This is a genomic window from Burkholderia sp. BC1 (assembly GCF_052683555.1).
In genome coordinates, this window is sequence record NZ_JBQYLP010000004.1 from 1 (window position 1) to 55,232 (window position 55,232).

The 55,232-nt window shown below is 68.0% G+C and carries 57 protein-coding genes (1 of these 57 running past the window's edge); 14 read left to right on the forward strand and 43 right to left on the reverse strand.

Features of this window, described 5'->3' with window-relative positions; genetic code table 11:
- Positions 1-163 precede the first annotated feature (163 nt).
- From ACSHSS_RS03175 to ACSHSS_RS03230, 12 genes are all read right to left on the reverse strand, one after another.
- On the reverse strand, positions 164-445 hold the full coding sequence (locus ACSHSS_RS03175; protein WP_233622257.1) for a ribbon-helix-helix protein, CopG family: 282 nt from the start codon (positions 443-445) through the stop codon (positions 164-166).
- A gap of 70 nt (positions 446-515) precedes the next feature.
- Entirely contained in the window at positions 516-1,172 is a 657-nt protein-coding gene (locus ACSHSS_RS03180; RefSeq protein ID WP_105772878.1) for an AAA family ATPase, read from the reverse strand.
- Between the two features lie 86 nt (positions 1,173-1,258).
- Positions 1,259-1,465 (reverse strand): ogr/Delta-like zinc finger family protein, encoded by a 207-nt coding sequence (locus ACSHSS_RS03185; protein ID WP_200021677.1) that lies wholly within the window; start codon positions 1,463-1,465, stop codon positions 1,259-1,261.
- Entirely contained in the window at positions 1,462-1,728 is a 267-nt protein-coding gene (locus tag ACSHSS_RS03190; RefSeq protein ID WP_043280812.1) for an ogr/Delta-like zinc finger family protein, read from the reverse strand. Before ACSHSS_RS03190 ends, ACSHSS_RS03185 begins: the two co-directional genes overlap by 4 nt.
- A gap of 12 nt (positions 1,729-1,740) precedes the next feature.
- Positions 1,741-3,543 (reverse strand): replication endonuclease, encoded by a 1,803-nt coding sequence (locus ACSHSS_RS03195; RefSeq protein WP_105806603.1) that lies wholly within the window; start codon positions 3,541-3,543, stop codon positions 1,741-1,743.
- Positions 3,543-4,799, reverse strand: a complete 1,257-nt coding sequence (locus ACSHSS_RS03200; protein WP_200021676.1) for a DNA cytosine methyltransferase — start codon at positions 4,797-4,799, stop codon at positions 3,543-3,545. Before ACSHSS_RS03200 ends, ACSHSS_RS03195 begins: the two co-directional genes overlap by 1 nt.
- 15 nt (positions 4,800-4,814) lie before the next feature.
- Positions 4,815-4,961, reverse strand: a complete 147-nt coding sequence (locus tag ACSHSS_RS03205) for a hypothetical protein (RefSeq protein ID WP_175794665.1) — start codon at positions 4,959-4,961, stop codon at positions 4,815-4,817.
- 8 nt (positions 4,962-4,969) lie between these two features.
- Positions 4,970-5,191, reverse strand: a complete 222-nt coding sequence (locus ACSHSS_RS03210) for a hypothetical protein (protein ID WP_006413667.1) — start codon at positions 5,189-5,191, stop codon at positions 4,970-4,972.
- Positions 5,188-5,445 (reverse strand): hypothetical protein, encoded by a 258-nt coding sequence (locus ACSHSS_RS03215; RefSeq protein ID WP_006413700.1) that lies wholly within the window; start codon positions 5,443-5,445, stop codon positions 5,188-5,190. The genes ACSHSS_RS03210 and ACSHSS_RS03215 overlap by 4 nt, the downstream gene beginning before the upstream one ends.
- Complete coding sequence (locus ACSHSS_RS03220; protein ID WP_006413680.1) at positions 5,442-5,621, reverse strand: hypothetical protein; 180 nt, start codon at positions 5,619-5,621, stop codon at positions 5,442-5,444. The genes ACSHSS_RS03215 and ACSHSS_RS03220 overlap by 4 nt, the downstream gene beginning before the upstream one ends.
- 27 nt (positions 5,622-5,648) lie before the next feature.
- On the reverse strand, positions 5,649-6,518 hold the full coding sequence (locus ACSHSS_RS03225; RefSeq protein WP_200021675.1) for a hypothetical protein: 870 nt from the start codon (positions 6,516-6,518) through the stop codon (positions 5,649-5,651).
- A complete protein-coding gene (locus tag ACSHSS_RS03230; RefSeq protein ID WP_006413695.1) occupies positions 6,515-6,853 on the reverse strand; it encodes a hypothetical protein in 339 nt (112 codons plus the stop codon). Before ACSHSS_RS03230 ends, ACSHSS_RS03225 begins: the two co-directional genes overlap by 4 nt.
- Positions 6,854-7,248: 395 nt before the next feature.
- On the opposite strand from ACSHSS_RS03230, the gene ACSHSS_RS03235 reads away from it, so the two are divergent.
- A complete protein-coding gene (locus ACSHSS_RS03235; RefSeq protein ID WP_043280814.1) occupies positions 7,249-7,587 on the forward strand; it encodes a DUF3693 domain-containing protein in 339 nt (112 codons plus the stop codon).
- 146 nt (positions 7,588-7,733) lie between these two features.
- Here ACSHSS_RS03235 and ACSHSS_RS03240 read toward each other — a convergent pair whose 3' ends face one another.
- From ACSHSS_RS03240 to ACSHSS_RS03275, 8 genes are all read right to left on the reverse strand, one after another.
- Complete coding sequence (locus tag ACSHSS_RS03240) at positions 7,734-9,179, reverse strand: NAD-dependent succinate-semialdehyde dehydrogenase (RefSeq protein ID WP_217059908.1); 1,446 nt, start codon at positions 9,177-9,179, stop codon at positions 7,734-7,736.
- 193 nt (positions 9,180-9,372) lie between these two features.
- Positions 9,373-10,677: a c-type cytochrome gene (locus tag ACSHSS_RS03245; protein WP_445544567.1), complete on the reverse strand. Its 1,305-nt coding sequence runs from the start codon at positions 10,675-10,677 to the stop codon at positions 9,373-9,375.
- 14 nt (positions 10,678-10,691) lie between these two features.
- Positions 10,692-12,911, reverse strand: coding sequence for a molybdopterin cofactor-binding domain-containing protein (locus ACSHSS_RS03250; protein ID WP_445544568.1), 2,220 nt, complete (start codon positions 12,909-12,911; stop codon positions 10,692-10,694).
- Position 12,912: 1 nt separating this feature from the next.
- Positions 12,913-13,368, reverse strand: a complete 456-nt coding sequence (locus ACSHSS_RS03255; RefSeq protein ID WP_060099058.1) for a (2Fe-2S)-binding protein — start codon at positions 13,366-13,368, stop codon at positions 12,913-12,915.
- A 123-nt stretch (positions 13,369-13,491) separates the two neighbouring features.
- Positions 13,492-13,791, reverse strand: a complete 300-nt coding sequence (locus ACSHSS_RS03260) for a putative quinol monooxygenase (RefSeq protein WP_006403529.1) — start codon at positions 13,789-13,791, stop codon at positions 13,492-13,494.
- A 78-nt stretch (positions 13,792-13,869) separates the two neighbouring features.
- Positions 13,870-14,913 (reverse strand): NADP-dependent oxidoreductase, encoded by a 1,044-nt coding sequence (locus ACSHSS_RS03265; RefSeq protein WP_445544569.1) that lies wholly within the window; start codon positions 14,911-14,913, stop codon positions 13,870-13,872.
- Positions 14,914-15,130: 217 nt separating this feature from the next.
- On the reverse strand, positions 15,131-15,751 hold the full coding sequence (locus tag ACSHSS_RS03270; protein ID WP_060099060.1) for a TetR/AcrR family transcriptional regulator: 621 nt from the start codon (positions 15,749-15,751) through the stop codon (positions 15,131-15,133).
- Between the two features lie 122 nt (positions 15,752-15,873).
- On the reverse strand, positions 15,874-16,887 hold the full coding sequence (locus ACSHSS_RS03275) for a DNA-binding protein (RefSeq protein ID WP_217120855.1): 1,014 nt from the start codon (positions 16,885-16,887) through the stop codon (positions 15,874-15,876).
- A gap of 272 nt (positions 16,888-17,159) precedes the next feature.
- Here ACSHSS_RS03275 and ACSHSS_RS03280 point away from each other — a divergent pair, with 272 nt between their 5' ends.
- From ACSHSS_RS03280 to ACSHSS_RS03290, 3 genes are all read left to right on the forward strand, one after another.
- Complete coding sequence (locus tag ACSHSS_RS03280; protein WP_006411822.1) at positions 17,160-17,819, forward strand: cation diffusion facilitator family transporter; 660 nt, start codon at positions 17,160-17,162, stop codon at positions 17,817-17,819.
- Between the two features lie 481 nt (positions 17,820-18,300).
- Positions 18,301-18,786, forward strand: coding sequence for a helix-turn-helix transcriptional regulator (locus tag ACSHSS_RS03285; protein ID WP_445544602.1), 486 nt, complete (start codon positions 18,301-18,303; stop codon positions 18,784-18,786).
- 2 nt (positions 18,787-18,788) lie between these two features.
- Entirely contained in the window at positions 18,789-20,123 is a 1,335-nt protein-coding gene (locus ACSHSS_RS03290) for a type II toxin-antitoxin system HipA family toxin (protein WP_445544570.1), read from the forward strand.
- A gap of 94 nt (positions 20,124-20,217) precedes the next feature.
- Here ACSHSS_RS03290 and ACSHSS_RS03295 read toward each other — a convergent pair whose 3' ends face one another.
- Positions 20,218-21,345, reverse strand: coding sequence for a 4-hydroxyphenylpyruvate dioxygenase family protein (locus ACSHSS_RS03295; RefSeq protein WP_217059896.1), 1,128 nt, complete (start codon positions 21,343-21,345; stop codon positions 20,218-20,220).
- Positions 21,346-21,698: 353 nt separating this feature from the next.
- On the opposite strand from ACSHSS_RS03295, the gene shiA reads away from it, so the two are divergent.
- Positions 21,699-23,006, forward strand: a complete 1,308-nt coding sequence (shiA, locus tag ACSHSS_RS03300; protein WP_039218025.1) for a shikimate transporter — start codon at positions 21,699-21,701, stop codon at positions 23,004-23,006.
- 34 nt (positions 23,007-23,040) lie between these two features.
- Here the strand turns inward: shiA and ACSHSS_RS03305 are convergent, their stop codons facing one another.
- Positions 23,041-23,658, reverse strand: a complete 618-nt coding sequence (locus ACSHSS_RS03305) for an HNH endonuclease (RefSeq protein WP_230975297.1) — start codon at positions 23,656-23,658, stop codon at positions 23,041-23,043.
- Positions 23,659-23,937: 279 nt separating this feature from the next.
- Between ACSHSS_RS03305 and ACSHSS_RS03310 the strand changes: the two genes are divergently transcribed.
- A complete protein-coding gene (locus tag ACSHSS_RS03310) occupies positions 23,938-25,239 on the forward strand; it encodes a UDP-N-acetylglucosamine 1-carboxyvinyltransferase (RefSeq protein ID WP_088926886.1) in 1,302 nt (433 codons plus the stop codon).
- Positions 25,240-25,344: 105 nt separating this feature from the next.
- Here the strand turns inward: ACSHSS_RS03310 and ACSHSS_RS03315 are convergent, their stop codons facing one another.
- Positions 25,345-25,818 carry an RES family NAD+ phosphorylase gene (locus tag ACSHSS_RS03315; RefSeq protein WP_217087993.1) on the reverse strand — a complete coding sequence of 158 codons (474 nt, stop codon included), beginning with the start codon at positions 25,816-25,818 and terminating at the stop codon, positions 25,345-25,347.
- Positions 25,815-26,243 (reverse strand): antitoxin Xre/MbcA/ParS toxin-binding domain-containing protein, encoded by a 429-nt coding sequence (locus ACSHSS_RS03320; protein ID WP_053298539.1) that lies wholly within the window; start codon positions 26,241-26,243, stop codon positions 25,815-25,817. The genes ACSHSS_RS03315 and ACSHSS_RS03320 overlap by 4 nt, the downstream gene beginning before the upstream one ends.
- 257 nt (positions 26,244-26,500) lie before the next feature.
- Between ACSHSS_RS03320 and ACSHSS_RS03325 the strand changes: the two genes are divergently transcribed.
- Complete coding sequence (locus tag ACSHSS_RS03325; RefSeq protein WP_006403543.1) at positions 26,501-27,271, forward strand: IclR family transcriptional regulator domain-containing protein; 771 nt, start codon at positions 26,501-26,503, stop codon at positions 27,269-27,271.
- 38 nt (positions 27,272-27,309) lie between these two features.
- Here ACSHSS_RS03325 and ACSHSS_RS03330 read toward each other — a convergent pair whose 3' ends face one another.
- The 5 genes from ACSHSS_RS03330 to ACSHSS_RS03350 all read right to left on the reverse strand — a co-directional run bounded on the left by ACSHSS_RS03330 (position 27,310) and on the right by ACSHSS_RS03350 (position 33,387).
- Positions 27,310-29,610 (reverse strand): ATP-dependent DNA helicase, encoded by a 2,301-nt coding sequence (locus ACSHSS_RS03330; protein ID WP_039218591.1) that lies wholly within the window; start codon positions 29,608-29,610, stop codon positions 27,310-27,312.
- On the reverse strand, positions 29,607-31,307 hold the full coding sequence (locus ACSHSS_RS03335; protein ID WP_445544571.1) for a VRR-NUC domain-containing protein: 1,701 nt from the start codon (positions 31,305-31,307) through the stop codon (positions 29,607-29,609). The genes ACSHSS_RS03330 and ACSHSS_RS03335 overlap by 4 nt, the downstream gene beginning before the upstream one ends.
- Before the next feature lie 86 nt (positions 31,308-31,393).
- Positions 31,394-32,272, reverse strand: a complete 879-nt coding sequence (locus tag ACSHSS_RS03340; protein WP_445544572.1) for a MipA/OmpV family protein — start codon at positions 32,270-32,272, stop codon at positions 31,394-31,396.
- Positions 32,273-32,462: 190 nt separating this feature from the next.
- A complete protein-coding gene (locus tag ACSHSS_RS03345) occupies positions 32,463-32,774 on the reverse strand; it encodes a hypothetical protein (protein WP_006397065.1) in 312 nt (103 codons plus the stop codon).
- Positions 32,775-33,087: 313 nt separating this feature from the next.
- Positions 33,088-33,387, reverse strand: coding sequence for a hypothetical protein (locus tag ACSHSS_RS03350; RefSeq protein WP_006413673.1), 300 nt, complete (start codon positions 33,385-33,387; stop codon positions 33,088-33,090).
- Positions 33,388-33,527: 140 nt separating this feature from the next.
- On the opposite strand from ACSHSS_RS03350, the gene ACSHSS_RS03355 reads away from it, so the two are divergent.
- From ACSHSS_RS03355 to ACSHSS_RS03365, 3 genes are all read left to right on the forward strand, one after another.
- Complete coding sequence (locus ACSHSS_RS03355) at positions 33,528-33,779, forward strand: hypothetical protein (protein ID WP_445544573.1); 252 nt, start codon at positions 33,528-33,530, stop codon at positions 33,777-33,779.
- Positions 33,780-34,120: 341 nt separating this feature from the next.
- Positions 34,121-34,552, forward strand: coding sequence for a CBS domain-containing protein (locus ACSHSS_RS03360; protein ID WP_035488124.1), 432 nt, complete (start codon positions 34,121-34,123; stop codon positions 34,550-34,552).
- A gap of 112 nt (positions 34,553-34,664) precedes the next feature.
- Positions 34,665-35,165: a PRC-barrel domain-containing protein gene (locus ACSHSS_RS03365; RefSeq protein ID WP_006413678.1), complete on the forward strand. Its 501-nt coding sequence runs from the start codon at positions 34,665-34,667 to the stop codon at positions 35,163-35,165.
- Between the two features lie 45 nt (positions 35,166-35,210).
- Here the strand turns inward: ACSHSS_RS03365 and ACSHSS_RS03370 are convergent, their stop codons facing one another.
- The 4 genes from ACSHSS_RS03370 to ACSHSS_RS03385 all read right to left on the reverse strand — a co-directional run bounded on the left by ACSHSS_RS03370 (position 35,211) and on the right by ACSHSS_RS03385 (position 38,952).
- The gene (locus ACSHSS_RS03370; RefSeq protein ID WP_445544603.1) at positions 35,211-35,897 is read right to left on the reverse strand and encodes a DUF4142 domain-containing protein; all 687 of its coding nucleotides are present in this window, start codon (positions 35,895-35,897) and stop codon (positions 35,211-35,213) included.
- Positions 35,894-36,439, reverse strand: coding sequence for a hypothetical protein (locus tag ACSHSS_RS03375; RefSeq protein ID WP_445544574.1), 546 nt, complete (start codon positions 36,437-36,439; stop codon positions 35,894-35,896). Before ACSHSS_RS03375 ends, ACSHSS_RS03370 begins: the two co-directional genes overlap by 4 nt.
- An 81-nt stretch (positions 36,440-36,520) precedes the next feature.
- Positions 36,521-36,931 (reverse strand): BON domain-containing protein, encoded by a 411-nt coding sequence (locus tag ACSHSS_RS03380; protein WP_217059891.1) that lies wholly within the window; start codon positions 36,929-36,931, stop codon positions 36,521-36,523.
- A gap of 56 nt (positions 36,932-36,987) precedes the next feature.
- A complete protein-coding gene (locus tag ACSHSS_RS03385; protein WP_445544575.1) occupies positions 36,988-38,952 on the reverse strand; it encodes an ATP-binding protein in 1,965 nt (654 codons plus the stop codon).
- 269 nt (positions 38,953-39,221) lie between these two features.
- Between ACSHSS_RS03385 and ACSHSS_RS03390 the strand changes: the two genes are divergently transcribed.
- Positions 39,222-39,506, forward strand: coding sequence for a hypothetical protein (locus tag ACSHSS_RS03390; RefSeq protein ID WP_254210911.1), 285 nt, complete (start codon positions 39,222-39,224; stop codon positions 39,504-39,506).
- 19 nt (positions 39,507-39,525) lie between these two features.
- Positions 39,526-40,548, forward strand: coding sequence for a sigma-54 interaction domain-containing protein (locus ACSHSS_RS03395; protein ID WP_230943085.1), 1,023 nt, complete (start codon positions 39,526-39,528; stop codon positions 40,546-40,548).
- Here the strand turns inward: ACSHSS_RS03395 and ACSHSS_RS03400 are convergent.
- The 7 genes from ACSHSS_RS03400 to ACSHSS_RS03430 all read right to left on the reverse strand — a co-directional run bounded on the left by ACSHSS_RS03400 (position 40,535) and on the right by ACSHSS_RS03430 (position 48,989).
- Positions 40,535-42,334 carry a methyl-accepting chemotaxis protein gene (locus tag ACSHSS_RS03400; protein ID WP_006397076.1) on the reverse strand — a complete coding sequence of 600 codons (1,800 nt, stop codon included), beginning with the start codon at positions 42,332-42,334 and terminating at the stop codon, positions 40,535-40,537. The two genes, ACSHSS_RS03395 and ACSHSS_RS03400, sit on opposite strands and share 14 nt — an antisense overlap.
- A gap of 209 nt (positions 42,335-42,543) precedes the next feature.
- The gene (locus tag ACSHSS_RS03405; protein ID WP_012217005.1) at positions 42,544-42,801 is read right to left on the reverse strand and encodes a DUF3562 domain-containing protein; all 258 of its coding nucleotides are present in this window, start codon (positions 42,799-42,801) and stop codon (positions 42,544-42,546) included.
- Between the two features lie 637 nt (positions 42,802-43,438).
- Positions 43,439-44,377 carry a universal stress protein gene (locus ACSHSS_RS03410; protein ID WP_445544576.1) on the reverse strand — a complete coding sequence of 313 codons (939 nt, stop codon included), beginning with the start codon at positions 44,375-44,377 and terminating at the stop codon, positions 43,439-43,441.
- Between the two features lie 231 nt (positions 44,378-44,608).
- Positions 44,609-45,988, reverse strand: coding sequence for an amino acid permease (locus ACSHSS_RS03415; protein ID WP_230940379.1), 1,380 nt, complete (start codon positions 45,986-45,988; stop codon positions 44,609-44,611).
- A gap of 591 nt (positions 45,989-46,579) precedes the next feature.
- The gene (locus ACSHSS_RS03420; protein WP_006397086.1) at positions 46,580-47,605 is read right to left on the reverse strand and encodes a DedA family protein/thiosulfate sulfurtransferase GlpE; all 1,026 of its coding nucleotides are present in this window, start codon (positions 47,603-47,605) and stop codon (positions 46,580-46,582) included.
- 160 nt (positions 47,606-47,765) lie between these two features.
- On the reverse strand, positions 47,766-48,272 hold the full coding sequence (locus ACSHSS_RS03425; protein WP_445544577.1) for a cupin domain-containing protein: 507 nt from the start codon (positions 48,270-48,272) through the stop codon (positions 47,766-47,768).
- Between the two features lie 237 nt (positions 48,273-48,509).
- A complete protein-coding gene (locus ACSHSS_RS03430; RefSeq protein ID WP_445544578.1) occupies positions 48,510-48,989 on the reverse strand; it encodes a universal stress protein in 480 nt (159 codons plus the stop codon).
- A 205-nt stretch (positions 48,990-49,194) separates the two neighbouring features.
- On the opposite strand from ACSHSS_RS03430, the gene ACSHSS_RS03435 reads away from it, so the two are divergent.
- Together ACSHSS_RS03435 and ACSHSS_RS03440 are read left to right on the forward strand one after the other, a co-directional pair.
- Positions 49,195-51,306, forward strand: a complete 2,112-nt coding sequence (locus ACSHSS_RS03435) for a PAS domain-containing sensor histidine kinase (protein WP_181159453.1) — start codon at positions 49,195-49,197, stop codon at positions 51,304-51,306.
- A complete protein-coding gene (locus ACSHSS_RS03440; protein WP_217059885.1) occupies positions 51,303-51,950 on the forward strand; it encodes a response regulator in 648 nt (215 codons plus the stop codon). Before ACSHSS_RS03435 ends, ACSHSS_RS03440 begins: the two co-directional genes overlap by 4 nt.
- A gap of 34 nt (positions 51,951-51,984) precedes the next feature.
- On the opposite strand, the gene ACSHSS_RS03445 is transcribed toward ACSHSS_RS03440, so the two are convergent.
- The 3 genes from ACSHSS_RS03445 to ACSHSS_RS03455 all read right to left on the reverse strand — a co-directional run.
- Positions 51,985-52,392 carry a lysozyme inhibitor LprI family protein gene (locus ACSHSS_RS03445; protein WP_445544579.1) on the reverse strand — a complete coding sequence of 136 codons (408 nt, stop codon included), beginning with the start codon at positions 52,390-52,392 and terminating at the stop codon, positions 51,985-51,987.
- A gap of 241 nt (positions 52,393-52,633) precedes the next feature.
- Positions 52,634-52,948, reverse strand: coding sequence for a DUF4148 domain-containing protein (locus ACSHSS_RS03450; protein WP_006416472.1), 315 nt, complete (start codon positions 52,946-52,948; stop codon positions 52,634-52,636).
- Positions 52,949-53,186: 238 nt separating this feature from the next.
- Positions 53,187-55,232: the 3' portion of a penicillin-binding protein 1A gene (locus ACSHSS_RS03455; RefSeq protein WP_445544580.1), read on the reverse strand. 507 nt of this gene lie beyond the right edge of the window; 2,046 of the gene's 2,553 nt are visible here — the last part of the coding sequence; its start codon lies off the right edge, out of view; its stop codon occupies positions 53,187-53,189.

The following is a 55,232-nucleotide window of genomic DNA, read 5'->3' on the forward strand; positions in this document are numbered from 1 at the left end:
TCTTCGCTAAAGGGGCCGTTTTTGATGCACCGGCCACGATCCCCGTAAACGCCCGCCGGCGCGGGGTTTCGGCGATTTCACATGGCGGGAAATTGATGCGCTTTGACGCGTAAACGGACAAAAATCACGCGCCGTCCTGTGACGCGGACCGGCGCAGTCGACCTTATCCGTTCCGACGGGCCGTCCGGCCTTCGAAATCATCGATCAGCCACGACGCGCCAAGCGCGAGCGCGGCATTCCGCGACACGCCAGACGCCTGCGCGACCTGATCGAGGCGGGCGAGCAGGTCAGGATCGATATCGATGCTGATTTTCACTTTCGGCCGGCGTGCGGCAGGCCTGCCGCTCGGCGTGACCGGCGTTTCGGCACGGGCGTCCGGCGCGCCGGCGATGAATGCGCCGATTGCCCCGCCTGCATTGGACGTCGGTTTTCTCGTAATGGACATTTGAACCCCTATCAAATAGATATCGTTTCGATATCGAGTCGATATCCGTTCGATACCGACTCGATCGCGTTTAGCGCGTAGCGGCCGCCGACACCACGCCGAACACCGCGTCTTGCAAACGTTCGATTTCGGCGCACGCGACCGGATCGCGGCGCGGCATTTCTTCAACGTGAAGGCCGGCCGCGCTGGCATTGGCAAACGCCTTGCGGCGGTGAATGCGATACGGGAGCAATTCCAAGCCGTCATAGCCTGCGATCACGGCTTCGGCGTCGCGGTTGTCCGCGCCTTGCACGTCGGCGCAGTTGAGGAACGCGCACGCGCGCAACGCGCGCACCTTACGCGCCTCGGCCAACAGCTTGGCCATATCGTCGAGCGCCCACACGTCGAACGATCGCGGCATGACCGGGACGAGGACCACATCGGCGGCCATCATGGCCGCCCGAAACGCGCTGGAATCCCGGCCACCAGCATCGACGACCACATGATCGAACTGCCCGGCGTGCTTCGTCAGCTCGGCATGCAACGTCGTGCCGTCATAGTAGGCTGCCGTGGCGACTGCTGGCCGGTTGCCCTGCAAACGCGCAGCCATCGCCGACGCGCTCGATTCCTGACGATCGCCGTCGACGAGCCAAACGCGTGCGCCGGCTGCCGAAATGCCGGTCGCGAGCTGCACTGCGATCGTCGATTTGCCGACGCCGCCCTTCGGATTTCCCACGACAACTATCATTGCTCACCCCTATATAGAAACGATATCTACTCGATATCGACTCGATATCACCCCGGTATCGCGTCGATATCCCCTTCGCGCGGCCGCTATACGTCGAGCCGCATTTGCGCCCCGGCCGGGCGCCGCGGTTGCGGCGGCTCGGCGGGCGTCATTTCGAGCCGTGCGCGGTAGGTGTGTCCGCACACGACGTTGTCGCACTGGTAGTCGATTTCCCACACGAGGGGCGCTTTCCGTTCCAGTGATCGCGCGATGCCGCGCGCGTCGCAGTGCGGACAGGCAATCGTGAACCTCATTGCGCGCGCTCCAGCAGGCCGAGCGACGTGCGCGAATCGACGTAGCCGTGCAGGCGCGGCGACGGCCGCACATCGAGCGCCACGTCGGCGCGCGGCGACGACGCCGGCGACAGCGAATAGAGAATTTCCAGCCCGGCCGGCGTCCTGTACTCGCACGCATCGCACACGAAATAGAGGCGTCGCATCGTCGCGGACATGCCTTCGGTATGGCGCGCTTCAATCTCTGCGCCGCAGCATGGACAGTCGATCGTCATTCGTGACATGGTTTCCTCGCTCTACAGGTTCCGTTGACCCCGTTTCGCGTCGTTCACTTCCCCGCTGACGCTGTTTCTACTTGCGCGCGCTGCGCGAGCGCTCGAGTCGGCCACCCCTGACCGATCCGATCGCGTACAGTTATTGACACCAGTCCAAGGGCGGGCGGCTTCGCCGCCGCGCCGAACCACCCGCCACTCGAAGCGCGTCGACGGCACGAAAATCTGCGTCTCGCGCGAGTACGCGCAAAGCCCGTCGACGATGCGTGCGACACCGATCGCCTCGACACCGTGCGGCACGCGCACGGGAGCGATGCCGTACCGGCCTTCCCGGTGCTCGACGGTATGGCGCACATAGACCATGCGCGCTTCGCCCGCAATGCCGCCCATCGCGCGCGAGTATTCCGCCCAATCGGCCGCGTGCTCGTCCGTTTTTTGCGCGGCGATCCACGCGGCGCGAATGCGCGGCGCCTCTTCCTCGCTCGGCAAGTCCTCTTCCTTGACGCGGCGCAGCTCGCGCCACACGCCGACCGGCGCGCCACCGAACTGCTGGAACTGCCGGATGCCCCACAACGCCGCCCACGCTTCGACGCGCTGCGACGGAGTGATCTCGTCACCGTCCCACATGTCCGCTTGGATCACATACCCGTCCTGCGTCTTGTGCTCGCCGACCGCGTGCCCGTCGATGTTCTTGCTGATGTACTTCGCGACGTAGCCGACCGCCGATCCCTTCGCGCGGTCGATCATTTCGAAGCGCACGCGATGCAGCTGCGCGCCCGGCTCGTCGCCCGAGTCTCGCAAGCCGTGCTTGCGCATCACGGCGCAAAAGCGCTCGACCTTGTCGGCAAACACGAGACCGTGCCAGTGCGGACAGCCGTCGTGATGCGGCTCCGCGACCCGCATGCCGAAGTACACGACGCCCTCGCGCTTCAGTTCGGCACGGATCCGCTGCCACACTTTCCGCAAATACGCTTGCCCGTCGCGGGGCGACAGTTCGGCATAGACGGGGTTCGGCTCAACTACGCCGCCGGTCGTCCGGACGGCGTGAAAACGGCTCGGGCAGGTCAGCGTAAACATCACGCCGCGCAGCTTGGCGTCGTCGGCGAGCTCTTCGAGGCCGCGCAGTCGCGTGAACAGCTCGCCACGTTTGAGCGCCTTATTCGACATGCCCTTCGCGGCCAGCTCGGCAAGCGTGAACTGCTGCCCGAGCTCGTTTTCGACCGTGACGGATTCCAGCGTGCGTGTGTTGCGCCGGTTTTGCGCAATACGTCGGCGCACCGCCTCGTCGCTCGCGTATGGCTCAGCGCGGCGATGCACATAGTGCAGGCGGATATTGCTATGTTCGAGCATCCGGATATGCTTCTTCCGCAACTGGCGGCGCCACCAGAGCTCGCACCGCACGCGCGCAATTTGGCCGGCCGGATGGTCGCAATCTGGCATGTCGATGCCGTACGTGCTACATGCGTTGCGCGCCACGATGAGCGCGTCGTGGAGGCTCAGCGCGTACGAGCGCATCGCTACGTCATTGGCGATGCGCCGCGCTTTCATGCAGATTTCGTGATCGTTCGCGTCAGGGCGCACCGGCAGGTGCGCAGGGGCATGCTCGTCGAGGAATTCACGGATCGCGCGCGCTGCCTCGCTCACGTCAAATAGGCGATCCGCGAGTGTCTGTCCCGGAACAGGGTGTTTCGCCGCGCTGGCGCGACCGGCTTCCTCTGCTTGGCGCAGGGCGCGCCGGAACCACTTCGCCGGCAGGCGCTTAAACGCCACCTTCGTTTCCGGGATGTCAGACAGGACGCTCGAAGCGTCGCGCGCATAGACCCACATCAGGCGCACGCCCTCGCGTCGTTGCGGAACTCGTCGACCAGCTCAATACGCATGCCGACCCATCGCATTACCGGAACCGCCATGCTGTTGCCGAGCGCCTTGTAGCGCGGACCATCGGCAGCCGGCTTGCCGCGCACATTGATGAGCGTGTAGTCGTCGGGGAAGCCTTGCAGCCGCTCGCATTCGCGCGGTGTAAGGCGACGCACGGACGTCCCAGTCACCACTCCGTTGTGACGTCGCGAGCCGTTATTGGAGTCGAGCGTCGCGTGTGCTTCGCCCAGCCGCACGCCGGACTGACTGGATTGGAATGCAACGGCTAGATGACCGCCCCCGTTCCGATGCGATCCGGCGTGGCCCATGCTGCGCATCGTTGACGCAATCTCGCCTACACCGAATCCGTTCTGTCCGGAAGCCTTGCAGTCGAAGGCAATCGCCGGCGCGTGAGCGTTTGCCGCGAGCGGATGGCAAGCATCGCCCGCGCGCGGTTGGCTGCGATTTGTCGAACTGGTGATCTGCGTCGTGTCGAACGGAACCGGGACAAGCGGCGTGCCGCGCCCGGTTCCATCTTCGCTCGCGTCAAAACCTTCGCCGCGAAGGGCGTGAGCGATCAAGCCGCCGTCGCAGTCGAGATCGGGTCCGTACCCGCCACTGCGGCTAGTGCGCGCGCTAAGGGTGGAGGCAATTCCTTGCCCCGTTTTGCGGCTCGGCGGAGGATGCCCGAGCAGGCTTTCGCGCTCAAAAAGTACCGCTGCGGCACGTCGCCAGTCTCCAAGATATCCAACAACGAACACGCGGCGGCGTCGCTGGGCCACTCCGAAGAATTGAGCGTCAAGAACCCGGTAGGCGTACCCATACCCGAGTTCCGCCAACCCTCCGAGGAAGGTTCCAAAATCCCTTCCGCCGTTTGATGACAGGACGCCGGGGACGTTTTCCCAGACCAGCCAGCGGGGAGCGTAGCGTTCAGCAATGGCAAGATAGGTGAGCATGAGGTTGCCACGCGGATCAGCCAGTCCCTTTCGGAGTCCGGCGACGCTGAAGCTTTGGCAGGGAGTTCCGCCGACGAGAAGATCGATAGCTGCATCGGGCCATTCCTTGAACGTGGTCATATCGCCGAGGTTCGGCACGGTCGGGTAGTGATGCGCGAGAACAGCGCTCGGAAACGGCTCGATTTCGCTGAAGAAGGCGGGCCGCCAACGCAGCGGATGCCACGCGACGGTCGCCGCTTCGACGCCGGAGCACACGGAACCGTAGATCATCGGTCTCGCTTCCCGTTACGCGCGATGCTGTTTCGCCGAAATCGGCCATGCAGGCTCGACGCCGTTGTCCGGGTGCACCCCGCACCACGCAATCACGCCGACGATGGTGATGAGCCAGATCCCCCACAGCGGCATCGGCTTTTCGTTCTTCGGTTGCTTCATCACTCCCCCTATCGGATCACCCATCGACGCCGCGCCATCTGCGCCAGAAGCGGTCGCAGCTCGCGCATTGCGGCCGCGTTCGCTTGATCAGTACGCGCCGTGCGCGGCGGGTTGTAAACGACGAACGGGGGCACCAACACCCCCGCTCCGATGCCAAACTCGGCAAGGTCGGCGGCCAGAAAATCGCGCGAGCCGTCGCCTGCGCGTTCCTCGCGCGCCGCGCTGATCATGCTGCGCGGCGCTCACGCGAAGCGCGGGTCATTTCAACCGCGTCGAGCGCGTTGTCGAATGCTTCATCGCGGGTCATCAGGAACTGCTCTCCCTGCTTCGCGTATTCGGTGTACCAGTGGAACTCCCGCCGGCCGTCCACGGCCTTCGCGATGAAGTACCCACCACTACCGAGCCGATCAAAGAACGGCCCGACCTCAACCACGCCGGGCGACACGACCCGCGGCAATGCGAGCTCGATATCGGGGTCAGTCATGCGGCCCTCGCGATGGAAAGATGCGAGCGACCTTGTTCGCGCGCGCGGCGCGCGTTCTCCGCAATCGCTCGGCGGCGATACTGCGCGCGCTGCGCTTCGTTGTGGGCATGCAGCTCGCGGCGAATCGCTTCCGATTCGTCGCGCACTACGTTAGTAGTCCGATTCATCGTCACCATAAAGACTCCGCTCAAAACGGCGTTGACTCAGCCGCGCATGGCCGGCTGCGGGATACTCGCCTCGGGTTTTGCTCTTGTGGCCTGCCGGTCGATACGCTCGATCTCGGCGAGCAGAAGCGCGGCGGCCTTCACGAGATTGCGCCGGCTATCGGCAGGCTTCCAGCATTCGCCCGACCATCCTTCCGGCCAGAATTCGAGCGCTGCGGCTTGGCTCCATCCGCTTCCGATGAGCGCGTAAGCGGCGGCGGCCGCCGACATAGCGCCGGCGCGATTTTCGTCGTCGGCACGGAACGTATAGCCTTCGACGTCAATTTGTCGCCGTCGCTCGGCCAGCACGTCGCGCGCAGCGGCCGTAATGCCAACGGTCGCCCCCGGCGGCACGCCGCGGAACATCGCGGCGCGATTGCTTCGGTCAGTGGCGAGCAGCCGGCGCAGCGTCGCCAGATCAGCCGCTGACGGTGCTCCCAACGGCTTAATCACGCACACGGTTCGATCACCAGCCGGATCGGCAATCGCGTCCAACTCGCGCGCAAGCGGCTCACCACGAGCGAGCAGCGAGCAGCGCACGTCGTCACGCGTCGGGTGCGACAGCGCGACCCCGGCGCGCTGAATCTCGAAGGCCCAGAGCTCGCACTGGTGGCCCGACAGAAGCGCCTTAGCGTTTGCGATGATCCTGTCGGCATACTTCAGCTCGCGATACATGCGGCTCGCATCCGGGCCGTCGATCGCGGCCTGCCGCTCGTCTGCGCGAGTAATTCCCTCGCCGCTCACACCGTCGCGCTCATTTGCGTTCGACCACGCAATCTTTTGTTCGAACGTCAGCACGGATAGCGCCGTGCGGATGATTACGTGTGCCGCGCGCAGCTCCGAGCGCAGTTCGTGGTTCATCGTGCTCATGCAGCATCCTCCATCACCGAGTTGTCGCGACGCGCGAGAATATCGCCGCGCGTTTTCATGCCTGCCTCGAAGGTGCGCGCCAACGTGCCGCGTTTGATCGCATCCCGCACCCGCTGCCGGGCCGTAGCGATCGCAGCGTCGCGCGTTGCGCCCCACCCCGCACGCATGCCCGTTTCGATGTTCGTTACAACAAAGCGTTGCTCATCGTCCGGGCGCTTGCGCGCGTTGCAGTGGATGCCGAACGTCATGCCGACGTTGTTCTTGATGTCGACTGGCTCACCGCGCAACACCACGAGTCCCGAGACCGACAGAATCCCGTAGACGATCGTGCTCATGCGCCCGCCCCTGCGAGCGCGGTGCGGTCAGTCCACAGTTGGACTAAGCACTGCATGGAATCCATGAGCGCACGCCACGCGGCGTCTGCGGTTTGCTGAGCCAGCGTGATCGCGTCGTAACGCGGCTGTGAAAATTGCAACGAAATGTGCTGCATTTGACTTCCCCTTGTTCAACCCCTTGAACGGTTTCCTGCACTAAGGTCGCCCGGCGGCTGGGTAGCTATTCCAGCACCGGCGGGGTTGTGAACCGGTTGCCGGGACGACAGCCGGAGAATAGTTCAAGTAACTCGTACTAGTCAACAATGCTCGTACGTATGACGTCGTCATACGTTGCAGAAGGTCGAGCGTTCAACTACCCTTGACGTCGGGTTGAATTGATTTCAAAGGGGTTTTCTATGAAGACGACTGTCGAATGGCTCGACGCCGTTAAGGCGCGGCTTGACCTTCCGTCCGACTACGCGGCCGCCAAGGCACTTGGCGTCACCCGCTCTACCATCAGCGGCTATCGGACGGGCCGTTCCGTTTTCGATGAAAAGACGGCGATCCGCGTCGCCGAAATCATGGGAATTGATCCGTTCGAAGTGATCGCAGCTGCGCATGCTGAAAGCTCACGCGACGATCGCACGAAGGCAATTTGGGTTCATGCCTTGGAAGTTTTTTCCAAGGGTCTTCAGGGTTTTCGGTGGCTGGCGCTACCCGCTAACGCTTGCGGGGCTTGGGCTCCGCAGGTGTAACGCCAGCTAAAGTTAGCTTCTTTGGGTGACCAGTTTTCACCTTATGTCAAGTCACGAATCTCCCAAAACAAACCAGAACTCCATCCCCACTGACCGCACACGCCACCCACCGGCGGCGCGTGCGTCCGTCCTTCATCAAACCACCGTCAAACCGCCATCACCGTCACCGACTTCGTGACGAGATACGGCTCGAGCGCTTCCGGACCACCCTCCGAGCCATAACCCGAATCCTTCACGCCGCCGAACGGCATTTCGGGCCACGGCGTCGCCGGCTGATTGATCCACAGCATCCCGACTTCGAGTCGCTGCGTCAGCAGATGCACGTTCGCGAACGAGCGCGTGAACGCGTAGCCGGCCAGACCGTACGGCAGCCGGTTCGCTTCGGCGATCGCATCCTCGAGCTTGTCGAAGCCGCGGATCGCCGCGACCGGACCGAACGGCTCGTTATTGAACACGTCCGCTTCGAGCGGCACGTTCGCGAGCACGGTCGGCGCGAAGAAGTTGCCTTCCGAGCCGATCCGCTCGCCGCCGGTTTCGACGCTCGCGCCGACCTTGCGCGCGTTCTCGACGACCGACGCCATCGCAGTCAGCCGGCGCGGGTTCGCCAGCGCACCGAGCGTCGTCCCTTCCTCAAGCCCGTTGCCGACCTTCAGCCCCTCGGCATGCTTGACGAGCGCGCGCGTGAATTCGTCGCGAATGCTGTTGTGGACGAGAAAACGCGTCGGCGAGATGCAGACCTGGCCCGCGTTGCGGAATTTGGCGCCACCGGCCGCCTTCACCGCCAGCGCGACGTCCGCGTCCTCGGCGACGATCACCGGCGCGTGACCGCCGAGCTCCATCGTCGCGCGCTTCATGTGTTGACCGGCGAGCGCCGCAAGCTGCTTGCCGACCGGCGTCGAACCGGTGAACGTGACCTTGCGGATCACCGGATGCGGAATCACGTACGACGAGATCTCGGCCGGATCGCCGTACACAAGGCCGATCGCGCCTGCCGGCACGCCGGCGTCGACGAACGCGCGCAGCAGCGCGGCCGGCGATGCAGGCGTTTCTTCCGGCGCCTTGACGAGGAACGAGCAGCCCGTTGCGAGCGCAGCGCTCAGCTTGCGCACGACCTGGTTCACCGGGAAATTCCACGGCGTGAACGCGGCGACCGGGCCGACCGGCTCCTTCACGACCGTCTGCTGCGCGCCGAGGTTGCGCGGCGGCACGATGCGCCCGTACACGCGACGCCCTTCATCCGCGAACCATTCGATGATGTCGGCCGCCGACAGCACTTCGATCCGCGCCTCCGTCAGCGGCTTGCCCTGCTCCTGCGTCATCAGTTGCGCGATCGTATCGGCGCGCTCGCGCACCAGCGCCGCGGCCTTGCGCATCGTCGCCGCGCGTTCGTGCGCGGGCACCTTCCGCCATGCTTCGAAGCCGCGCTGCGCGGCGGCGAGCGCGCGATCGAGATCGGCGATGCCCGCGTGGGCCACCTTGCCGATCACCTTGCCGGTCGCCGGGTTCACGACGTCGATCGTCTTCCCGCTCGCGGCGTCGACCCACTCGCCGTCGATCAGGAGTTGCGTATCCGTATAAGTCACGTTTGCCATCCAGACACCTCTGCTTTACGTCGAAAAAGCGTGCCGCCGCGGACGGCGGCACGCCGGTTATCAGGGGCGTCGCCGACGCAATGCGCGCGGCGGCGTTCGGTGCGGGCTCGTCGCCCGCGGTTCGGTCGGCATGCCGGCCGGCACTGGCCGGCATGCGATCGCGGATCGGTGTCGCCGACGATCCGCACGGCACTCATTGCGCGGCGGCGGTCGCCTTGCGCAGCTTCGCGACTTCCGCGGGCTGCACGGCCGGCGCGCCGTTGCTCCATCCGGCGCGCATGAACGTCAGCACGTCGGCGATCTGCCGGTCGTTCAGCTGGCCGGCAAACGCCGGCATCGGATACGCGGAAGGCACGCCGCCGATCACGAGCGTGTCGCTGCCGTTCAGCGTCACGTTGATCAACGACGACGCATCGCGTTCGAGCACGTTCGGATTGCCGGCGAGCGGTGCGAGCAGCGGCGCGTAGCCGCGCCCGTCCGTGCCGTGGCAATGCGCGCAGTACGCACTATAGACCTTTGCGCCCGGATCGGCCGACGGTCGCGCCAGTGCAGCCTGCGTCGCCTTCGCATCATAGCGGTACTCGGGCGCGCCCGTGCCGCCTGCCGCGGGCAGCGACTTCAGGTAGCGCGAGATCGCCGCCAGATCGTCGCCGGTCAGTTCCTGCGTGCTGTGGTTGATCACGCTCACCATCGAGCCGAACGCGGTCGCGTGCCGGTTTGCGCCGGTTTTCAGGAACTGCGCGACGTCGGCCTCGCTCCAGCGGCCGAGCCCCGTATTGTGCTCGCCCGACAGGTTCGACGCGAACCAGTTGTCGATCGACGCGCCCGACAGGAACGCCGTGCCGCTTTCGTCGAGCGCCTTCTCCTGGAAGCCGACACCGCGCGGCGTATGGCACGAGCCGCAGTGGCCGAGCCCTTGCACGAGATAGGCGCCGCGGTTCCACATCGCGTCCTTCGCAGGCTTGTCCGCGTACGGCGTCGTGTCGAGGAACACCATGTTCCATAACGCGAGCGGCCAGCGCATGTTGAGCGGCCACGGAATGTCGGACGGCCGGTTCGCCTGCTTCACCGGTTCGACGCCGTGCATGAAGTACGCATACAACGCCTTCACGTCGTCGTCCCTCAGCTTCGCGTACGACGGGTACGGCATCGCCGGGTACAGCCGATGGCCGTCCTTCCCGACGCCCTTGCGCAACGCGTCGGCAAATTCCGCTTCCGTATAGCCGCCGATACCGGTTTCCGTGTCGGGCGTGATGTTCGTCGTGTAGATCGCACCCATCGGCGTGACCATCTTCAGGCCGCCCGCGAACGGCGTGCCGCGCGGCGCGGTGTGGCACGCGACGCAGTCGCCGGCTTTCGCGAGATAGGCTCCGCGCGCGACGAGCGCGCTGTCGGCGGGCGCCGCTTGCGCCGCGTGTGCGGTCGTCGCGGTCACCAGTGCCGACAGCGCGAGCAACGATGCGCAAAGCGCACGCGCACTCAGGTTCAGGTTTCGCATGGTCGCCGCTCCCCTCAGGCCGTTTTCAGCTGGTTGCCGATCGGCAGCTTGCGCAGCCGCTTGCCGGTCGCCGCGAAGATCGCGTTCGCGACGGCCGCGGCCGTCGCCGCGGTGCCGGGCTCGCCGATCCCGCCCGGCGCTTCGCCGCTCTTCACGATATGCACGTCGATGGGCGGTGTCTCGTTGATCCGCAGCACGCGATAGTCGGTGAAGTTGCGTTGCGTCACGCGGCCGTTCTCGATCGTCACTTCGCCGTACAGCGCGCCCGTGATGCCGAAGATGATGCCGCCTTGCACCTGCGCCTCGATCGTGTTCGGGTTCACGGTCATCCCGCAGTCGACCGCGCAGACGACGCGCGTCACGCGCACTTCACCGTCGTCGACCGCGACGTCGGCGACGATCGCGAAGAAGCTGCCGAACGCATGCATCACCGAGACGCCGCGCCCCTGCCCTTGCGGCAACGCCGCGCCCCACCCGGCCGCTTTCGTCGCGATGTCGAGCACGTTGCGCGCACGCGGCGTCTTGTCGAGCAGCGCGCGCCGGTACTGGACCGGGTCGGTTTTGGTCTGCGCGGCGAGTTCGTCGATGAAGCTTTCGACGACGAAGGTGCTGCGCGTCGGCCCGACGCCGCGCCAGAACGCGGTCGGCACATGGCGCGGCTCCTGTCGCACGTAGTCGATCAGCTGATTCGGGACGTCGTACGGCAGATCGATCGCCACCTCGACCGCGTCGGGATCGACACCGTCCTTGAAAGCCGGCGGCGCGAAGCGCGCGAGGATCGACGAGCCGACGATCCGGTGCCGCCATGCGATCGGCTTGCCGTTCGCGTCGAGCGCGGCCGAGATCCGGTCGTGGTAGCACGGCCGGTACATGTCGTGCTGGATGTCCTCTTCGCGCGTCCACACGACCTTCACCGGCGCGCCGACCTGTTTGGCGATCTTCACGGCCTGGCCGATCATGTCGGTTTCGAGCCGCCGGCCGAAGCCGCCGCCAAGCAGGTGGTTGTGCACGACGATGCGCTCGGCAGGCAGGCCGGTGATCCGCTGCGCGGTGTCGCGGGCGCGCGTCGGCACCTGCGTGCCGACCCACACCTCGCAGGCGTCGCTGCGCACGTGCACGGTACAGTTCACGGGTTCCATCGTCGCGTGCGCGAGCAGCGGCTGTTCGTACACCGCGTCGACGCGCGTCTTCGCGTTCGAGAAGGCATGGTCGACGTCGCCGTCCTTGCGCGCGACCGCACCCTTGCCGTTCGCGGCCGCCTGCGCGAGATCGGCGAACAGATCCTTCGTCGACACGTTGGCGTTCGCGCCTTCGTTCCATTTGACGACCAGCGCCGATGCGCCGCGCTTGGCCGCCCAGGTGTGATCGCCGACCACCGCGACGGCATCGTCGACGCGCACGATCTGACGCACGCCGGGAATCTTCTTCGCAGCCGTATCGTCGACGCTCGCAACGGTGCCGCCGAACACCGGGCTGTTCACGATCACCGCATAGAGCATCCCGGGCAGCCGCACGTCGAGTCCGAACTGCGCGACACCGTCGACTTTTTCCGGCGAATCGAGGCGCTTCGCGGGCGTGCCGATCAGCTTGAACTGCTCGGGCTTTTTCAGCGCGACGTCTGTCGGCACCGGCAGCTTTGCAGCCGCATCCGCAAGCTCGCCGTACGATGCGCGGCGGCCGCTCGTCGGATGGCGCACCTCGCCGTTCTCCGCGTGACAGGCAGCCGGGTCGACGTTCCATTGCTTCGCGGCCGCCGATACCAGCAGCACGCGCGCGGTCGCACCGGCGCGACGCAGCGGCTCCCATGCGTAGCGCACCGACGTCGAGCCGCCGGTCAACTGGCCGCCGAGCAGCGGATCGAGGAACAGCTTTTCGTTCGGCGGCGCATGATCGAGCGTCACGCTCGACAGCGGCACCTCGAGCTCTTCCGCGATCAGCATCGGCAGCGCGGTGTAGACGCCCTGCCCCATCTCGACCTTCGGCATCACGAGCGTGACACGGCCGCTACGGTCGATCTGAACGAATGCGTTGGGCGCGAACACGCCCGCCCGCGCGGGCTCGTCCGCGTCGCCGCCAATCACCGAGCGCCGCGTATCGTCGCCCGCGGCCGGCAGGCTGAAGCCGAGCAGCAGTCCGCCGCCGGCCGCCGCGCCGAGCGACACGCCGAAGCGCAGAAACGAACGGCGCGACATGGCGGCGCCGGCATGGCCTGCTTCGATCAGTCCTCGCGACATGTCAGGCCTCCTGCGCGGCTTGCTTGATCGCCGCACGAATCCGGTGGTACGTGCCGCAGCGGCAGATGTTGCCGGCCATGGCGGCGTCGATGTCGGCGTCGCTCGGCTTCGGGTTCGACGCGATCAGCGCGGCGGCCGCCATCACCTGGCCGGACTGGCAGTAGCCGCACTGCACGACGTCGAGTGCGCGCCATGCCTGCTGGACCTTTTGACCGGCCGGCGTCGCGCCGACGGCTTCGATCGTCGTGATCTTGCGGCCCGCGACCGCCGCGACCGGCAACACGCACGAGCGCGCGGCGACGCCGTCGAGATGCACGGTGCACGCGCCGCACTGCGCGATGCCGCAGCCGAACTTGGTGCCGGTCAGGCCGACGAGATCGCGCAGCACCCAGAGCAAGGGCATGTCGTCGGGGGCGTCGACCGTGCGGGTCTCGCCGTTGATGTTCAGAGTGACCATTCAGCCTCCGGGGCCGGTGTGTGGGGAAGCGGCGCGATGGATGCGCCGTGTCGTCGTCGCCGCCGCGCGCGGGCGCGGCGGCTGCATGCGGCCCCGTCGCGACGGGGCGCGGTACGCGATACGTCAGTCCGCGACGTCGATGCCGCTCAGCACCTTGATCACCGGCGGCGACGCGAACCAGTCGGCGGATTTGTCGCGGAACGCGACGAAGTACGGGCTCGCGAGGTGTGCGTCGAACGCGGCCTGGTCGTCGTAGACTTCGAACAGATGCAGGTTCGGCGAGCCGCCCTCTTCGCGGAACAGGTCGTATTGGCGATTGCCCGGTTCGGTGCGCGTCTTCGCGACCATGCTGCGCAGTTCAGCCTCGACGGCTTGCGCGTGTTCGGGTTTCGGAAACAGCGAGGCCATCACGTAGAGCGCCATGATTTCTCCTTTGAAAAAGCGATCGACAACGTAGCGGGCCGACGTCTTCCGACGCCGGTCCGCGGATGCGTGGAACGGTTACGCGAGTTCGTCAGGGCCGACGCGCACGACGACCTTGCCGAAATTCTTGCCGGCGAGCAGGCCGATCAGTGCGGCCGGCGCGTCGGTCAGGTCGGGGATCACGTCTTCGAGCACCTTCACGCTGCCCTGCGCGACCCATTCGCTCATGTCCTTCAGGAACGGCGCATAGCCGGTCGCATAGTAATCGAGGATGATGAAACCCTGCATGCGGATGCGCTTGCTCAGGATCGTCGTCATCAGCTTCGGCAGACGATCGGGGCCGGCCGGCAGCGCGGTGTCGTTGTAATGCGCGATCAGCCCGCATACCGGCACGCGCGCGTGGTTGTTGAGCAGCGGCCAGACCGCGTCGAACACGGCGCCGCCGACGTTCTCGAAGTACACGTCGATCCCGTTCGGGCAGGCGGCCTTCAGCTGGCTCGCGAAGGCGGGATCGCGATGGTCGATGCATGCGTCGAAGCCGAGCGTGCCGGTCACGTACGCGCATTTGTCGGCGCCGCCCGCGACGCCGATCACGCGACAGCCCTTCAGCTTCGCGATCTGCCCGACGACCGCGCCGACCGCACCGCTCGCGGCCGCGACGACGACCGTTTCACCGGTCTTCGGCTCGCCGATCGTGAGCAGCCCCGTATATGCCGTGAATCCGGGCATGCCGAGCACGCCGAGCGCGCGCGACGGATGCGGAAAATCGCGGCCGAGCGGAATCAGGTCGCTGCCGTCGGACAGCGCATAGTCCTGCCAGCCGCCCGTCGCGACGACGAGGTCGCCCTCGCGGAACGCCGGCAGGTTCGACGACACGACACGGCTGATCGTGCCGCCGACCATCACGTCGCCGAGTTGCACGGGCGGCGCATACGACGGCGCGTCGCTCATCCGGCCGCGCATGTACGGATCGAGCGACAGCCATACCGTGCGCAGCAGCACCTGCCCGGCGCCGGGTGTCGGCACGTCGCCGGTTTCGAGGCGGAAGTCGTTGGCGGTGGGCGCGCCGACCGGGCGCGAATTGAGGACGATACGGCGGTTTGCGGTCTTGCTTTGCGACATGTGAGCCTCCGTCAACAAGGATGCGTGTGCACGCACACGATCGAATCAGGAAACGACGAGCGGACTACGCGCGATCCACGATGCGCTGCGATCGCCCCGCTGCCCTTGCAGGGGCGGATGCTGCGAGGGCAAAAACGGGGGAGGAATCGCGATCGCCATGAGTAGACCAGTCGTCTAGTGTGATAGGTAAAAACAAGGCGCGCCGTAGCGCGCCCGCTTATGTCCGCACCTCGTCGGGCGCGGACGGCGGCAGGTTCAGCAACTGCCGCGTCGCGGCCATCGCGGTTTCGAGCGGCTTGCGGTTGCGGTGGATCTTCTCCAGCAGCGTCGCACCGAGCCACAGCTCGTACAGCAGCGCGGCCGTGTGCGGCGGATTCTCGATGCCGCGCAGCGAACCGTCCGCGAGGCCGGCTTCGATGCATGCCGCCAGCCGCTCGACGATCTGGCTCGTGCCGCGCCGCAGTACCGCGCGCATCGCCTCGGAGAGGTCGGACACTTCCGCGCCCAGCTTCACCGCGAGACACTTGCCCTCGGGATCGTCCGCACACTGCGTGTGCAGCCAATTGCTCCAGTACGTCATCATCCGCTCGGCGCCCGTGCCGGGCTGGCGCTCGAACAGGTTGTCGAGATGCTCGAGGTAGCCTTCGAAATACGACTCGAGCAGCGCTTCGCCGAACGCCTCCTTCGAGCCGAAGTAATGGTAGAACGACCCCTTCGGGATGCCCGCCGCAGCGAGAATCTCGTTCAGACCGACCGCCGAAAACCCCTTGTGGAGCATGATCGGCTTCGCGATGTTGAGGATGTGCTGGCGGACTTCCGCGCCCGAGGATGCATTCATGATGGCGTATGGTAGCAGCGATTAGACCGGTCGTCTAACGGCGTTGGCGCGACGTCTTGCGCGTTGCAGTTTGGTCGCTTTTGGGTCGCCGTGAACGTTGGCCTGCTTCCGGTTGGTCAGCATCACGCCGGTTTGGGCACGCGGCGCCGCGCGATCGGTTTTGTGGGGCGTACGGCCGACACCGGCCGGATCGGCCCGCGACGCGCCGTCACACGCGGCGCCGACGCCCGCTCGGCACGCAGCGCGTCGAGCTCGGCCGCGCTTGCCGCCTGTGCGGCGCGTGCGCCGTCGAGCTGCCCTTCCAGTACGCCGCAGCGATGCTGGCTGTCGGCAAGCTGCGCCTGCAGCGCGCCGATTTCGCGGCGAAGTTGTGCGTCGCGTTCGTCGGCGCGCGCGTTCGTCGCGTCGAGTTCCTTTTGCAGTCGTGCGGCAGCCTGCCGCTCGCGATCGATTTCCTGTAGCGCGCGGCGCTCCGACGCGCGCAGACGCTCTTCCGCCCGGCTCGCATCGTCGCGCAGCCGATCGAGCTGTGCGCCGAAGTCGGCGCGCGCTTGTGCGAGCGCGCGAGCGCCTTCCGCGTTATCGGCCTTCAGGCGTTCGATTTCGGCTTGCTGCGCGCGGCGCGTGGCGTCGTCGGCCGCCCTCGCCTGCTCCAGCTCCTGAATCCTCACCTGTGCCGCGAGCAACGCGGCCGTGCGCTGCTCGAGCGCGGTTTCGGTGCGGGCCAGCTCCGACTGCAAGGCGGCGACTTCGGCCTTGGCCGCTGCCCGTTCGGCTTCGACGTCGGCGCGCAGCGCGTCGAGCGCCGCGGCCGCATCGGCCGACGATCGGGTCCACAACGTTGCGACCAATTCTCCGGCGGCGGCCTGCAGGTCTGCCGGCAGGTCCGGGTGTTCGATGCGTACGCGGCTCTTTTCCCTCAATTCGGCCCAGAACTCGCCGAGTACAGCCGTCGGCGTGCTCATGCTGCCTTTGCGGACGAGTTGATACAGACGGTTCGCAGTCGGCGTGATGCCGAAGCGGAAGAACAGCAGCGCGCAGACCTCGCGGTAAAGTTCGCGGGTTTTCGGGAAGGCGGCCTTCAGGCGGTCGATTTCGGCGATGAGGCGGGATTCGTCGGCGGTCAGGTCGGACATGGCGGATGCGCGGAGAATTTTCGTGAATAATATAACGTAAACCGTTAGATTTTAGATTATCTCGGGTATTTTATTTGACATTACTTCTATAATGTCGAAATTGGCTATGCCGCTTCGCGCGGTGGCGAGTCTGCATCGGCGTCGCCATGGCACCTCCTTCCTTTCGCGCCGGTTCCAGGTCGTTCGCTGCGCTGCGCTGCGCTCCGTCATGCGCGTGCCACCATCGGCCGGTAGCGTTCGAGGCTGCTCCCGATTCGACAGACGAATTCGCCATGCAGCGTCCGACACGCGTCACGCCTCATCTCCACACCGCCACTTCCCGCGCCCTCGCCATCGGTCTCGCGATCAACGCCTTGTTGCTCGCGACCGAACTCATAGCCGGATGGGCGGCGCACTCATCCGGCCTGCTCGCCGACACGCTTCACGCCGCGGTGGATCTCGCCGCGGACGCGCTGCTTCTCGTCGCCTGCCGCATGGACGCACGGCTGCCGCCGGAGCGCCGACCGACGTTCGAGCCGATCGCCCTTGCCGGGCTTGGCACGTTGCTCGTCGCGATGGGGTTGCAAATGATCTGGCAGGCGGCGACGCACTTCGACACGCCGCCGCGCGTAGCGCCCGGCGCGGTGCCGCTGGCACTGGTAGTCGTGACGCTCGTCGGCAAGGTCGCGCTGTCGCGGTGGCTGCTCGCCAGGGCGCGGGAAACGGGTTCGGCGCTCCTCGAAGCAAACGGCTGGCATGTGCGCGCCGACGCGTTGTCGGCATTGCTCGCGACGGTCGCGATGAGTGCGGCGTGGGTGGGACTCGGCCGCATCGACGATCTCGCCGCGCTGGCGATCGGCGCGATCGTGATCCGGACCGGCGCGGGTTTCGTTCGGCGGGCCTGCGCGTATTGGCCGGGTCTGGCGGCGTGGGCGAGCCGTTCGATCCGGTGATCGTGACGTCGATACGGACGGCGAGTGGCCGGAATCGTTCTGTCAGGGCAGCGCGGTGGATCGAGCGCGGCGGGCGCCGTCGTCACACAACGGTGGTTACATGCGAGCGGCCGACGGAGCCAATTGTCGACAGCCGGAGCAAGGCACCGGTCGCCGCCCTCCTTTTCTTCATTTGATACCGCCGAAACAGCGGCACTTCCTGCGGCTGCGGCAACAGTTTGCGTAGTCCGCTTGGGCAGCCGAGGGTGCCGGCAAGGCGTCACTCGACGATGACGTTGCCATGGCTCGCTGACGCCACGACGGTCGCTCGGACAGCCGCGAACCGTTGCGCGGCGTTTCGTCTCGTCGTATCACGCGCTTCGATCTGACAGGCTATCGTTTGTTTTTGTCGAATACAGGTTGTAGTTTGTATTTTGCCGATACATACCATAGACTGTATTCTTCGATGACAAACGATCGCCTGTATTTCGCCGGAGCGCCCATGTCCTTCCCCGTCCAGACGCTGGCCCAGTTGCGCCCGATCCTCGTCGGCTTCCGCAAATCGGCCGGGCTCACGCAGGCGCAACTCGCGGCCCGCCTCGGCGTCACGCAGCAATCGTACGCGCAGCTCGAAGCGAATCCGTCTGCAGTCAGCATCGAGCGGCTTTTCAAAGTGCTGAACGTGCTCGGCGTACGTCTGTCGCTCGATCCGGCCGCTTCGGCCGATGTCGCGCAAACCGCCGCTGCCGGCAGCGCTCGCACGCGCGCAAATAGCCGACGCGGCTCGGCACCGGCCGACACCGCGGCCGCCACTGCTGCACCCGTTGCACCTAGCACACGGTCGGCGCGCCGGCGTTCGTCGTCCGCACCGGCCGCTACCGGCACGGCCGCAGCCGCAGCTGCAGCGAAAACGCCCGTCGCCGCCGCCGGCAAACGGACGCCCGCCACGCCGCGCAAACGCCGCGTCGCAAAGCGGGAGGACTGGTAACGATGGTCGTCCGCACCACCCGCCACGATCGTCTCGATCTATGGATGAACGGCATCCCGGTCGGCTACTGGGAAGTCAGGCGCGGCGTCGAGCGCCTCGTCTATCTGCCGACATGGATCGACGATCCGCAAGGGCGGCCGCTGTCGCTGTCCCTGCCGTTTACGCCGGGCAACCAGCCGCATCACGGCGCGGTCGTCGCCGGCTACTTCGACAACCTGCTGCCGGACAGTCAGCCGATTCGACGCCGCATCGCGCAGCGCTACCGGCTCGGTTCGACGTCGCCGTTCGAGCTGCTTGCGTCGATCGGCCGCGACTGCGTCGGCGCCCTGCAACTGCTGCCGCCCGACGAAACACCGGTCGATCTCGACACGATCGAAGGCACCGTGCTCGACGACGCTGCGGTCGCCGACGTGCTGCGCCAGTCGACCGCCGCGCCGTTGCCCGGTCATGCGGAACACGAGGCCGACCTTCGGCTATCGATCGCCGGCGCGCAGGAAAAGACGGCGCTGCTGCGTCACGGCAACCGCTGGCTCGTGCCGTCCGGCAGCACGCCGACGACGCACATCTTCAAGCTGCCGCTCGGACGCGTCGGCAACATGCAGGCCGACATGCGCACGTCCGTCGAAAACGAGTGGCTGTGCTCGAAGATCGTCGCCGCTTATGGCCTGCCGGTCGCGCATTGCGACATCGGCCGGTTCGACGATCAGAAGGTGCTGATCGTCGAGCGCTTCGATCGCCGGCTGTCGCGCGACGGCACGTGGATCCTGCGGCTGCCGCAGGAGGACATGTGCCAGGCGACCGGCACGCCGCCGGCGGCGAAATACGAATCGGACGGCGGCCCCGGCATCGACACGATCATGGGCATCCTCGCGAATTCGGTCGATGCCGCGCGCGACCGGATGAACTTCTTCGTCGCGCAGCTCGTGTTCTGGGTACTCGCGGCGATCGACGGCCACGCGAAGAATTTCAGCATCGCGCTTCTGCCCGGCAACACGTATCGCAGCACGCCGCTGTACGACGTGCTGTCCGCGCATCCGATCATCGGCACGCGCCGCAACCAGCTGGCACCGCGTCGCGCGCGACTCGCGATGGCCGTCAGCGGGAAGAATCGTCACTACGCGATCGCCGACATCCAGCCGCGCCACTGGATCGCGCAGGGACGGCGCGTCGGCCTGTCCGACGACGACGTACGTACCGCGCTGGCCGCCGTCGCGGCGCGCACGGAACCGGTGATTGCCGAAGTCGCCGCACACCTGCCGGCCGATTTTCCGGCCGATGTCGCCGACGCGATCTTCGACGGCATGCGACGCCAGAGCCGCAAGCTGATCGGCGCGTAGCGCGGCGCGGCAGCCTGCCCGCACGCCCGCACACGCATCGGCAAAGCGCGGAAGGCCGGACCGGCCGGCCGGGCGCAGCAGGCGGCGCCCGCGTTCAGCTTGCGTCGCGGGCGCGCGCGAGCGCCGCGAGATTGCCTTCGCCGAAACCGTGATGCCCCTTGCGCTGCACGATCTCGAAGAAGATTTCGCCAGGCCGGCGCTTGACGAACGTCTGGAAGAACAGGCGCGGCACGCCGTCTTCGCCGATCTCGCCGTCGATCAATACCGCACGACGGCGCAGCGCGTCCAGATCGACGCCGTGCCCCGGCAACCGCTGGTCCACCTCGTCGTAGTAGCGCGCGGGCGGCTCGATGAACTCGACGCCGTTCGCCCGCAACGCGTCGACCGACGCAAGGATGTTGTCCGTCGCGAGCGCGATGTGCTGGACGCCCTCGCCCGGATGGTCGGGCAGATACGCGTGCATCAACTCGGTGCGGCGCGTGCCTTCCTCGTACACCGGAATCCGCAGCGCGCCGCATGGCGACACCATCACGCGCGACTCCTCCGACACGTGCCAGTGCGCATCGATTTCGTGAATCTCGCGGAAATGCAGCAGATCGTGGTAGAAGTCGAGCCACTCCTGCATGCGCCCGGCGCCGACCGTCTGCGTGAAATGGTCGACCTGCTGCAACCCGGTGCCCGCGAAATCGAGATCGGTGTGCGCGGTGGCGATGTCGATCGGCCGGAAATCGATGTCGAAGATCGAGATGTCGCCCACGCCGCCGCGCTGGCCGTTGCGCCCGCGCCAGCGATCGACGAAGTACAGATGCGAATCGCCGATGCCCTGGATCGCCGGAATCTTCAGCTCGCCGACGCCGACGCGCTCGCCCTCGAACGCCCACGCGCCCAGTTCGATCGCGCGTTCGAACGACCGCCGCGCGTTCGCGACGCGGATGCCGATCGCGCAGACGCCCATCCCGTATTCCTCCGCATAGCGTGCGGCGAACGAGTCCGGTTCCGCGTTGATCAGGAAATGCATCTGCCCCTGCCGATACAGTGTCACGGCCTTGCTGACGTGCCGCGCGATCGCCTTGAAGCCGAGCTGCTCGAAACGCTGTGCGAGCACGTCCGGCACCGGCGCCGCGAACTCGACGAACTCGAGCCCCGCCATCCCGAGCGGATTGGCGGCCGGATCGTCGACGGGCGGCGTATCGCTGGACAGTGGATGGGGATTGCCGGACATTCCAGTCTCCGAGGGATGCATTCTATGGGGACGAGGCCCGGCGCAACCGCATGTCGGGCCGCCGAGACGGCCGACATCCGCCGGCACCGGGCGAACTTTCGATGGTGCAGATTTTAACCAGATCGTTCACGGCGGCACACCCTGGCCGAACGGCCAATTGCCGGGCCGCTCAGTGCAAACCCCAAAAGCGTTCGATAAACGCACGTAATTGAACGATAATCGCGCAACTCGACCGATCGGCTAATTGCCGGCGTGCGGCGCGCGCCCTATTCTCCGTTCACTCATCGACTCAATGCAGCATCGGCGCGGCACCGGCCCGCGAGCCTGATGCGCCCGTGCCAGGAGACATCAACATGACCCCGACCTTCGACACCCTCGACGCCGCTGCCGGCGCCCGGGCGCGCACCCAGGCCCGCAAGGCCGCGATCGGCAGCTTCGTCGGCGCAGTCGTCGACTGGTACGACTTCCTGCTGTACGGGATTGTCGCCGCGCTCGTATTCAACGCGGAGTTCTTTCCGAAAGTAAGCCCGACGATGGGGACGCTCGCGGCGTTCGCGACGTTCGGCGTCGGCTTCCTGTTCCGTCCGCTCGGCGGCGTCGTGTTCGGCCATTACGGCGACCGGCTCGGCCGCAAGCGAATGCTCGTGCTGACCGTGATGCTGATGGGGCTGTCGACGGTCGCGATCGGGCTGCTGCCCACGTTCGCGACGATCGGCTGGTGGGCGCCCGTGCTGCTGGTCGCGATGCGTGCGATCCAGGGCTTCGCGGTCGGCGGCGAATGGGGCGGCGCGGCGCTGATGGCCGTCGAAAGTGCGCCGAAGCAGAAGAAGGCGTTCTACAGCAGCGGCGTCCAGGTCGGCTACGGCGTCGGGCTCGTGCTCGCCACCGGCATCGTGTCGATCCTGAGCCACACGCTCGGCGACGCCGCGTTCAAAACTTGGGGCTGGCGCTTGCCGTTCGTGTTCAGCATCGTGCTGGTGCTGATCGGGCTGTGGGTGCGCAAGAGCATGGACGAGTCGCAGGAGTTCGTCGAGAAGGTCGAGCACGGCCACCGCAAGGTGCGGCTGCCGGTGCTGGAAGCGCTGACGCGTCATCCGAAGGCGTTTCTGCTGATCGTCGCGCTGCGGCTCGCGGAGCTGTTCACGATGTACATCGTCACCGCGTTCGCGCTCAGCTATTCGACGTCCAACCTCGGCATGTCGCGCGATCTGTTCCTGAACATCGGGCTGCTGGTCGGCGCGGTGAGCTGCGTGACGATTCCGTGCTTCGCCTGGCTCGCCGATCGCTTCGGGCTGCGCCGCATCTATCTGATCGGCGCGCTGATCGGCCTTGCATCGGCGGTGCCGTTCTTCGTCGCGCTCGAGTCGCGGTCGATCGCGTGGATCGTGCTGTTCTCGATCCTGCTCGCGAACGCGGCGCACGACATGGTCGTCAGCGTCCAGCAGCCGCTGTTCACCGAACTGTTCGGCGCCGAGTATCGCTACAGCGGCGCGGGCGTCGGCTACCAGTTCGCGAGCGTCGTCGGCGGCGGGTTCACGCCGTTCATCGCGGTCGGCCTCGTGAGCCTGGCCGGCGGCTCGTGGCACCTCGTCGCCGGTTATCTCGCGGCCGGCTGCCTGATTTCGCTCGTGGTGGCAGCGCGGATGCGCGCTGCGGGCTGACGTCTTCCGCGCGGCTGCCAGGCGTGCGGCTCGATCACACGCGAACGAGGCGCGGCACGCGTGTATAGAGGCGTTCGACAAGCTCGCGCGCCTTTTCGCCGTAATGCAATTCGCGGTGGCAATTCGGGCAAATTGCCACCGCGTTCGAGATGACGTCGGGCCCTCGCTCCGCCAATCGGCGCACGTGATGGACTTCCAAGTACGGCAATCCGTCCGCGTCCGCGAAAGGCGCGGGATTGCCGCAGCATTCGCATGTTCCGCGCGCCTGCGCCAACACCCACGCCTTGACGGCCGGATCGCGACGAACCTGCGCCACGGTCGCGTAACCGACTTCCGGCCGAGCATTGCCTGCCGGCGGCGCAACCGGCACCCTCTTCAACCGGTCTCGAACGTCGAGCTCGAATTCGACGACGGGCGCCGTCGTTCGATATTCCCGCTCGTTGATGAACTGCTCGATCAGCACGCCGTTGGCGCCGACGTTTCTCGCCGGTTTGAGTCCGGGTAGCCAATCGCGGCCCATCAGCGCCAACACGTAGGAAATATTCTGCATCCGGTATTCGAATGCCTTTGCCGTGCGATGGAATCGCTCGGCAAGCGCCCGATAGACCTCTGTCTTGACATAGCGACGCTTCGCGCGCTCGCTGTCGAGCATTTCGAGATATGTGTCGACCGAGGCACGAAGTTCTTCATGTGTCCATGGTCGTCCGTCGGCAGGTGCTGAAACCTCGTCGGATATAGGGGCTTGGGTAGGAGAAGTCGGCATCGATCACGGCGCTCAAAAATCCGTGTGCGATTTTACGAGATAAGCATGCGGACAGTTCGGAACGGCCGTCGCCGGCCCGCAAGCCGACTTCGCATCGAACCCTCCACGCCCTGCGCCGACCAATGGCATCATATGGGCCTACGTCAGCCACCGATACGCCCCCATATCATGTCGAATCTCATCGTCCACGGCGGCACCCCGCTGCGCGGGGACATCAAGCCGTCCGCGAACAAGAACGCCGTCCTGCCGATCCTCTGTGCGACCCTGCTGACCGACCAGCCGCTGCGGCTGATCGGCGTGCCGGACATCACCGACGTGCGCAAGATCCTCGATATCTTCCGCACGCTCGGCAGCGACGTGTCGGTCGATTTCACGACCGGCCTGCTCGAACTCCATCACCGCAACACGACGTTCGACCCGACCGTCCATCGCCTGCCCGAGGCGATGCGCTCGTCGATCATGCTGATTCCGCCGCTGCTCGCGCGCTTCGGCGTCGCGCGGCTCGAGAACGACGTGAAAGGCTGCACGCTCGGCGTGCGCGAAATCGATCCGCACGTCGAGGTGTTCGAGCGCTTCGGCGCGCACATCGAGCGCACCTCCGACTCGCTGATCGTGCGTGCGGACGGCCCGCTGACGGCCAACGATCACTGGCTCGACTATGCGTCCGTGACGACCACCGAAAACTTCGCGCTGTGCGCGACCGCGGCAAACGGCACGTCGACGCTGATGAACGCGGCGTCCGAGCCGCACGTGCAGGAGTTCTGCCAGTTCCTCGCGATGATCGGCGTCGCGGTCGAGGGCATCGGCACGTCGCGGCTCTGCGTGACGGGCGGCAGCAAGCTCGGCGGCGGCGAGTTCCGCTTCGCCGAGGATTTTCACGAGATCGCAACGTTTCTCGCGCTCGGCGCCATCACCGGCGGCGACATCACCGTGCGTAACTCGTCGCCCGAACACTTTCCGCTGATCGACCGCACGTTCGCGAAGTTCGGCGTTCAGGTCACGCACCGCGACGGCTGGTCGCGTGCCGAGCGCGACGGCCCGCTACGCGTGCGCCGGCCGTTCACGCAGAACATCCTGACCAAGGTCGAAGCCGCGCCATGGCCGTACCTGCCGGTCGATCTGCTGCCGATCTTCATCGCGCTCGGCGTGCGCGCCGAAGGCAGCGCGATGTTCTGGAACAAGGTCTACGACGGCGCGCTCGGCTGGTCCGGCGAGTTGTCGAAGTTCGGCGCGCACGTGCTGCTGTCGGATCCGCACCGGCTGATCACGTTCGGCGGGCTGCAACTGACGCCGGCGCGTGTCGAGAGCCCGTACATCATCCGCGTCGCGATCGCGCTGCTGATGGTCGCCGCGAGCATCGAAGGCCGCTCCGAAATCATGAACGCGCTGCCGATCCGGCGCGCGCATCCGCGTTTCGTCGAGAACCTGCGCTCGGTCGGCGCGAATGTGGAGTGGACGAGCAGCGAGTAATGCAATGCAGGATGCGGCACGCATGAGGTTCGTGCCGCATCCGGTTGTCACGTTCGATCGGCCGCGGTGACGTGGCGCTTCGTGCCGCGGGCAATCAGCGAGACGCTAGGATCGTCCGACCGGCGGCATCACAAAAAGTCGCTCGTCCCATACGACGGGTCGCGGATCGGTCACGACAATGCGCGCTGCGTCAGGATGCGCGGGATTCACCAGTACGTTGAATTCTGCCCGTGCGACGACTGACGGCACGACCAGGACCGCCGTGCGAGATTCCGTCAACCATGCATCGCCGAAGCGCCGTGCGGGTTGCGGCGCTGCCGCGTCCCATCCTGCCGGCAACGTATCGGCGGTGTGGCGTTCGATGACGATGTCGTCGGGAACCGTCGCTTCGACCCATCCATGGGTCTTCGGCACCTTGCCGATACGGGCGTGCACGAGCACTTCGAGCATCGCGCCGGCAAAGGTCAACGCCGCGTAGATGACCGGGCGGCCCGGGCTGTTGAAGCGGCCGCCGACCAGCATCGCGCCGGTACCGCTCCAGATCGTGTTCCGCGCGTCGGCGATGCGAAACAACTTCATGCCGGCAGCCCATAGTGCAGCTTCCAGAGCACCTCTTCGACGCGACGCGCGCCGAGCTCGGTCAGCGCGACGTCGAGCGGCGTCCGCCCCTCGAGTTCGGGATGCGGCGTCGACAGGAATTCCCGAGCATCCTCTTCATCGTTCCAGACGTAGGTAGTCGTCGCGACGATTCGCGCCAGGCGTTCGGTCTTTTCGGATTCGTCTTGCGTCAGCCGATCGCGGCGGCGTTTGTAGGTCGCCTCGGGAATGATGCGCGCGAGCAGCGCACGTCTGGCGTCCGCGCCTTGCGTCGCGTGTTCGACGCCCGCCCGCAACGCGGACTTCGGCAGCCCGTCGCGCACCCGCGCTTCGAGTTCCGCGAGCGTATGGGGCACTGGTTGAAGCCCCATGACATCAGCCACGGCTTCCGGGGTAACGAGTAGCATGGGCGACTCCGATAGGTATCAATTGATACCAAATCATACACCACTTGATACTTGCTGCAATCAAGGCCGTTCCGCGCGCGTGTCGCGATACGAACGTCGCTGGGTACAGCTCGCAACCGTATTGCCGCGATAACGCGGCCTGCCAATCTGTCCGGATGGACGCCGCCCCGTGGCCGGACATGCCATTGCTGGGCAAATCTGCGCGATAATCGCCCAATTCCGCGCGATGACCGCGCAGCCCTCACCGCCCTCCGACGATGAAAAAGCCCGAACTCGACCGACGCGACTGGATTGCCGGCCTCGAAAAAGGGCTGGCGATCCTCGAAGCGTTCGACAGCCAGCATGCGCGCATGACGCCGACCCAGGCCGCCGCGCGCACGGGCCTGACGCGCACGGCCGCGCGACGCTATCTGCTGACGCTCGAATCGCTCGGCTACGTCTATACCGACGGCAAGCTCTACGGTCTGACGCCGCGCGTGCTGCGCGTCGGCTGGTCGTATTTCGATTCCGCGCGGCTGCCGCGCACCGTGCAGCCGTATCTGCAGCAACTGAGCGCGTCGCTGAACGAATCGGCCTACGTCAGCGTGCTCGACGAATGGGAGTTGGTGTTCATCGCGCGCAACGGCGTGTCGCGCGTGATGACGACGGGCTTCGTGCTCGGCGCGCGCGTGCCGGCGCCGCTGACGTCGCCGGGCGTCGTGCTGCTCGCCCATCATCCGGACCGCGAAGCCGTGCGCGCCTGGCTCGACCGCACCGAACTGCCGCCGTTCACGCCGCATACGATCACGAACAAGGCGCGTCTGCTCGAACAGGTCGATCGCGCGCGCGACGCCGGTTTTGCGGTGATCGAGCAGCAGTTGCAGGTCGGCGTGCGCGGGATCGCGGTGCCGCTGAAGAACCGTCACGGCGAAGTCGTCGCGGCGCTGAGCACGAACATGCCGATCGGCGCCGAAACGACCGAAGCGGCCGTGCGGCGCGTGTTGCCGTTTCTGCAGGAAACCGCGCTCGCGATGCTGAACGTGCTGTAACGCGCGCCCGATGCGGCGATGCGGCCGCGTCGAAAACGTCATCCGATCCGCCACCAGCGCGGCAGCAGGTTGCGCACCTCGCGCCGTCGATAGCGGTCGTCGATCAGATGCACGACGCCTTCGTCCTGCTCGGTGCGGATCACGCGCCCTGCCGCCTGCACGACCTTCTGCAGCCCCGGATACAGATACATGTAGTCGTAGCCGTTGCCGAAACGGGCGTCCATCGCGCGCCGCATCTGCTCGTTGACGTCGTTGACCTGCGGCAGTCCGAGCGTCGCGATGAACGCGCCGATCAGCCGTTCGCCGACGAGATCGACGCCCTCCGAAAACGCGCCGCCGAGTACCGCGAAGCCGACGCCGCGGCCGCCGGCATCGAAGCGCGCCAGGAACGCGTCGCGTTCGCTCTCGGCCATGCCGGGCGCCTGCGCCCACACGGGCACGTCCGGATGCCGCGCCTGCATCAGCGCGACCACGCGCTGCAGATAGTCGAAGCTGCTCAGAAAGCCGAGATAGTTGCCGGGACGCGCCGCATACTGCGCGGCGATCAGGTCGGCGATCGGCTCGAGCGACCGGTCGCGGTCGCGCCAGCGTGTCGACACGTGGCTCGCGACGCGCACGGTCAGTTGCTCCGCGCGGAACGGCCCGTCGACGTCGAGCCAGCCGGTATCGGCCGGCAGCCCGAGCGTGTCGCGATAGAAATGGAACGGGCTGAGCGTGCCCGAGAACAGCACGGTCGCACGCGCGGCGTCGTAGCGCGGCGCGAGAAAGCCGGCGGGGATCACGTTGCGCACGCACAGCGTCGACTGCACGCGGCGCCGGCGGCCGGCCGGCACGACGCCGTCGAGCGCCGGCTGACGCGGGACCGGTTCGCCGTGCAGCGTCGCGTCGAAGATCGACGCACTGTCGAACGCGTCGGCGAGCACGCCGAACTGGATCGCGTCGAAATGAAAGCGCAGCAATGCGTCGCCGTTCGCGCGCGGCGCGTCCGCCAGATACTCGCCGACCGCGGCGACGAGATTCTGCACGGCCGACACGATCGGCCCCGGAATCTGCGGATAAGCGGCGTAACGTGCCGTCTGCGCGCGATTGAGCGTGCCCCACGCGCGCGCCAGCCGGTCGAATGCCTTGCGCAGCGGCGCCGGCGCCGCGTCGCGCGCGGCGGCGAACGCGAACGGGTCGAGCGACGCGCTGTACATCTTGCGCGCGCGATCGAGCAGGTTATGCGCCTCGTCGACGAGCACGCCGATGCGCCACTGGTTCTGCTGCGCGAGCGTGTACAACATCGCGCTGCCGTCGTAGTAGTAGTTGTAGTCGCCGATCACCATGTCCGACCAGCGCGCGAGCTCCTGCGCGAGGTAGTACGGACACACGTCGTGCGCGAGCGCGGCCGCGCGCACCGTATCGCGATCGAGCAGCCCCGCGTCGATCGCCGCGTCGCGCGCGGCCGGCAGCCGGTCGTAGAAGCCGCGCGCGAGCGGACACGCGTCGCCGTGGCACGCGAGGTCGGGATGCTCGCACGCCTTGTCGCGTGCGACGAGTTCGAGGACGCGCAGCGGCAGCGCGGGCGTGCCGGCGCCGAGCGTCGTCGCGGCCTCGAGCGCGAGCGCGCGTCCGGGCGTTTTCGCGGTCAGGAAGAACACATGATCGATTTCGCCTTCGCCGCACGCCTTCAGCAGCGGAAACACAGTGCCGAGCGTCTTGCCGATGCCGGTCGGCGCCTGCGCGATCAGACAGCGTTCGTCGCGCGCGGCGCGATAGACGGCCACGGCAAGCTCGCGCTGCCCGCTGCGAAACTGCGCATGCGGAAACGCGAGCGCACGCAGCGCCGCATCGCGCGCGCTGCGATGGGCGGTCTCGCGCTCGGCCCAGCCGACGAAGCACGCGCATTGCTCGGCGAAAAACGCGGCGAGCGCGTCCGCGCTCAGCGTTTCGGTCAGCACGGTCTCGCGCTCGGAGACGATGTCGAAGTAGACGAGCGCGACGTCGATCTGCGCGAGGCCGCGCGCCGCGCACATCAGATGCCCGTACACCTTCGCCTGCGCCCAGTGCAGCGCGCGATGGTTCGCGGGCATCGCGTCGAGGCTGCCGCGATAGGTCTTGATTTCCTCGATCCGGTTCGACACCGGATCGTAGCCGTCCGCGCGGCCGCGCACGGTCAGCACGCCCCACGTGCCGCTCAGCGCGATCTCGGTTTCGTAGCGGGCGCCGCGCTTCGACGTGACCGCGCCGTGGCCGGCGATGCCTTCGAGCGCGGTCGGCGCGGGCGTGAAGCGCAGGTCGAGATCGCCGCGTCGCGCGGTGAACTCGCACATCGCCCGCACCGCGACGACATAGCTCACGCGGACCACTCCATCGCAGCGGCGCCCGCGTGCGCGGCGCACGCGTCCCATTCGACGTCGACGACGCGCACCGGCATCCCGTGCGCGATGCAGTACGCGAGCCAGCGCGTCTGGTTGTCCTGTAGCCGGTCGCCCGGGCCTTTCACCTCGATCAGCTCGTAGCGGCGCTCGTCGGGCCAGAAGCGCACGAGATCGGGCAGCCCCGACCGATTGCCGCGAATGTCGGCGAGCAGCCGGACGAACCAGAGCCGCAGATGATCGGGCGGCAAACACGCGAGCGCCTGCTCGAGCAGTTCGTCGGTCAGCACGCCCCAGAACACGAACGGCGACTGCAATCCCGCTTTCGTCGCGTAATGGCGGCGGATCGTGTCGCGATACGCGCCCGATTCGAGTTGCGCGAAGCACGCGGCAAACGCGTCCGCGCGGCGCGCGGCGAAATCGGGTGCGTGAAGATCGGCGGGGCCGCGCTGGAACGGATGGAAAAACGCGCCGGGTACGGCCGCGAACACGGGCTCCCAGCACAGCAGCCCGAACAGCGAATTGATCAGCGTGTTTTCGACGTAGTGGACCGGCGCTTCAGGCTGCGCGAGGTGATCGCGCACCACGTACTCGACGCTGGCCGGCACGTCGGGCCGCGCGAGCACGAGCGTTTCGCGCGGCACCGCAGGCGCCGCGGCCGCGCGCTCGACCGGCCGGCCGAGGCGCCGCTGCAGGCGCGGCAGCATGCGTTCGACGCGCTGACGCTCCTCGTCGCTTTCGTAAGCGCCGCGTGCCTCGAGCGCGAGCGCGAACGCATCGGCGTCGCGTCCGCAGCGTTCGAGCACGCGAATGCGGCGATGACGGCTGCCGGGCCACGCGCTGCGCGCATAGGCGTCGAGCGCGCCGGCCCAGTCCGCGCGGCGTTCGCAGATCTGCCCGAGCGCGAACAGCAGCTTCGCGCGGCGCGTCGCGAGCCACGGCTGCTCCGCGCAGCCGATCGCGTCGATCGCATCGAGCAGCGCGTCGAACGGCCGATCGTCCGGCCATGCGTCGAGTGCCTCCCGGCACGCGTGCAGCGCGAGATACGCGTCGACGTCGCCGCGCTGCCGGAACGCGCGCGACGACGGCCCGAACGGCACGGTTTCGTACTGGAACACGCCGAGATCGGCGAGCACGAATTCGCTCCAGTCCTGATGGAGATTGCCGAAGAACATCAGCCGCAGTCGATCGCAGAGCGCGCCGACCGTCACGCGCAGCACGCGATCGCCGCTCGTCGGGCACCACGCGTCGAGCGTCTGCGCGACATCGTGCGCGGGCCGCAAGCGCTCGAGCCAGTCCGCCTTGCGTTCGCCCGCATGCGCGGCGAGCGACGGAAACGTCTGCAGCAGTTCGGCCTTCGTCGACAGCGCGAACAGCGTGTCGAGCGTCAGTGCCGGCGCCGGATCGACCCACCCGCATTCGACGAGCGGCGCCGCGGCATCGAGCGGGCAGCCGATCTCGTCGTAGACGAGCTTGCTCGCGCGGAAGTCGGGCCCGTTGCGCATCAGCATCCGCACGAGCAACGCGCGCGACGCCTGCGGCAGCGTCGCGAAATGCCGAAGAAACGCGTGTTCGGCCGCGTCGAGCAGGTCGTCGTAGCGCTCGCCGAGCCAGGCAAGCGCGCGTTCGAAGTTCGTCAGGTAGTAAAAGGCCGGCGGCTGCGGCGAGGATGGCGTCACGGGGTTCGATCACTGTACGTTTGTACAGGTCCGAATCATAGCAAATGTGACGGCCGCGCCGCACGCGCGGGTGCGCCGCGCGGCGGCTAGAAGCGATAGTTGACCGACATGTCGAACACGCCGTTCGTCGATTGCTGCGTGATCGGGCTGCGGGCCGCACGGCCGACCAGCTGCTCGATCGCGCCGTCCATCGTCACGAACCAGTGCTTGTTCACGAACCAGACCATCGTCACGCCGGCGCCGACGGACTTGATCCCGGCGCGCGACGAATACACCGGCAGCCCCGAACGCGCGGACGCGCCCTGGTTCACGCCGAACCAGCTGTTCATGTAGCGCGAGTCGGCGAACGACACGGTGGGCCCGGCGAACCAGAAGAAGTGCTCGTTGCTGCCGGGCATCGGCATGTAGGCGGAGAAGTCGCCGACCCAGCCGTTCGAGCCGCCGATGCTGCGTCGCACGTCCGCGCGCAGCACGAGCGGGAACTCCTTCGACACCACGTAGTCGGCCGACAGCTTCATCACCGGCGCCGCATTGATGTTGTCGAGCCCGTTCAGATGCCCGAGATCGTCGGCCGAACGACGCCCGAGGTCGTATCCGACCGACAGGCTCACGCGCCAGTTCGGCCCGCGCAGCACGTTCGCGCCGAGCCCCTCGCCCGTCGACAGGAAGAACAGGTCGCGATAGCGCACGTCGAGGTTCGGGCCGCCCATCACGCGATAGCGGTCGGAGCCCGCATAGCGCGGCTGCAGCGTCATCGCGGCGCCGACGCTGACCTGCCAGGTCGGCATGGTCGGCTCGTACAGTTTCTGAAGCGGGACGCCCGCCGAGTATTGCCACTCGCCGAGCGGCGAAGGCGTCTGGGCCGACGCGTCGCGTGCGCCCGCGATCGCGAGCGCCGCGCAGGCGGACAGGCCAAACACGAATCGGCGTGAGCCGGGTGACAGCAACGGGCGCACAGGGGCCATGAAGTCTCCGTCGGTTCGCAAAGGAATGCCTGATGAAGGACGCAGCGCGCGCCGGCCGCTGCCTGCGGGCAGCGGGCCGTGCGAACGTAGCGTCCGCTGAATTAACGAACATCCTACCCGCGCGCCGCACGGTCGCAAAGCGCCCGTCGTGTGCGGGCACCTTGCCTTGCGTCCATGCGGCGCGCGGTACTCAGAAGCGCTCGACGTGATAGTCGGCGCCGGGCGCGGCGGGGTTGCGCTGCGCCATCATCTGCGAAAAGCTGTCGCCGAGACGGCCGAGCGCGAGCTGCTTCTGACTCGCATCCCAATGCGTGAAGGCGTCGTACGCGGCATCATCGAACGAGACGGTGACCGCAGCCGGCCGCCCGCTCGCATGAAAACCGATGTGCAGCACGCCGCCCGGTAGTTCCTCGATCTGATAACGCAGCGAGCGCGATTCGAAATAGCGGCCCAGCACCTGGGCGATCGCGCGCTTGTCGGGCGATTGCACGTGAATGTCCATGAGGGTCCTCCTTTCAGCGATCGCGCGGCCGGCTGCGGCGCACCGCCTCCGCCCGGCATCCGCATCGGCGGCGGCTGCGACGGCGGATCGCCCTGCGGCGGGCCCGTGGGCACGGGCGGATCGACCGGATCGTCGTGTCCGGGCGTCGGGGGCTCCGGGTAGTCGTCGGGCGTCGGTTCGGGACGGTGCAGCATGGATGGCGTCTTCATGACTCTCCTGCGCGACGGCTCGCGCGTGTCAATGGCGCGGCGACTTACGCAAGCAGCGTGCCCGGACGTCGCTCCCGTGTTCGCCGGGCGGCGCATCCAGTCGCTCAGTCGGCGTATGCCGCCATCACGAGCCACATGGTGCGCCCTTCCGCCGCGAGCTGCACGGCGAGCGCGTAGCGGTCCGACGGCCGGCAGCATGCGGCGAGTGCGCGCTGCGCGCTCTCGGGGCCGTCGTAGATCGTGTCGTTGAGCTGGCGGACTTCGTCCTTGCCGTCGAACATCCGGCGCTCGGGCCGGTAGATCAGCGATTCGCGCTTCCAGGTCGCGAAGCGTTCGCGCACGTGGCTGAAATCGCCGCCGCAGACGTTGACCTCGTAACGTATTCTTTCCGTGGGTGCATTCATCACCTTGTCCTCTCGTCCACGCCGGCCGCGGCGCGCATCGCGTCCGCGCGCTGCCGGCCGCAGCGGGCCGCAAGGGCCATGCCGTCACCGGCGCGCAGGCACGCCCGTTGCGGCTTTCGTCACGAAAAGGAGGTTCGACCATGACCGTTCACGCCACCGGCAGCCGCGACGCCGTGTCACCGGCCGCCGGCCCGCTCCGCGCTCTCGCCGCGTCGCGCAAGCCGTCCGACGACAAGACGGAAGAACGCATCGACGAGGGACTCGAGGAGACGTTTCCGGCCAGCGATCCGCCCGCCGTCGGCGGCGGCACGCGCGTCGACCCCGCGAAACCGTCCGGCGAACGCGCGCGTCGCACGCCGGAGGTCCCGTCCCCGCCCCGCGATCACGGCTGACGGCGGCACCCGGCCCGCATGCGCGGCAGCGTGTCGCCGGGCCGGCAATCCGGAGCAGATCGATGAAACGCATTGAACGCAGATGGCATGAAATCAGCGGCGCAGCCGGCGTCGCCGCACTGGCCGCAATCGAAAGCGCAGTGGTGTTCGCGATCGTCGCGATCACCGGCGTCGGCCACTGAGGTCCGCCGCGCTGCCGCGCGGCCGGCCTTGGAAGATGTACAAGCAGGCTGGCAAATTTCTCCGTCCCGCGACGGGCGCGGCGCCGTGCGCGCCGCATGCAGCCGGCACGCACCGTGCTCGTTTGCCCGTTCAGCCGCCCGGACCCGAAGGAGACGTTCATGTATCGCGTCAACGAGATCATGTCGCGCGACGTGGTGTGCGTCGCACCGACCGACACCATTCGCCACGCGGCCGAACTGATGCAGCGGTTCGACATCGGCGTGCTGCCCGTCTGCGACCACGGCGAGCTGGTCGCGATCGTGACGGACCGCGACATCGCGGTGCGCGCGCTCGCGCACGGCCGCTCGCCCGACACGCCGGTGCGCGCAGTGGCGTCCGAGCCCGTGCAATGGTGTACCGAGGACGAAGGCGTCGGCGACGTGCAGCAGCGCATGGCCGACGTGCAGCTGCACCGGATGCCGGTGCTCGATCGGCACCGCCGCGTGGTCGGCATCGTGTCGCTCGGCGACATCGCGACGCGCGCCGGTGGCCCGGCGCGAGACGAGCTCGTCAACACGCTCGAGGACGTGTCGCTCCCGCGTCGTCATTGAGCCGTCGCAGCTGCCAGCGGCGCGTCGACGACAGCCGACGAGGCGGCCCGCCGCGCGCGCCGCCGCCGATGCCGTTCGCTTCGAACTTCGCACTTCGAACAGGAGGTATGCGATGACAGCCGACAGACAACCCGCCGAAGGCGCCCGCATCGTCGGCCGCGCCGGCCGGCGCTCGAACGGGCCGGGTCCCGACGTGATGGCCGCCGGCACGCTGCAAGGCGACCGCGTCGTGACGACGGACGGCGACGACATCGGCAAGATCGCCGACATCATGCTCGATGTCCGGTCCGGCCATATCGCGTACGCGGTCGTATCGTCGGGCGGCCTGCTCGGGATCGGCGACAAGCTGCTCGCGGTTCCGTGGAACCGGCTCACGCTCGACGCCGAGCGCCGCTGTTTCGTGCTACCGGTCACCGCGGAGCGCGTGCGCGACGCGCCCGGCTTCGACAAGGACCACTGGCCGGCGATGGCCGATGCGACCTGGGCCGAGACCGTCCACGCGTATTACGGCAGCACGCCGTACTGGGTCATCGAGGAAGGCGAAACGGCGATCGATTCGCCGCCGTACGAAGCATCGCCGGGCGGCCCGGAAGACGAAACGCGGCGTCGCTAGCGAATCGGCGCGCCGGCGTGTACCGGCACTCGCGCATAGCCGCCGTCAGCGCGCGCCCGCAACGGCGTTCGCGAGTGCGCGTGCCGCGCCAAGATGATTTTTGAGCATCGGCAACGTCCGTGCGGCGAACGCACGCAGTTGTGCGTCGCGTCCATCGCGCGCCTCTGCTTCATACGTGCGGATCGCCTCTTCGTGTGCCGCGGGCCCCGCGAGTTGCACGTACGCGCGGTCGAACGCAGGGCCGCTCAGCGTGCGCAACGTGTTCAGCGCCGGATCGACGAGCATGCGCGTCTGGACCGGTACGCCCTTGTCCACGCCGAGCCGGCGCAGTTCGCGCGCGATCCGTTCGTGATCGTCGATCATCCGTCGCGCGAACGCCTTGACCTCCGCATTCGACGAACGCTCGGCCGCGAGCTGGCTCGCGAGCAGCTCGGTCTTGCCGAGCATCGCGGCCTTGTCGACGAACTCCGCGTCGATGCCGGACGGCCGGCGCGCCATGTCGGCCTCGTCGCCGGTCGGCGCGGGGCTCACGACGCCGGGCGCGACGTGCGTCGACGACGCCGACGACGCGGGCGAAGCCTCTGCCTCCGCCGAGGCCGCCGTCAGCAAGCCGGCCGCCGCTAGACCCACCGCACACGCCGCATATCGCGCACGCCGCCCGACGCGCAGCCGCGCCCAACGCCGCGCGGTTGCGCGGCGAGCGGTGTCGCGTCCGGCGCCGGCGCCCGTCATGCCGGCCGATGCCCCGACGTGAAGAAGTCGGTCCACGCGCCGTGATCCCATGCGCCGTCGACGCGCTCCACCGACAGCGCGCCGTTCGCCACGAGCGTGCGTTGCGCGAACGCGGCCGTGCGCCGCGTCACGTGCGCGGCGAGCACGACGCCGTGTTCGCACTCGCGCAGCGCGCCGCGGCCTTCGGGCGCATCGCCGCGCATCCGGCCGAGCGCACCGCATAGCGCGCCGATATACGCGCCGACGAGCGGCACGCCGAACCACACGAACGACGAATGCAGGCCGCCGATCGACAGCACCGCCGCGCCGGCCGCGCCGACGACCGCACCGATCGCGACGCCTTCCAGCGCGCCGAGCCCGCCCGGCCGGGCGGCGGAATCCGCATAGACGTCGCCGCCGAGCCAGAACAGCGCATGCTGGCCCGGCGGATTGAGAAAGAAGACCTTCACGTCGTCCCGATGCATGACGTGGCCGCGCAGTTGCTGCGCGCAGCGTTCCGCCTGCTCGAGCGTCGAGAAACGGCCCGCGATGATGGTGTCCATGTCGAACCCTCCTGCACGGTGCCGCGCCGGGCCGCAAGGCGCGCGACGCCCGATCGGCCCGGCGCTTGCCCGCGCATCACGTTACTTCGGGCGTATCTGCAGCTTGTCGCGCACGCCGCGTACGCCGTCCACGTCGCGTACGACGCGGAGCGCGGTCGCGCGTTGCCGATCGTCGGGCACGGTGCCCGTCAGCTCGGCCACGTGATCGCGTACCTGCACGTCGATGTCGCCGGACGCGAGCCCGCGCTCCGCGACGAGCGCGGCCCTGACGCGGGACGTGATCGTCGCATCGCGCAGTTGGCTGCCGACGGCCGACGCCTGGCTCGCGAGCTTCGCGCCGACGCCCTGCTCGGCCGCCGCCGGACGAGGCACCGCGATCCATGCACACGACAACACCAGTATGCGCGCGATCGCGGCAACCGGCGGCCGGCGTTTGACGCGCGGCGGCGCCGGCTGCGCATTCGCGCGCGACGCGTGTTTCGTTTCGTTCATGTTGTCCTCCCGTCCTCCGCTGCCGGCGCGCGACCGCCCGGCCGCGCCTGCCGTCATCACCGTTCCGGCCCGTCCTTCTCGCGCGTGCGACGGGCCGTCACGTCGTCGATCGCGCTCGCGAGCGTCGGCACGTCGACCGGCTTGCACAGATAGGCGTCGAAGCCCGCCGCCATCACCCGCTGCCGATCCGCGACGCCCGCATGCGCGGTCACGGCGACCACCGGCATGCGCGCGTGACGCCCGGGCAGCCGCCGCACGCGCTCGATGAGCCAGAATCCGTCACCGTCGGGCATCGCGATGTCCGACAGCACGACAGTCGGCGGATCGCGCTCGATGCTCGCGAGCGCGTCGCGCCCCGACTGCGCGGTGGACACCTGCGCGCCGAGCGTCTGCAGTGCGGCCGAGAGGCTGGCGCGCGACGTCGGCTCGTCGTCGACGACGAGCACACGCTGGTGTTCGAGTGCCGCGGCCGGCACGCTGTCCACGGCGCCGAGCGGAACGACCGCCATGTCCGCGTCCCAGCCGGCCGGCAGCGTGACCGTGACGGTCAGGCCGCGACCGGGCCCTTCGCTGGCCGCCTCCACCGATCCGCCGTGCAGCTCCGCGATGTTGCGCACGATCGACAGGCCGAGCCCGAGGCCGCGCTGCGGCGATGCCGGCGCATTGGCCGGGCGGTTGAACGGATCGAACAGATGCGGCAGCGCTTCGGGCGCCATCCCCTGCCCGGTGTCGGCAACCGACAGGCTGACGTGCGCGTCGACGCGTGCGAGCGACACGACGATGCGCCCGCCGCTCGGCGTGAACTTGATCGCGTTCGACAGCAGGTTCGACAGCACTTGATGCAGCCGCTCCGCGTCGGCCGAGATCACGCACGCCGTGCCCGCGCCTTCGGTGACGAGCGTGATGCCCTTCGCATGCGCGGGCGCGCCGAACTCGCGCGCCGCGTCGTGCACGACGCGCGCGACGTCGACCGGCGTACGCTCCAGACGCAGCTTGCCGGTCGCGAGCGACGATGCATCGAGCAGATCGCCGACCATCCGCGCGAGCGAACGCGCGCTGCGATCGATCGCGTCGACTGCCTGCTGCGCGAAGCCCTGTCCGTCGACGCTGCGCAGCACCTCGACCCAGCCGTAGATCACGTTCAGCGGCGTACGCAGTTCATGCGATACGGTCGCGAGCAGTTCGTCCTTCAGCCGGTTCGACGTGTCGGCCTGCGCACGGGCGTCGCGCGCGCCGCGCAGCGACAGGTGATCGCGCCGCTCGTCGCGACGGCGCTCGCGCGCCTCGCGCAGCGTCATCGACCACCCGTCGACATGCCCGTTCGCATCGACGATCGGCGATGCCGCAAACGTCGCGCGAAAGCAGTGTGCGTCTTGCCGCATGCAGAGCACGTCGATCGGCCCGACCGGCGCGTGTACCTCGTCGATCGACGCGGGCACCGGCTGACGGCGCAGCCAGCGCGGCGCGAACAGCGTCGTCACGTCGCGGCCGATCATCGTCGCCGCGTCGGCACCGAAGATGCGCTGCGCCGCGCGGTTCCAGCTGACGATCCGCCGCGCGCCGTCGACGCCGACTATGGCATCGGGCGACGCATCGACCACGCGGCGCAACAGCACGTCCTCGGACGGCGGCGGCGGTGCAGCCGCCGGCTCCCGCCGCGGGTCGCGCGCGTCGTCGACCGCACGCGTGCGCGCGAACAACGGCCTGACGGCCGCGATCAGCGCGCATTCGATTACGCCGATCGCGACGAACGTGCCGGCGTCGGCCAGCCATGTCGCCGTCGGCGCGTCGCGCCACCAGAGCGCGGCGATCACGACGGTGCTCGCGACGGTCGCGGCCAGGCCGCCGGCGAGCGACGTCAGCCACGCGGCGGCGGCGACGCCTGCATAAAAAGGCAACGGCGCAAACGGCGCATGCGCGCCGACCACGCGAATCGCGCCCACCTGCAGCGCGCACGCGACGCCGACGGCCAGCACGACCCATGCACCCTGCCGGAATAGTTCACGGGTAACGGTCCTCATTGCGTTCCTGCATTCGCGCCGGCATCCTTCGCGCGGCGGCGTGCCGCCCGGGCGGTCCGGCATACCGTCGAACGGGCCGGGCGAGCGACACGCGGCAAGCAACCGTCGTACCTGCCGACGCCCCCACCGCGACGCCCCGATCGCCGCAGCCTGCGGCGCCCGGCAGCGGCACGGCGCGGCACACGCGCGGGCGCTGGACGGTGCGCACCGCGCGTTGCCGGGCCGCGATCTGCGACGCTGCGCCATGTCGCGGTGCGCGCCGTGCGAAGATGACAGGTCGTTTCGTCGCGGATGCGGCCCCCGCTATTCCGCTGCGATACCTCGGTCGCCGCAAAGCACGCGCCAGGACGCACGTTTTTTCATTAGCTTTCTGTAAAAAAGCATGGGATCGTTTTGAAATCCTGCCCCCGACCGTGCATGCCAGGCGGCTGTCGATCGAAAAACGGCACGCGAGCGATCGCCAGCGCCGTGCGCATTGGAAATTTCTATGCGCCGGCACCTTCGCGCCGCCCGCGTTGTCGATACCCGGTATTCCAAATGGACGAATTGCGTGACATCGAAGTGCAAACCGACATGCTGAAGCCGCCGCGGGAAACGTCGTCCCGCGCGAAACGCGCGGACGAACGCCGGCTGTCCGGCCGTTCGGCGGCGATGCGCGCGCTGCTCGCGCGCATCGAGAAAGTCGCGCCGACCGGCGCGAGCGTGATGATTGCGGGCGAAAGCGGCGTGGGCAAGGACATCGTCGCGCGTCGGTTGCACGAGTTGAGCCCGCGGCGCAACGGGCCGTTCGTCGCGGTCAACTGCGGCGCGATTCCCGCCGACATCGCGGAGTCGCAGCTGTTCGGCCACGAAAAAGGCAGCTTCACCGGCGCGACCGCGCAGCACACCGGCTTCTTCGAAGCCGCGCGCGGCGGCACGCTGCTGCTCGACGAAATCGCGGAAATGCCGGCCGCGCTGCAGGTGAAGCTGCTGCGCGCGCTGGAGTCGAATACGATCCTGCGCGTCGGCGGCACGGAAACCATCGCGCTCGACGTGCGGATCGTGTCCGCGACGCGCCACAATCCGGCCGACGCCGTGCGCGACGGCCGCCTGCGCGAAGACCTGTTCTACCGGCTCGCCGCGTTCGCGCTCGTCGTGCCGCCGCTGCGCCAGCGCGAAGGCGACGTCGAGGTGCTCGCGCAGGAATTCGTCGCGGCGCTCAATGCGCGGCACCGCTCCGACAAGCGGCTGACCGATGCGGCGATCGCCGCGCTGCGCGCGTACTCGTGGCCCGGCAACGTGCGCGAGCTGCGCAATACGATCGAGCGCGCGTACATCCTGGCGGACGACGGGATCGACGTCACGCTGCCGAAGCAGCCGGTGCCGGCCGACCTGATGCACGACGACGCGATCTCGCTGCCGCTCGGCGCGACGCTGCATCATGCGCAGCAACGCTTCATCGCCGCGACGCTGCGCCATTTCGAGGGCAACAAGCCGCTCGCGGCGAAAGCGCTCGGCATCAGCCTGAAGACGCTCTACAACCGGCTCGCGCTGATGCGCGAGGCCGGCGACGACGCCGCGCGCCCGGCGTCCGGCGAACGCGCTACGCGACCCTGAACTGGCCGACCGTCGACGCGAGCGCGTTCGCCTGCGTCTGCAGCGCCGACGCCGCCGCGGTCGACTGTTCGACCAGCGCCGCGTTCTGCTGCACCATCTCGTCGAGCTGCGTGACCGCGCGGTTCACTTCCTGGATGCCGCGCGTCTGTTCGTTCGCCGCATGCGTGATCTCGGAGATGATCGTCGTCACGTTGGCGACGTTCGACACGATCTCGCGCATCGTCTCGCCCGCCTGACGCACCTGCCCGGAGCCGGCCGACACGCTGTCGACCGTCGATTCGACGAGCACCTTCACTTCGCGCGCGGCCTGCGCGCTGCGCTGCGCGAGACTGCGCACTTCCTGCGCGACGACCGCGAAGCCGCGCCCCTGCTCGCCCGCGCGTGCCGCTTCGACGGCGGCGTTCAGCGCGAGGATGTTGGTCTGGAACGCGATGCCGTCGATCACGCCGATGATGTCGCCGATCCGGCCCGACGCTTCCTCGATCTTCGCCATCGTCGCGACGACGTCCGACACGACCGCGCCGCCGTGCGACGCGATGCGCGACGCGGCGGCCGCGCGCTCGTCCGCCTGGCCGGCTGCGGCCGCCGACTGGCCGACCGTCGCGGTGATCTGCTCCATCGACGCGGCCGTTTCCTCGAGGCTCGCGGCCGCCGATTCGGTGCGCGACGACAGATCCTGATTGCCCGCCGCGATCTCGTTCGCCGCCGTACGCACCGATTCGCTCGCATCGCGAATCTGCCGGATCACGTCGCTCAGCTTGTCGACGAAACGGTTGAACGAGCGCGCGATATCGGCCACTTCGTCGCGGCCCTCGGCCGGCAGCCGCTGCGTCAGATCGCCGCCGCCCGAACCGATCTCGGCCATCGCGAGCCGCACCTGGGACAAACGGCGAAACGCGGTCGTCGTGATTGCGCCGACGATCAACGACGCGACCGCGACGATCACGATCATCGTGATCAGCGAAGCGGTCAGCAGCGAGCGCATGCCGCCCGTCGCATCGGTCTTGTCGAGCGCGACGAGCGCGTACCAGTCGGTGCCCGGCACCGGCTGCGCGCGTACGAGCTTCGCGTCGTCGCCGACGTGCACCTCGACCGGCGCGCTCGCACCCGCGAGCGACGCCGCCGGAATCGCACCGAGATCGGGCGACAGGTCGGCGACCGGCTTCAGCGTCAGCTTCGAGTCGGGATGCGCGACCACGTGGCCGCTGCTGTCGATCAACATCCCGAAGCTCGCCGGCGTCGGATGAATCGACTTCACGTTCGCGATCACGCTGTCCATGCCGACGTCGGCCGCGACGACGCCCTTCAGCGCGCCGTCGCGCAGGATCGGCACCGCGAACGTGACGACCAGGTTACCGGTGCCCGCATCGACGTACGGCGGCGTGACGACCGGCTTGCCGGCCTGCGCCGCCTGCCGGTACCACGGCCGGCCGGTCGGATCGTAGTCGGCGGGAATGCCGGTCGGATCGGAAAACCGGAACGATTTGTCCGCATAGCCCGCATAGACGTTCGTGAAGCCGCCCGCGGCCGCCATCTGCTTGAACACCGGTAGCGGATCGGCGGACAGCGCGGCGTCCTGCAGCGATTCGACCATCCGGCGCCGCGTCGCGACCCAGTCCGCGATCCCGACCACGTGGCCGCTTGCAACCGACGTCAGGTTGCGATCGATCGCGTCGTTGTTGTACGAGCGCGCAATGAAATAGTTGATGAGGGTGGTGGCGACGAGCGCGAACACGACGATGGCGACGCACGCGGCGAGGATGCGGGTGCGGATGGACGAAAACATGGCGACGACTCGGTAAGGGTGCACAAACGCCCGGTGGAGGGATTCACCGGGTAAACGGCACGCGCGTCGCCGACTTGAGGGGTCCGTGACAAATCGATGAAACGTCTGACGAAACGCGCGCGCTCGGGCCGCTCGGGCCGCTCGGGCCGCTCGGGCCGCTCGGGCCGCTCGGGCCGAGCCTCGGCGCGCGTCGCGTCATGCCGGGACCGTCAAGGGCCCGAACGTGCGTCGGCGCCCGGCGGATCGTCGCCGGCGCCGCGCGAACGCGAATCCGGCACGATATCGGCGTCCTCGCGCATCCGTTCGCGCAGATGGCGGATCGCGATCACGCGGATGTAGTCGTGCACGCGCGCGCCGGACGACAGCGCACGTATCTCGGCGTCGAGCATCGCGTGCAATTGCTCCGCGTCGATCGCACGTCGCGCGGCAGCTTCCTTCAGCGAATCGAGCAAATCGTCCTGTGACATCGACGGACTCCTGACGGTCGAAGTGACGGAAACGGAACGGCAAGGAAAGCGTAACGAGTCGGAAGCCGTGCGGCGTGCGATGCGCCGCGGCTTGCTTGCGCGCGATCAATGAAAGGCGGCCGAGGCAGGCCGTTCGCGCAGGATCGATGAACATGTCGCGTCACCCCGGACGCGTCGCGGCGGGCGGACATGCACCGCGTGCATGTCGGCGCGTCGCCGTAGCGAGCAACTTAGACTCGCCGAAATGCTTCGTCAAGGGTCGCGATCGCCGGATCGCGCATGCATACGATGCCGGCGATGCCGGAAAGCGGGCGGGATGCGCGGCACCCCGCCCTTTTTCCAAGGCCGCCTTGCGACAGCCTACCCTCGTGCCAGAGAGTTCGCGATTCGACGGTGGCAGGCGATGCGGCCGGTCGCCGAAAGAAGACGGTCCACGCGTGCAAGCGGCGCAGCATGCGGCGGCAGCGACGATTCGGCGGTGTGCCAAACACGCGGCGTGCACCGAGCCGCATCGTGGCCACCGCGCATGCGCTCGCCAAGGCGCGCTGCGTCGAATGGCCTGCCACTGTCTCACGCGCGCCATGCGCCGTTTCTGACGCAGATCAAGCCCTGCGCGTTTCGTGCGCGCCGCGCGCGTTCAGCGGCCTTGCCCGCGTACGAGCAGCACGGGCACCTCGGCCAGATGTGCGACACGCCGCGCGACGCTGCCGATCAGCCACGCCGCAATGCCGCGCCGGCCGTGCGTGCCGACCACGAGCAGCTCCGCATGCCAGTGCACCGCATCGCGCATCAGCGCGTGCGCGACGTCGTCGCTCGTCGGGCGCGTCTCGACGATGCCGCGCCGCGTCGGGTTGCCGGTCGCATGCAGCATCGGCGCGACACACGCCAGCGCATCCTCGCCTTCGGCGCGATAGGCGTTCTCGAGCGCGCGCACCGGCACGATGTCGGTGAGCCGCACCGCGCGGTCGACCACGTAGGCCGCGTAGAGCAGCGTCTGCGGTGCCGCGAAGCCGAGCCCGACCTCGACCGCATGCAGCGACGGTTCGCTGCCGTCGACGGCGAACATCAGCCGCTGCAGCGGGCCGTCCGACTCGCGCGCATACGACGCAGGCACGAGCAGCAGCGCGCAATGTGCGCGCGTCGCGAGCGTGTCCGACATCGCACCTTCCACGAGCCGCAGCAGCCCGTGATGCGGATTCGCACCGACTACGAGCACGTCCGCGCCCCACTGCGACGTGTCGTTCGCGAGCGCGTCGGCGACCGAGCCGCCGGTGATCGACGTATCGACGATCGCGTGTTCGAGCGCGACGTCGCAATCCGCGAACAGCGCGACGGTGCGTTCGATCGTCGCCTGCGCGTCGTGCGTCATTTCCTTGCGCGCCGACGTCAGCAACGCATCGATGCGCGGAATGTCGGGCAGCACGAGACGCGGGTTGTCGATCGCGCAAACGATTCGCAGTTGCATGCCGGGACGCAGCAAGGTGCGGACATAGCGGGCGGCGGACAGCGATTCGGGTGTCGGGTCGATCGCGAGCGCGACGCGCGCGATGGACCGAGCGGACTGGGCAGGCTGCATGGCGAAGGCCTCCGTGCGTACGCGTCGTCGCGAACGACGACGGGAGCTTCGCGCAGCGCCGCGCGCGGCGGCCGAGGACGACCGGCGCGGAACGCATCGGCGGATGGCCACGCGAAGCGCGGACCAGCGATCGGGACAGGATAAAGCGTATCGGCCCGTGCGTGCATGATCGAAATCAGCGCACGCGCGGGCCCGGATGCCGCACGCAGCACGCGCGCGGGCGTCGGCCGCTCAGGACTTCGGCGTCGATACGGCCGGGCGATTCGCGTAGAACACCGTGTAGGCGATACCGAGCAGCACGATCCACAGCGGGCCGATCACGAGCGCGACGCGCGTATCGGGCGTGAACGCCATCAGCACGACGACGAACGCGAGAAACGCGAGCGCCACGTATGAGCCGAGCGGATAGAACGGCACGCGAATCGGCAGGCGCGCGATGCGGTCGGCCGACAGCGTGCGGCGAAAGCGCATCTGCGCGATCAGGATCACGCACCACGTCCAGATCGCGCCGAACGTCGACACCGACGTGAGCCACACGAAGACGTGCTGCGGCGCGAGGTAGTTCAGCAGCACGCCGACCAGTAGCAGCGCGACCGACACGATCACGCCATAGACGGGCACGCCGCTCGCATTGACGCGGCCGAGCACGCGCGGTGCCTGGCCTTGCTGCGCGAGGTTGTAGAGCATCCGCGCGGTGCTGAACAGGCCGCTGTTGCACGACGACAGGGCCGCCGTCAGCACGACGAAGTTGATGATGCCGGCCGCGGCCGGAATGCCGAGCCGCGAGAACGTCATCACGAACGGGCTGCCCTGCGTGCCGATCTGGTCCCACGGATAGATCGACATGATCACCGACAGCGCGCCGATGTAGAAAATCAGCACGCGCCAGAACACCGAGTTCACGGCCTTCGTCAGCGACTTCTCCGGGTTGCGCGCTTCGCCCGCGGTGAGGCCGAGCATTTCGACGCCGAGATACGCGAACATCACGATCGGCAGCGCGTCGATCACGCCGCCGATGCCGTGCGGCATGAAGCCGCCATGCGTCCAGAGGTTCGAAATGCCGGTCGCGACGCCGCCGTTGCCGATCCCGAACACGATCATCAGCGCGCCGCCGACGATCATCAGCACGATCGTGACGATCTTGATCAGCGCGAACCAGAATTCGAATTCGCCGTACAGCTTGACCGCGATGAAGTTCACCGCGCCCATCGCGCTGAGCGCGGCGAGCGCCCAGATCCAGTTCGGTACGGCGGGGAACCACATGTGCATGTAGACGCCGACTGCGGTGATTTCGGCCATGCAGGTGACGATCCAGACGAACCAGTAGGTCCAGCCGGTCAGATAGCCCGCGAGCGGGCCGAGATAGTCGCGCGCATAGCGGCTGAACGCGCCCGCGACGGGATTGGTGATCGCCATTTCGCCAAGCGCGCGCATGATCAGGAAGATCACGATGCCGCCGAGCAGATAGGTCAGCAGGATCGCGGGGCCGGCCGCGCGAATCGCGGTGGCCGAGCCGAGGAACAGGCCGACGCCGATCGTCGCGCCGAGTGCCATCAGGTTGATGTGCCGTTCTTCCAGCCCGCGGTGAAGCTGGTCTTCTTGCTGTTTCAAGTCCGTCTCCTGGCGGCCGCACGGCGGCCGCGTCATTGTGTCGAAGTCGATGCGCGAGCGTCGATGCCGTTATCGGCTGCCGAAAACGAAAAGGAGGCGCGACCGCTTTCCGACTGGAAAGCGATACGGATAGTGCGTCAATCCTTCGGAAATCGCCGCGAATTACCGGTGATTTCCGGAACAAATCCGGAATGACCGGTCGGGCCTTTCACGGAAGCCGCGCGCGGCCCGCGCGACGCGGCTGAGCGCGGCGGCGGGCGGCGACGGAATCCATCGCTTTCGGCGCGAACCATCGCGCGTCATGGGCGCGCGATTGGCGGCACCCAATAGGAAGGCGCGATTATAAGAAAGATCGGCGGTTTTACGCCAGCCGATTTTCTCGCGGTGAGGGTGCGGGAAATGGAGATGAAATTCGATTGGGTGGCGGGTGCATTCGAATCAGCGCATGAGCAAAGCATCGGAGAGAAAACTCGATTACCGCTGCACGTCGGCTAAGGCGAAAGCAGAAACGGCTCCGACGCGACCGGCGCGCTCACTGCCCCCAGCGGCCCCAGGCCGCGCCCAGAACAACGCCAACCCACAACCGCACCGTCATTTGCTCAACGTCGCGCGCACCGTATATTCGCCGCCCAGTGCCGTATGCTCCGGCCGGACGAAATAACGCGACGTATCGAGATCGGCCGGAATCGGCTCGACCGGATAGCCGTGCTTCTCCCACGCATCGAGCCCGCCCTTCAGCGCGCGGATGTTGTGGATCATCTTCTTGCGCTGCAGCTGCGCGACGATGCGCTTGGCCGTCGCTTCGTTCGGGCACACGCAATAGACGACAATCGGCCGCTTCAGCACTTCCGGATCGAGCAGATCGGGCGACTCGAGATCCAGCGGCACCGCGCCGGCGATCCGGTACGGTTCGCGCTCGCGGATCGCACGCGGCCGCGCGTCGAAAATCAGCGGCGGTTCGCTCGACGTCATCATCTCGACGAGCTGCGGCGGCGAAATGCGCACCTGCGCGAGCCAGCGGCGGAACTGCAGGCGCCGCACCCAGCGGTACAGCACGAACGTGATGAAGATCGCAAGGAACGCGTCGAGGATCGTGCCGCCGCTCGCGCGCACCCACAGCACGAACTGGACGATCTGGTCGTGAACCGCGGCGCCGCCGATCAGCCAGAACGCCGCCCAGAGCGACGCGCCCGCCAGATCCCAGAACAGAAACACGCCGACGCCGATGGCCGTCGTGCCGAGCAGCGGCGCCGACACGAGCCCGAGCCCCGGCAGGAATTTGGACAGCACGAGCAGCGGCGCGCCATACCTTTCAAATACGTTACGCGCGAAACGCAACGTCGTGTCGAGCGACAGCGAAAAGCGCACGAGCGCATTCAGCAGCCGGCGCCCGCGCGTGCGGCCCATGAAGAACCACAGCGAATCGGCCAGCATCGTCGCGCCGATCGCCGCGACGAACATGCTGGCCCACGAGGCCTGGCCCATCGCCGCCATCGTGCCGCCGAGAATCAGCATCGGCACGGCCGGCACCGGCACGCCGAGCTGCGTGATCAGCACGCTCGCGAACACGGCCCACGGGCCGAGCGACGATGGAATTGCGATCGGGAAATGCCACACGACGGCGCTCCTGGAGGACATGCGGACCGGGCGACGACGGCGGCCGTCGATACGGCTGTGCAATGCCGGCACCTACCTCTGCGCACCGGCACGACATGACGCGCATTCTAAACGGGTTTCGCCGGCGCCGCGCGCATGCCGGCCGGCGCCCTGCTCCGCTTCAACCGGGCGCGCGCGGCGCCAGTTGGGCGACGTGCTCCGCATATTCGGGAAACGCCTCGGCGAGCGCCTCGGCGTCGGCAAGCTCGAATTCCGCGAATTCGAAGCCCGGCGCCACCGTGCAGCCGACGAACGCGACCTGCTCGGGCGACACGCAGCGCGCGCCGAACCAGCGTCCGGCCGGCACGACGGCCTGGAACACGGTGCCCGGATGCACGAGCGGATTGCCGAGCCGGTGAATCGTCAGCCCGTCGCGTTCGTCGAGCACCCATACCTCGAGCGGATCGCCGGCATAGAAGTGCCAGACCTCGTCGGAGCGGATCCGGTGCCATGACGAATAGGCGCCGTCGCACAACAGGTAGTAGATCGCGGTAGACGCGGCGCGACGCGCGTCGTCGGACGGACGCACGATCGTGTCGGCGGCGCGGTAGGTTTCGCGAAAATAGCCGCCTTCGGGATGCGGCTGCAAGTCGAACTGGCGGATCAGGTCCGCGGCGGAAATCGGCATGGCGACGAGGAACGGTAAGTGGGGCGAATCCGCATCCGGCGAACGGACGGTCGCGAGACCAGCTGCACGCAGCCGAATGCGGCACGGCATCGGGCGCCGCGGCCATGCGCGCGACGCCCGCATCGCGGACGCAGACTACGCGACGACGATCGACGGCTTGCGCCGATCCTGCCAGAAGTGATGGCCGCGATGCAACCGCCCGCGCCGCCGCGCGGCGCGTACCGTAGCCGCGGGCGATTACGCGCGAGTCGGCGCCGGCGCCGGCACCGGCTCGTCGTGCCGGACCAGCAGCACGGCGCGATCGGCCGAGCGCAGCAGCGATTCGGCCACGCTGCCGAGCAACAGCCGGCGCAGCCCGTGCCGGCCGCTCGTGCCCATCACGATCAGATCGGCATCGGCTTCGGCCGCGGTGCGCATCAGCACCGCCGCGACCTCCTCGCCGTACGCGTCGAGCGCGCGCACGGTGCCCGGCACCTGCCGCTGCGCGAGCGCCGCTTTTGCTTCGTCGAGCACGGCCGTCGCGACATCGGCGGCCGCGGCGGCGTCGTCCTGCGTCTCGGCGAAACCGGCGCCGACGTCGACGAGCCGCGGCCGATGCTCGACCACGTACGCACACGTGATCGTGCCGCCGGAAGCGGCCGCGATCCGGATCGCCTCGTTCAGTGCGAGACGCGCACTCGGGCTGCCGTCGAGCCCGACGAAAATCCGCTTGTACATGTCCGTCCCTCCGATCGCGCCGACGCGCATCCTGCACGCGCGCCCTAGCCGGCTCGCGCCGATTTAACCGACCCTATTACAAAAAACGCCCAAAGCGAGCACAATTTCGCGTTGAAAACACAATCGACTGTGCCGGGCGCGGCTCTCGCCCGGGCAGCGCGCGTCGCTCGAGTGCCCGGGCGGCGGACAACAGAATGGCCAGCCAATGACCGCCAGAGGAACCCCAACCCGTGGCGCCCGAGAGCCCGCGCGCCTCCGGACCATGTTACGCCAGCCGCTTGCGGCCGGCACCGCGGCGCTCGTGATCGGCGCGGCGCTGTCGCTCGGCGTCGCGCTGCTGGTGCGCGACGAGTGGCAGGACGCCGTCCATGCACGCTTCGAGCGCCGTACCGCGCGCGTGACCGCGATGCTGCGCCACGAACTGCTGGCCGGCGTCGGGATACTCGACAGCGCGCGCGGCGCGCTCGCGCTCGTCCCGCAGATGACGCCCGAACAATGGACGCGCTACGCCCAATCGCTCGATCTCGACGCCAGCCGCTCGCCCGTTCGACAACTCGGCTACGCGCCGCTGTCGGATGAAACGCGCGCCGCACTCGCCGGACACGCGCCGATGCCGGCCGGCCCGCTCGCGACTGCAACGCTGAGCGCACCGCCGTCCGTCGCGCCGGTCGTGCGCTTCGGCGCACCGGACGCACAGGCGCTCGCGCGCACGCTGCGTACCGGCGAAGTCGCGCTCGGCGTGCATCCGGCCGACGACGATCTGTCCTACGACGCGCGCACGCTGACGCTGTTCGTGCCGGTCGCCGCTACGCGGCGCGCTGCCGGCGCACCGTCCGTCGCGAGCGACCTCGAGCCGGACGGCATCCTGTTCGCCGCGTTGAGCCCGCAGCGGCTGATCGACCGCGCGCTCGACGCGGAACGCGGAATCGATCTGAAGATCGGCGCGGGCAGCGATCCGCGCCCGATCGTCAGCGCCGAGACGACGACCGACGAGGCCGCCACGTCGCCATACCTGATGCGGCGCACCGAGATCCTCAATTTCGGCGGCACCGCGCTCACGCTCGCGTATTCGGCCGACGGGCGGCCGAGCGCAACGGGCGCGCAGCGCGCGGCCGCCACCGTGCTCGCGGCCGGGCTGCTCGCGTCGATCGCATTCGCGGTGCTCGTCCACGCACTGATGCGCAGCCGTGCGGCCGCCACGGGCGACGCGGGCGCCGGCAGCCGTCATCTGAACGAAGCGCGCATGATGGGCATCATCCGCTCGTCGATGGAGGCCATCATCACGATCGACGAGAAGCAGACGGTCGTGATCTTCAATCCGATGGCCGAGCAGGTGTTCGGCGTATCGGCCATGGAAGCGATCGGCGCGCCGCTGTCGCGCTTCATCCCCGAACGGTTTCGCGCGGCGCATGCGAAGCACGTCGACCAGTTCGGCGTGACGGGCGTATCGGAGCGGCAAATGGGACGCCAGCGCGTGCTGTTCGGGCTGCGCGCGAACGGCGAGGAGTTTCCGATCGAGGCGTCGATCTCGCAGATCCGCGACGGCTCCGGCAAGCTGTACACGGTGATGCTGCGCGACATCACCGAGCGGCTGCGCGCCGAGAACGCGGTGAGGCAGTCGCGCGAAGAGCTGCGCGAGCTGTCGGCCAACCTGCAGAACGTGCGCGAAGAGGAAAAGACGCGCATCGCGCGCGAACTGCACGACGATCTCGGCCAGCAGCTCACCGCGCTGAAGATGGATCTGTCGGTCGTCGAGCAGCGGCTGCGCGCGCCGGCCCACGCGGCGCCCGACGCCACCGTGCTCGCGCATCTGCAGGGCATGCGCAAGCTGATCGACGCGACGGTCGCGTCGGTGCGGCGCATCGCGGCCGATCTGCGTCCCGTGATGCTCGACGATCTCGGCCTCGTGCCGGCGATCGAATGGCTCGCCAACGATTTCACGAACCGCTACGGCATCGACGTCGAACGCCATGTCGAAACGGGCGGCATCGCCTTCACGAGCGCGGGCGCGACCACGCTGTTCCGCATCGTCCAGGAAGCGCTGACGAATGTCGCGCGCCATGCGGATGCGACGCGCGTCGCGCTGCGGCTCGACGTCGAAGACGGCTTCTGCGTGCTGCGCGTCGCCGACAACGGCCACGGCGCACCGCCCGGCGGCCCCGCGCACGAGGACAAATCGTTCGGGCTGATCGGCATTCGCGAGCGCGCGCACATGCTCGGCGGCACCGTGACGATCGATACCGCGCCGGCGCGCGGCTTTTCGATCACCGTCGCCCTGCCGCTCGGCAACGTTGAACAGGACAACCCCATCTCATGATCAAGGTGCTCATCGCCGACGACCATACGCTCGTGCGCGACGGTCTGCGGCACATCCTTCAGAACGCGACCGGTTTCGAAGTGGCCGGCGAAGCGTGCGACGGCCCGTCGACGATCGCGCTCGTCCGCGCGACGCCCGCGCAGGTGCTCGTGCTCGACCTGTCGATGCCGGGCCGCAACGGCGTCGAGCTGATCAAGCAGATCAAGGACGAGAAACCCGCGCTGCGCGTGCTCGTGCTGACGATGCACGCGGAGCAGCAGTACGCGGTGCGCGCGTTCCGCGCGGGCGCGTCCGGCTATCTGACGAAGGAAAGTGCGAGTGCGGAGCTGGTCGGCGCGGTCACGAAGGTCGCGTCCGGCGGCGTGTACGTCAGTCTCGTGATGGCCGAGCAGTTCGCGCAAAGCCTCAACGAGCCGGCCGACACGCTGCCGCATCAGCGACTGTCCGACCGCGAGTTCGACGTGTTCCGGCGCATCGCGGCCGGCCAAACGCTGACCGAAATCGCGCAGGCGCTATGCGTGAGCGCGAAGACGGTCAGCACCTACAAGACGCGGATTCTGGAAAAGATGCAGATGCCGCACGAAGCGGCGCTCGTGCGCTACGCGCTGCGGCACAAGCTCGTCGACGAGGCCGACGACATATGACGCGTGACGCGCGGGCGCGCGACCGCGCGTTTCGCTACTTCGCGGGCACCGGACACGCGAGATCGCCCTCCTCGCACGACAGATACGCCTTCAGCGTTTCGGTGCGCTCCTTCGTCAGATCGTCGAGGCAGGTCGCGACCACCATCGCATAGGCGCTGCCGCCGTCGGCATTCGCGCTCGAGAACTGGCATTCGGCATCGCGATACGCGATCCACGCGCGCTGCGCGGCGACCAGCTTGTCGGCGGCCGGCCGTGCGTCGCGCAACCGCGCGGTGACGGTCCGGTACGTGCGGTTCAGCACCGCGTCGGACTGCTTGTACGCGCGCTCGGCGCATGCGGTCAGCGTCGCCTGGTCGGACGCATTCGCACAATTCGCCTGCGCATGGGCGACGCTGGCCGCCAGCATCAGCGGGCACAGCAGCACGGCGGTCGGGACACGCATGGGATCGCTCCTTGTTGTTGGTTGACGTCGTGGAGTCCGGTACGGACGGAGGCCGCGTGCCGCGCGTCGGCGACACCGTCCGCGATGCTAGCGCACGTGCGTGCGAATGTCAGCGCCGTCGTGCGGCGGCCGGTCGGCCCGCGCGGCGGACGCAAAAAAGCCCGCACTCGAATCGGATCGAGTGCAGGCTTTGTCTTTGTTTCGGCGGTAGCGGCGGCGGCCGGGCGGCCGCCGTACGACCTCAGTGACCGACGTAGACGGGCGAGCCGTCGGTCGCGGCCGGCACGGCAACGCGCTGGCCCGCTTGCGATGCCGCGGCGGCGTTCGCGCCGTAGCCGGTCGCATCGGCGTTCGCGGCAGCGATCTTCGCCTGCGCGGCCTGGATGTTTTCCGGATAGTTCAGCCAGTCGTTCGGGTTGTAGCCGGCCTTTTCGAGCTGGACCAGTTCGGCGCGCACTTGCGCGCGCGTCAGCGGCTGCTGGTTCGACTGTGCGAACGAAACGACCGGTGCGGCAACCAGTGCGGCGAGTGCAACTGCCTTGATCAGCGATTTCATGATGCGTTACCTCCAGATTGTTTTGTCGGGCGCTTCGGACGCGAAGTCGTTGCGCATGTCTGGAATTCTAGGAGTGCACGCAATCAGGGTAAATACTTAAATCGCGAATTCACTGTTGACGAGATACATACAATCGCCGATCGAGCAGTCGAATCTTCTGACGATTATCGTCGTAGACGATATGAATCTGCGAAGCGACCGGCTCGATGCGCCGGCCGCCCGAGTGGCGTGACCGCCGTTATTGTGCGCCGTCGCCGGCGTCCGGCGCACCGGGCGTCGACGGCTGCAGCGGCGCCGCAGGCGCGACCGGCGACGCCGCGCTGCCGCTGCCCGCCACGCCCGGCATCGTGACGCCCGGCGCGGGCGACGCAGGCGGCTGGACCGGCGGCTGCGCCTGAGGCTGAGAACCCGCGCCCGACAGCGCGGCAGCGGACGCCGCCACTTCGGACGCCGGCACCCATTCCTCGACGATGCCGTCCGACGCGGCAGCGGCGGCCGACGCAGCCGCTTCGCTCGACGCCGTCCCGCTATCGGCCGGCTCGGGCTTGCGCGGCGTCCGCTGGACCTTGACCGGCGCGGCGGCCTTGTTCGGCTCGGGCCTGAACCATGTGTCGAACAGGTCCGTCACGCGCTCGCGCACCGACGCGAACCAGCCCGGCGACGGCTCCGTATCGAAGGTCGCCTTCGGATCGATCAGCCGAGCACGCTGCGCACGCTGGAAGAAATCGCCGACGATCGGCAGCGCGCTGTGCGCGCCCTGCCCCCAGTAGTCGCTGCGCAGCGTGACGCGGCCGTCGTCGAAGCCGACCCACGCGCCGGCGACGAGCGCGGGCTGCATCAGGATGAACCAGCCGTCCGCGTTGTCCTGCGTCGTACCGGTCTTGCCGGCCACGTCGCCGCGCACGCCGAAGCGCGTGCGGATGCTCGCGCCGGTGCCGCGCGTGACGACGTTGCGCATCGTGTCGAGCAGCGTCTTGTCGGCTTCCGCGTCGAGCGCGCGTTCCGGCGGCGCCGGCGCGAACTCGGCCAGCACGTCGCCGTTGCGGTTCTCGATCCGCGTCACCATCTGCGGCTCGACGTACAACCCGTCGTTCGCGATCGTCGCGTACGACGCGACCATCTCCTTCAGCGTCACGGGGCTCGTCCCGAGCGCGAGCGACGGCACGCGCTCGAGCGGACTCTCGCGCACGCCCATGTCGCGCGCGAGCCGCGCGACCGCCGCGGGGCCGACCTTCTCCATCACCTGCGCCGTGATCCGGTTGCGCGACAGCGCGAGCGCATCGCGCAGCGTCATCGGCTTGCCGGTCGGCGGCACGTCGTCGTTCGGCCGCCATACCTCGCCGCCTTTCAGCGGGATCTCCACCGGCTGGTCGACGAAGGTGTCGTCGGGCTTCATGCCGCGCTCGAACGCAGCGCCGTACACGAACGCCTTGAACGTCGAGCCCGGCTGCCGCCGCGCCTGCGCGACATGGTCGAACGGCTCGCTCGCGAAGTCGCGGCTGCCGACCCACGCGCGGATCTGCCCGTCGCGCGGATCGATCGCGACGAAGCCGGCCTGCACGTCGGTCTTCGCCTTGCACAGCGCACGCATGAAGCCGCGATCCGCGGCGAGCGCCTTCATCGCGGCCGCGTCGTCCTTGCCGGCATCCTGCGCGGCCTTGTATTCGGGCGATTCGCGCATGAAGGCGCGGAACACTTCGTTGTCGGTCCCGCAGCCGTCGCGGCCGCTCCAGGCGTTGTTCGCGATGCGCTGCAGTTCGTTCGTCTGCAGGATCAGCGCCTGCGTCGCCATCTGCTGCAGCCGCGCGTCGATCGTCGTGCGCACGATCAGCCCGTCCGAATAGATGTTGTAGTCGTTGCGGTCGGCCCACGCGATCAGCCATTTGCGCAGCTGCTGCGCAAAGTGCGGCGCCGGCCCCGGCGGCTCCTTCTGCCGCTCGAAGTCGATCCGCAGCGGCCGGCGCTGCAGTTGCGCGAACTGCGCGGGCGTCAGCTTCCCGTACTTCACCATCTGGCCGAGCACCGTATTGCGCCGCTGCAGCGCGCGTTCGGGGTTCAGCACCGGGTTGTAGTAGCTGTTGCCTTTCAGCATGCCGACGAGCGTCGCGCTGTCGAGCACGTCGAGTTCGTCGGCCGACTTGTCGAAGTAGGTGCGCGCGGCCATCTCGACGCCGTACGCGTTGTAGAGGAACGGCACCGTGTTCAGGTAAGTATCGAGGATCTGGTCCTTGCTGTACACGGCCTCGATCTTCAGCGCGGTGATCGCCTCCTTCAGCTTGCGCGT

Bases quoted from the DNA above. Each gene is read 5' to 3' on its own strand.
- ACSHSS_RS03345 (WP_006397065.1), bottom strand. From the start codon at position 32,774: ATGGACATTCACGTGCAATCGCCCGACAAGCGCGCGATCGCCCAGGTG.
- ACSHSS_RS03355 (WP_445544573.1), top strand. From the start codon at position 33,528: ATGACCGTTCACGCCACCGGCAGCCGCGACGCCGTGTCACCGGCCGCC.
- ACSHSS_RS03185 (WP_200021677.1), bottom strand. From the start codon at position 1,465: ATGAGGTTCACGATTGCCTGTCCGCACTGCGACGCGCGCGGCATCGCG.
- ACSHSS_RS03440 (WP_217059885.1), top strand. From the start codon at position 51,303: ATGATCAAGGTGCTCATCGCCGACGACCATACGCTCGTGCGCGACGGT.
- ACSHSS_RS03385 (WP_445544575.1), bottom strand. From the start codon at position 38,952: ATGAGGACCGTTACCCGTGAACTATTCCGGCAGGGTGCATGGGTCGTG.
- ACSHSS_RS03195 (WP_105806603.1), bottom strand. From the start codon at position 3,543: ATGTGGGTCTATGCGCGCGACGCTTCGAGCGTCCTGTCTGACATCCCG.
- ACSHSS_RS03390 (WP_254210911.1), top strand. From the start codon at position 39,222: ATGACAGGTCGTTTCGTCGCGGATGCGGCCCCCGCTATTCCGCTGCGA.
- ACSHSS_RS03305 (WP_230975297.1), bottom strand. From the start codon at position 23,658: ATGCTCGACAGCGAGCGCGCGAAGCGTCGCTATGTCAAGACAGAGGTC.
- ACSHSS_RS03410 (WP_445544576.1), bottom strand. From the start codon at position 44,377: ATGCAGCCTGCCCAGTCCGCTCGGTCCATCGCGCGCGTCGCGCTCGCG.
- ACSHSS_RS03180 (WP_105772878.1), bottom strand. From the start codon at position 1,172: ATGATAGTTGTCGTGGGAAATCCGAAGGGCGGCGTCGGCAAATCGACG.
- ACSHSS_RS03255 (WP_060099058.1), bottom strand. From the start codon at position 13,368: ATGGTCACTCTGAACATCAACGGCGAGACCCGCACGGTCGACGCCCCC.
- ACSHSS_RS03310 (WP_088926886.1), top strand. From the start codon at position 23,938: ATGTCGAATCTCATCGTCCACGGCGGCACCCCGCTGCGCGGGGACATC.
- ACSHSS_RS03275 (WP_217120855.1), bottom strand. From the start codon at position 16,887: ATGTCCGACCTGACCGCCGACGAATCCCGCCTCATCGCCGAAATCGAC.
- ACSHSS_RS03245 (WP_445544567.1), bottom strand. From the start codon at position 10,677: ATGCGAAACCTGAACCTGAGTGCGCGTGCGCTTTGCGCATCGTTGCTC.
- ACSHSS_RS03260 (WP_006403529.1), bottom strand. From the start codon at position 13,791: ATGGCGCTCTACGTGATGGCCTCGCTGTTTCCGAAACCCGAACACGCG.
- ACSHSS_RS03220 (WP_006413680.1), bottom strand. From the start codon at position 5,621: ATGGTGACGATGAATCGGACTACTAACGTAGTGCGCGACGAATCGGAA.
- ACSHSS_RS03325 (WP_006403543.1), top strand. From the start codon at position 26,501: ATGAAAAAGCCCGAACTCGACCGACGCGACTGGATTGCCGGCCTCGAA.
- ACSHSS_RS03240 (WP_217059908.1), bottom strand. From the start codon at position 9,179: ATGGCAAACGTGACTTATACGGATACGCAACTCCTGATCGACGGCGAG.
- ACSHSS_RS03280 (WP_006411822.1), top strand. From the start codon at position 17,160: ATGCAGCGTCCGACACGCGTCACGCCTCATCTCCACACCGCCACTTCC.
- ACSHSS_RS03395 (WP_230943085.1), top strand. From the start codon at position 39,526: ATGCTGAAGCCGCCGCGGGAAACGTCGTCCCGCGCGAAACGCGCGGAC.
- ACSHSS_RS03375 (WP_445544574.1), bottom strand. From the start codon at position 36,439: ATGGACACCATCATCGCGGGCCGTTTCTCGACGCTCGAGCAGGCGGAA.
- ACSHSS_RS03205 (WP_175794665.1), bottom strand. From the start codon at position 4,961: ATGAAGCAACCGAAGAACGAAAAGCCGATGCCGCTGTGGGGGATCTGG.
- ACSHSS_RS03215 (WP_006413700.1), bottom strand. From the start codon at position 5,445: ATGACTGACCCCGATATCGAGCTCGCATTGCCGCGGGTCGTGTCGCCC.
- ACSHSS_RS03450 (WP_006416472.1), bottom strand. From the start codon at position 52,948: ATGAAATCGCTGATCAAGGCAGTTGCACTCGCCGCACTGGTTGCCGCA.
- ACSHSS_RS03265 (WP_445544569.1), bottom strand. From the start codon at position 14,913: ATGTCGCAAAGCAAGACCGCAAACCGCCGTATCGTCCTCAATTCGCGC.
- ACSHSS_RS03270 (WP_060099060.1), bottom strand. From the start codon at position 15,751: ATGAATGCATCCTCGGGCGCGGAAGTCCGCCAGCACATCCTCAACATC.
- ACSHSS_RS03285 (WP_445544602.1), top strand. From the start codon at position 18,301: ATGTCCTTCCCCGTCCAGACGCTGGCCCAGTTGCGCCCGATCCTCGTC.
- ACSHSS_RS03315 (WP_217087993.1), bottom strand. From the start codon at position 25,818: ATGAAGTTGTTTCGCATCGCCGACGCGCGGAACACGATCTGGAGCGGT.
- ACSHSS_RS03405 (WP_012217005.1), bottom strand. From the start codon at position 42,801: ATGTCACAGGACGATTTGCTCGATTCGCTGAAGGAAGCTGCCGCGCGA.
- ACSHSS_RS03200 (WP_200021676.1), bottom strand. From the start codon at position 4,799: ATGATCTACGGTTCCGTGTGCTCCGGCGTCGAAGCGGCGACCGTCGCG.
- ACSHSS_RS03210 (WP_006413667.1), bottom strand. From the start codon at position 5,191: ATGATCAGCGCGGCGCGCGAGGAACGCGCAGGCGACGGCTCGCGCGAT.
- ACSHSS_RS03225 (WP_200021675.1), bottom strand. From the start codon at position 6,518: ATGAGCACGATGAACCACGAACTGCGCTCGGAGCTGCGCGCGGCACAC.
- ACSHSS_RS03365 (WP_006413678.1), top strand. From the start codon at position 34,665: ATGACAGCCGACAGACAACCCGCCGAAGGCGCCCGCATCGTCGGCCGC.
- ACSHSS_RS03430 (WP_445544578.1), bottom strand. From the start codon at position 48,989: ATGTACAAGCGGATTTTCGTCGGGCTCGACGGCAGCCCGAGTGCGCGT.
- ACSHSS_RS03290 (WP_445544570.1), top strand. From the start codon at position 18,789: ATGGTCGTCCGCACCACCCGCCACGATCGTCTCGATCTATGGATGAAC.
- ACSHSS_RS03350 (WP_006413673.1), bottom strand. From the start codon at position 33,387: ATGAATGCACCCACGGAAAGAATACGTTACGAGGTCAACGTCTGCGGC.
- ACSHSS_RS03380 (WP_217059891.1), bottom strand. From the start codon at position 36,931: ATGAACGAAACGAAACACGCGTCGCGCGCGAATGCGCAGCCGGCGCCG.
- ACSHSS_RS03250 (WP_445544568.1), bottom strand. From the start codon at position 12,911: ATGTCGCGAGGACTGATCGAAGCAGGCCATGCCGGCGCCGCCATGTCG.
- ACSHSS_RS03360 (WP_035488124.1), top strand. From the start codon at position 34,121: ATGTATCGCGTCAACGAGATCATGTCGCGCGACGTGGTGTGCGTCGCA.
- ACSHSS_RS03235 (WP_043280814.1), top strand. From the start codon at position 7,249: ATGAAGACGACTGTCGAATGGCTCGACGCCGTTAAGGCGCGGCTTGAC.
- ACSHSS_RS03295 (WP_217059896.1), bottom strand. From the start codon at position 21,345: ATGTCCGGCAATCCCCATCCACTGTCCAGCGATACGCCGCCCGTCGAC.
- ACSHSS_RS03425 (WP_445544577.1), bottom strand. From the start codon at position 48,272: ATGCCGATTTCCGCCGCGGACCTGATCCGCCAGTTCGACTTGCAGCCG.
- ACSHSS_RS03435 (WP_181159453.1), top strand. From the start codon at position 49,195: ATGACCGCCAGAGGAACCCCAACCCGTGGCGCCCGAGAGCCCGCGCGC.
- shiA (WP_039218025.1), top strand. From the start codon at position 21,699: ATGACCCCGACCTTCGACACCCTCGACGCCGCTGCCGGCGCCCGGGCG.
- ACSHSS_RS03400 (WP_006397076.1), bottom strand. From the start codon at position 42,334: ATGTTTTCGTCCATCCGCACCCGCATCCTCGCCGCGTGCGTCGCCATC.
- ACSHSS_RS03190 (WP_043280812.1), bottom strand. From the start codon at position 1,728: ATGTCACGAATGACGATCGACTGTCCATGCTGCGGCGCAGAGATTGAA.
- ACSHSS_RS03230 (WP_006413695.1), bottom strand. From the start codon at position 6,853: ATGAGCACGATCGTCTACGGGATTCTGTCGGTCTCGGGACTCGTGGTG.
- ACSHSS_RS03340 (WP_445544572.1), bottom strand. From the start codon at position 32,272: ATGGCCCCTGTGCGCCCGTTGCTGTCACCCGGCTCACGCCGATTCGTG.
- ACSHSS_RS03320 (WP_053298539.1), bottom strand. From the start codon at position 26,243: ATGCTACTCGTTACCCCGGAAGCCGTGGCTGATGTCATGGGGCTTCAA.
- ACSHSS_RS03445 (WP_445544579.1), bottom strand. From the start codon at position 52,392: ATGCGTGTCCCGACCGCCGTGCTGCTGTGCCCGCTGATGCTGGCGGCC.
- ACSHSS_RS03370 (WP_445544603.1), bottom strand. From the start codon at position 35,897: ATGACGGGCGCCGGCGCCGGACGCGACACCGCTCGCCGCGCAACCGCG.
- ACSHSS_RS03175 (WP_233622257.1), bottom strand. From the start codon at position 445: ATGTCCATTACGAGAAAACCGACGTCCAATGCAGGCGGGGCAATCGGC.